The organism is Lachnoclostridium sp. An196 (assembly GCF_002160135.1).
Lineage (GTDB): Bacteria > Bacillota > Clostridia > Lachnospirales > Lachnospiraceae > Hominiventricola > Hominiventricola avistercoris.
The window spans coordinates 173,015-230,685 of sequence record NZ_NFJZ01000001.1 but is presented as its reverse complement, the minus strand read 5'-3'; the positions used below and the strand labels follow the sequence as shown (position 1 = coordinate 230,685).

The window sequence follows — 57,671 nt, the reverse complement described above, 5'->3', positions numbered from 1 at the left end:
CGCACAGCCATACGCCTCTCCGGCTGTCATGACTCTGGAGGCTGCCGCACTGGAACCGGCCATGGAAGACGAACCGGAAACACCGGCCGAGCCGGAAGCAGAAGAGTCTGCAGCTGAGCCGGCTCCCGCCATGCCGGCCGCGGAACCGGTCACGATAGACCTGAGCCAGTGTCAGTATGAATACCAGGATCTGTGGACGACGCAGGATGATTTAAACCAGGTTCGCCCTACTTCCCTGACTTATCAGGGAAAAGAACTTACACTCGGAACGGATTACACCATTTCCTATCAGGGAACCGCACGCAGCGCGGTAACCGACCTGGGCACAGCAGGAAACTACACAATGCTTCTGACCGGTACCGGAAATTATTCCGGCACACTGGCGCTCTCTTTCCGTGTCGCCAGCGGAACATCCGTCACCACGCTTACTGCCTCCTCTATCAAAGCTCAGAAATATACCGGTAAAGCGTTAACGCCAAAGCTTACTCTGAAAGACCCTGTGACCCGCAAAACCTTAAAATCGGGCACGCATTACACTCTTTCGTATGAAAATAATGTAAATGCAGGGACTGCATCTATCGTAATCCAGGGCATCGAGGCCAACGGCTATGTGGGTACCAGACGAGTTACCTTCACGATCCAGCCCTGTGAGATCAAAAAAGTCAGCGCCAAGATTCTGGACAAAAAGATTTATTACACCGGAACGGCGCAGACGCCAAGAGTCTCTCTTACTTATAAGAAAATGGGACTGGTAGAAGGACGGGACTATCAGATCAGCTACAGTTCCAATACTAATAAAGGAAAGGGGATCATCACGCTGACCGGAATCGGAAACTATTCCAGCACCAGGACTTTGAAGTTTACCATTTCCGCCAGGAAAATGAAGGAAGCAAATATTGTCATGTCGGCTACTCAGGATACGTACGATGGACCAACACTGTATCCTACAATCACGGTTTCTTACAACGGCATTACCCTCAGGCAGGGAAGCGACTATACCATATCCTATCCAAAGAGTCTGAAAGCCGGTAAAAATACAATTAAGGTAAAAGGACGGGTGAATTTTACCGGCACTGTCAGCTTAAAATTCACAGTCAACAAGGCTTCTCTGGAAAACGCGGTGGTAACCCTTCCCTATGCATGGGCCTACACCGGAAAGAATGTAAAAGTTATCCCTACCCGGGTGGTAGTAGAAAACACAGTATTAACCAACAAGAAAGACTACACGATCAAATATATTGACAGTAACGGGAAACGGAAAAGCAGTGTGAAAAATCCCGGCGAATATCAGATTGTCCTTACCGGAAAGAAGAATTATATCGGCACGATCACATTAAAATTCTGCATCACCAGTGACCAGACTCTCCTGAATAATAATTACAACAGCGGAGCCGGCACTGTTACAGGAGGCAACACCTTTGCATTAAGCTCCTGCCTCGCATCCGGCTACAACGGACGTCAGATGACGGTAACCTTAAGCGCCGGCAGAAATACAGCCCTGGAAGGATTAGGAAGCCAGTTTTATATAGCCCGGCTGAACAGCGCCGGGACGACTGTGCTGGAAGCCATGCCTGCCAGTGTATCTGCTTCCGGTTCTTTTACCGCCAGCGCAGCTTTCCCGTCCAGCGACGGATTTCAGTCGGTCATGATGAGCAAATATGCCATCGCTATCTGGAATGGTTCCGGATACCAGATCGTCAGCACTGCCCGTTATCTGGAAAACCCGGAGATCACGGCGACAATGACCAAAGAATACCTTGGCTATTATACCAGTGATAAGATATCATCCAAAAAGGGTATGCAAGGTACCACCGCCTATACCGAAGATATGGCAGTCCAGCATGTGCTTCTGAATGTGGACCTGGCAGATATGGTAAGTACGACGCCCAGATCAGGGTATGTCTCCTATACTTATAAGGGAACGACTTACTATTTCCAGGATATGATCGCGTTGGAGCAGACCATGCGTTATCTGAACGGCTGGGATAATGACAACCCCTATGGGAATCACAGGCGCAGCATCACTCTGGTGCTTCTGATGAGCTGGAGCGATGAACTCTCCTATCTGATTCACCCATCAGCAAGGAAGAAAGGAGCGGCGTCTTATTATGCCCTGAATATGCAGGAGGAAAACGCGCGGAATACCTTCGAAGCCCTGTTCTGCTACATGGGCGAGAAACTGGGGACGGAGAAATCCCGGGTCAGCAACTGGACCCTCGGGAATGAGGTGAACAGCTGTCAAGAGTGGAACTATTCCGGAAGCATGTCCCTCTCAGAATGTGTCGCCAATTACGCGCAGGCCTTCCAGCTGCTCTACCAGGGCGTACGGAGGACATCCAGCACATCAAGGGTATTTATCTCTCTGGATCACTGTTGGACAGCTTCCGTAGCCGGGCACAGCGGAAAAGAATTCCTGGATCAGTTCGCGTCCTATATGAACCAGACGGCGCCGTCCATGGAGTGGAATGTAAACTACCATCCCTACTCCCAGCCCCTGACCAGAACCGCGTTCTGGTCTGACAATTCCAACACCACCGCTTCTGCCAGTACAAAATATATCTCCATGAAAAATATCCAGGTGCTGACAGATTATCTGGGAAGCCTGGAAAGCCAATATGGAAAGTCCGGCGGATCTATCCGGGTGATCATCGGAGAACTTGGATACACCGCCGTCCAGGGAAATACTTCTGCTGAGACAGCACAGGCCGCGGCTCTGGGATATGGCTACTATATCGCCATGTTCAACAGCCGGATCGACGCATATATCGTCCGTGCCTATCTGGATGATCCCGCCGAGACCAGCAGCGGGCTGTACCTGGGCGTCATGTCTCAGGGACATGTCAAAAAGCAGTCCTACGATGTATACAAATACCTCGACACAGAACAGTCTCTGTCATATATGAATAAATATCTGTCCACCATCGGCATCTCCAGTTGGGAGAGCGCGATCGACGGGTTTAACGCAGGGGCGCTGCCCGCGGTGGATTTTTAAATGAAATATAGCTAACTGCTAAAAGCGGCTGCAATCCACGAAACCGGGCTGCAGCCGTCTTTTTTCAAAATTACATACTCACTATTTGATTTTCCGCAACTCTGTGCTTTGATACTGTGATTTGCTTTATTGCATCGGCGATAGCTTCCGGAGCTGCTTCGCTCAGATAACATTATCATCAGACTCTTGGCACATATTCATAATAATGGCAAATAATTGTTTCCAGTCCGGAGAATGAGTATTCGTCGAATGTAAATCGTTCCTCTTTATACTGGTCCAGGATAAACCCGACTTTCCTGCAAAAATCCGGATAATTATCTTCCACAGTCACTTCCACCCCTTCACCCGCCAGGTTCATCGCTCCAGGTTCATAAAACAGCTCTTCTTCTGCACTTCGCAGGAACCACACACATTTACAGACGTCTTTCAAATCTTCAGCCAGGAAATTCCGCAGCATATCATACAATTCTTTATCATCGAAACGGTATATCAGCAGCAGGCAGTATCCCCAGAAACCGGATACTTCATATTTCTCAGATGTATTGTTCATTTCAATGGCAACGGCTTCGTCAAAACTGTCGGTCTGTGCCGGATATCTTCGATACAGTCTGTAATAATTCATCAAAGTATGGCATTGTTCCTTCATAACCAGCTTCAGCTCATCGATACGTCCATTTTTGTTTAACAATCTGTATATCATGATCATTACACCTATACTGGAATCATATGGAGGATATACGTAATAACTATATTGATTCATAATATGCACAATCGTATTTAAAATCCGCATGGACTTTTGAAAATTGAAGTCCAGCAGATAATTGGCATAGGAAGCCAGGTTCCCCAGCAGTTCATACAGCAAGACTCTGTTTTCTGCAACGTTATAATTGGGCAGTATCACATCCCCGCAGGCTACCTGTTCCGCTTTCTCCCAGTACAAATCATTCCATTTTTCATATGAATGGCAAAACTTTATCAGCCATTCAACATTTTTCCCCTTTTCCAGCGACTGGCTGCCTGCGAAATATTTCCAGTACCGGATCAGCACGTACTCGGAAACCATGATTCCAATCCTGGTGATCCCCTCCTGGTACGCGTATTGCGCTATCATCTGGCTGGATAGATATAATGTGGCACACAATTTATAAAATCTTTTTCTGTCGCCTCCGGCCTTTTCGATATTTTCCATAATACTGTTTACGATTTTTTCATAATACCAGCGTCTGTATGTACTTTCATCTATGAAGTACAGTGCTTTTCTCAACAGGCTGTGAAGTTTTTTATCAAACAGATATTCGTTGAAAAAACACCCAAGGACTTCCTGAACAATATCGTCTATCCCCATAAATCCGATTTCTATATTCAGATCTCCCCAGACTCTGTTATTATTTACGTAGTTATTCCAGTTTAATTTGACAGACTCGTCCAGATGTCCGTTGGACGCCACCACAATTCTTATCCGCCTGCTTCTGTCCCTTAATGTCAGATTGTTTATCATCACATCTTTTATCTCATCCAAGCTCTGCCTCACCGCATTTGTGTCGCCATCCCATACTTTCCGGTCTATATCTCCCTGTTTTATAACAAGAAATATAAGTTCTTCTTTATTGTGAAGCTGTATATCCACCCCATACTGCCTGTTCCCGGTCCTGGGCTGGCTGACGGCCGCATACCCTTTTTCTTCAAATATCTGGCTCAACAAAGTATCCAACTCATCTTTCTCTTTTAACTGCAAAATATATTCCTTAACGATTAACCTCATTTTCTCTCCTTTGCAGATAATCCAGTTTCATATAGACAAATTCTACCGGATAATTGAGGAATTTTCTGGGTAATTCCATAGAATAACGAAACTCCGCATATGCGTTCACCTGATATTTTAGCTCGCCTTTCTGAACAGTCTGGACAAAGGCAATTTTTCTTCCATATTTCATTTTCCTGTCTGGAAAGTATCTTCCAAAAAAAGATCCCTCTCTGGCTTCTTCCTGTATTTTTCTGTTTTGCTCCGCCATCGCGGTCTGATATTTCCTGTACCTGTCCTCATTGATCCGATAATCCTTGTCCTCATAACCTTTCTGCATTTTTCTCTTATATTCCTGATCATATGCAAGGATTTTCTCTGCCAGTTCCGCTCTGTACAAATTGCTGGATGCGGCATAGCTCTTGGCTTTTTCCGTCAATACGGAAGAATAATTCGAATAGATCTTTTCTTTGCAGAACTCAAAATATAACTCATTATCTTTTATCTTATCAGCCAGGAGAAATGCCAGATCTGCGATTTTATTCTCGTCGGGCGTAAAAAGCAGGATTCCTTCCATGCCCAGCAGCATCTCACTTCTGACAAGTTCCTGCAATTCCAAAAAGGATTCAAGTTGATCTAACGGCAGTATTTTCTGAAAAATCTCAATCGAAAAATAGAATTCATATTTATCTCCATGGATCAGCCGATCATACCAGTATCCTGTGATTCCCTCAGATTCATTCCGAAATATCATACATGTCTGAGGCAGCGCTTCCAGGAACTGATGGTCAAGCGCATATTTATTTTCCTTATACAAACGATACAGCTGTTTCAGTACACCTGCACAGTCCCGCTGCGCTTTCCATTTAAAATAGTAATCCAGGTCGTTCAGCATCTTATTATCGATCCCAAATGGTGTGCTGATCAGCTGTTCGATCACGTCACTACCGTCCCGAAATCCAGAATCACAATCACAATATTTCAGTTCCTGAATGCAAATCCTCTTTTGCGCCTGGCTTCCGTCTTTGCACTGCATCAGTCGGCCTTTTACCTGGTCTCTGTATATACCATCAGGATGATCGGACAAATACCGAATATAAACAGGAATCAGTCCCTCCCAAAATTGTTCATTTTGACAAAGACTGGACTCTATATAAGAAAAATGTTTTTCAAACAGAGCGTAACCATAAAAAGTACTTCTGTACAGGAAACAGATTCCCATCCGTTTGCAGTGGTCGGACAATTCATGCAGCAAAACGTCCGTCCATTGTTCAGCGTCTTCCGGCCTTTTACGAAACAGCACAACGCCGATCTGAACTGCCAGCTGGTCTAGCGCCTCAGAATAATCTGCAATATATCTCCGGATCACTTCTGATTCTTTTACGTCTCTGACAACCAGCTTCGCATAATTCTGGACGAACTGATACGCCTCTGTATCGTCTCTAATCGCCTGTATAATCTCCAGAATAATATCCAACATTCCCATTCGGCAGCTTTTTTCATATTCGATAAAACGCACTACAAACGGCAGGATCTTCTTGTCTGCCGCTTCTTTATGTGCCTCTATCTGCAGTTCCAGCAGGCTTATATTAACCTCACTCTGGAGAATATATCCGATATATTCGCATAACAGATTATTTCCTTTTATAGTATATAGAAAGGAAAGAATCTCCTTTATGTCTATGTCGGTTCCAGTTAACCGGGTCATCGCGGCTCGTGCCATGACACCCCAGCGGTTGCGTCTCATCTCTTGAGTCCCGTCATCCAGATCATCAAAAATCTCATCTGTCGTTTTCTGCAGCAAATCCGGATTTTCCTTTATTATCTGATCCGCAACTTCTAAAACACATTCTATTTTTTTCAGATCATAACTCATATCTGGTCCCCTTTTATCCCTGACTTCTCCCATATTCAAGCCACAATTGATACATTCCTGTTTGTCATTATAGCATAACTTACCAGACGCGCAAATAAACCTTTAAACTCCGCAAAATTTCATTTTTGGAGAATATTTTTGTCTTTTAACCATCTGTACATACATTTTTTTTAGGTGTAAAATAACTTCAGACGCAGCTTTCACAGAAAGGATTTACCATGCATCTTCCCGGCTACTACTCTTCCGGCCAGTTCGCCCGCATGGCAGGCGTATCTGTCCGGACGATCCGTTTTTACGACAAACAGAATATTCTGAAACCGTCCTATGTGTCGCCTTCCGGCGCGCGTTTTTACACGGGCTCGGATCTTGCGAGACTTCAGCAGATCCTGCTGTTTAAATACCTGGGATTTTCCCTGGACGATATCCGCGAGATGACCATCGGCGATACCGATTATCATTTCCTGAAAAATTCGCTGAATCTCCAGAAAAGGCTGGTACAGGACCGGATCGAGCAGATGCAGCTGGTGGAGAGCGCCATTGAGGACACGGTGAACGCCCTGGAGCAGGAGCGCCAGGTGGACTGGAGCCAGATGCTGGAACTGATCCACCTGACCGGCATGGAGAAAAGTCTGAAGACCCAGTACCAGAGCGCCACCAATATCTCGGCGCGGATTCGCCTGCACCGGGACTACTCTTCGAATGCCTGCGGCTGGTTTCCGTGGATCTTCGACCAGTGCCGGATCAGGGACGGCTTACAGGTCCTGGAGCTGGGCTGCGGGGACGGAACCCTGTGGAAGGAAAATATTTCCCGGCTTCCCGCGCAGATACACATTCTGCTCTCGGATATCTCGGAAGGCATGCTCAGAGACGCCAGACGCAGCCTGAGCCAGGAGGATCCGCGGTTTTCTTTTCAGGTATTCGGCTGTGAAAAGATCCCCTGCGCGGACCGGTCTTTTGACCGGGTGATCGCCAATCATGTGCTTTTCTATTGTGAGGATCTGCTGGCCGTCTTTTCCGAGGTCCGCCGTGTCCTGGGAGAAGACGGGCTCTTTCTCTGCAGCACCTACGGTTCCCGCCATATGCAGGAGATCAGCGATCTGGTACGGCGTTTTGACAGCCGCATCGTGCTGTCTGCCGAGAAATTATACAACCGCTTCGGCCTGGAAAACGGCCGGGCGCTGCTGAGTCCGTACTTTTCCGACGTGCAGCTGCTCCGTTATGAAGATTCCATCGAACTGGACCGGGCAGAACCGCTGATCGAATACATCCTGTCCTGCCATGGCAATCAGAACCAGTATCTTCTGGACCGCTATAAAGACTTCCGTACCTTTGTGGAAAAGCAGACCGCCGGAGGATTCCATATTACCAAAGACGCCGGCGTCTTTTTATGCCGGGTGTGAACCTTTTTCTGTAAATATCCCCATCAATTTCAGGAAAATTTAAAATCCCCCTTGAAGGTGACCTAACGTCACCTTCTATAATAGGGGCAACGACGAGTTTTGACGATACCGGTACATCCGGGCGACTTAAGAGAATCACAGGGAAAAGGAGAAAATCATGAGCAAGAAAACCATTATCGTGACCGGCGGAGCCGGTTTCATCGGAAGCAATTTTATTTTCCACATGCTGGACAAATATCCGGACTACCGGATCATATGTCTGGACTGCCTGACCTATGCGGGCAATCTGTCCACGCTGGCACCGGTCATGGACAACCCCAACTTCCGTTTCGTAAAAGAAAGCATCACGGACCGTGACGCCGTATACCGTCTGTTTGAGGAAGAACATCCGGATATGGTGGTCAATTTCGCAGCGGAGAGCCATGTAGACCGTTCCATCGAGAATCCGGAGATCTTCCTGACCACCAATATCATCGGCACTTCCGTCCTCATGGACGCCTGCCGCAAATACGGCATTGAACGCTACCATCAGGTGTCCACCGACGAGGTCTACGGCGATCTGCCTCTGGACCGCCCGGATCTGTTTTTCACCGAAGAGACGCCGATCCATACGTCCAGCCCGTACTCTTCCAGCAAGGCAGGCGCGGACCTTCTGGTGCTGGCATACCACCGCACCTACGGTCTGCCTGTGACCATCAGCCGCTGTTCCAACAACTACGGCCCTTACCACTTCCCGGAGAAACTGATCCCGCTGATGATCGCAAACGCGCTGAACGACAAGCCTCTTCCGGTATACGGAAAAGGTGAGAACGTCCGCGACTGGCTCTATGTGGAAGATCATTGCAAGGCCATCGACCTGATCATTCACAAAGGACGCGTGGGTGAAGTATACAACGTGGGCGGCCACAACGAGATGAGAAATATCGATATCGTGAAGCTGATCTGCAAGGAGCTTGGCAAACCGGAGAGCCTGATCACCTTTGTCGCGGACCGCAAAGGCCACGACATGCGCTATGCCATCGATCCCACCAAGATTCACAATGAACTGGGATGGCTGCCGGAGACCAGATTTGAAGACGGCATCAAGAAAACGATCAAGTGGTATCTGGAGCACAAGGACTGGTGGGAGACCATCATCTCCGGAGAATACCAGAATTATTATGAGAAAATGTATGGCAACCGTTAAGCAGAAGGAGGAATCACAAAATGAAAATATTTGTAACCGGTGTGGGCGGACAGCTGGGACATGACGTGATGAACGAGCTGGCCGGAAGAGGATATGAAGGAATCGGTTCCGATATCGCACCTGTATACAGCGGTATTCAGGACGGCACCGCTGTGACGCAGATGCCTTATGTGCCCCTGGATATCACGGACCGGGCTTCCGTGGATCAGATCCTTTCAGATCTGCGTCCCGACGTGGTTGTGCACTGCGCCGCATGGACGGCTGTGGACATGGCGGAAGACGACGACAAGGTAGAGAAAGTACGTCAGGTCAACGCCGCAGGGACTGAAAATATCGCTCTAGCCTGCAAAAAGCTGGACTGCAAGATGGTTTACCTGTCCACCGACTATGTATTTGACGGCCAGGGAACAGAGGCCTGGCAGCCGGACTGCAAAGATTATAAGCCGCTGAACGTATACGGTCAGACCAAGCTGGAAGGAGAACTGGCTGTTTCCTCCAATCTGGAGAAATATTTCATCGTACGTATCGCCTGGGTCTTCGGCGTCAACGGAAAGAATTTTATCAAGACTATGCTGAATCTGGGCAAAACCCACGATCATCTGCGGGTTGTCAACGACCAGATCGGCACTCCTACCTACACGTACGACCTGGCGCGGCTTCTGGTGGACATGATCGAGACGGACAAATACGGATATTATCACGCCACCAACGAAGGCGGCTATATCAGCTGGTATGATTTCACTGTGGAGATCTTCCGCCAGGCTGCGGAGTTGGGACACCCGGAATACAACGCCGTTACCGTGACTCCGGTCACCACGGAAGAATATGGCGAGTCCAAGGCCAGACGGCCTTTTAATTCCCGTCTGGACAAGAGCAAGCTGACCGCCAACGGATTCACGCCTCTGCCCACCTGGCAGGACGCGCTGCACCGTTATCTGAAAATAGTCCTGTAAAACCGAAATATAGAGCGCGCAAAAAGCAGTCTGTTTAAAACGGGCTGCTTTTTTTGTTTTCTGATTATTTGACCATTTCTCTGTCATTTTCGACATTTTCCCACGTTATATATAAGATATCCTGAGGTGCGCCTCATGGTAAATTCTTCCATTTCCAGTAAAATTTTCATAGAATCTGTCGGAATAAGGGGTTTTCATCATGCATCAGTATCAGTCACTGTTGAAAGATTTTCTCATGGTCCGTGTACACAGCTATCGACTTACTTTGCAGTGCTCCCAGGAACGCATGGCTGAAAAACTTCGCATTTCACCGCGGTCTTACATCGATCTGGAACGCGGGAAATATGGCTTCTCTGCGGCCACCTTCGCATTCTTCCTTCTCATTTTGCCTGAAGACGACGTGCTGGATCTTCTCCGGAGTCTTCGGAAGCTGATTGACAAGGAGGACAACCACGATGCAGCCTGACGCACATACGCTTTGGAAAATCTACGCGCTTCTGCAGCAGATGGGCGCGTCCTCCAGTTATACCGGATTTTTTCACACCGCTTACGCCGTATTTCTCACTATTGGAGAACCGCGCCGGCTTCTGCTGGTGACCAAATGGCTCTATCCGGATGTGGCGGAATATTTCCACACATCCTGGTCCGCCGTGGAACGCAATATCCGCACAGTTGTCGACCTGGTCTGGAAATCACATCCGGAGCAGCTGTCCCGGATCGCAGGATGTCCGCTGGAAAAACGGCCGTCCTGTTCTCAATTTATTTTTATTCTGGCAGAATATCTGGCAGCAGACTCTATTTAATCCCGCCAAGCTCCTGATACATCTCTTTCGCATAACTGTCCGTCATGCCGCAGATCTCATCCGTGATCAGCAAAAGCCGCAGATACAGCCGTTCTGTCTCATCCTTCCCTTTTGCGTAGACATGGTAGATAGCCCTGTAATTTTCCGAGATGAGGCTCATCAGCTTCTCCTGCACCGCCGTCATGGGCTCGTCCGAATCATAGCGGATCGCTGCGTCCACAAAACGCTCCAGAAGGAAACTGAAGATGGCGTCCGCGCCGACTTCCAGCTTCAGGATCGGAGCCGAGATGAACGCGTAACGGTAGGCGATATCTCCCAGAGCTCTCATCATCAGCGTACCCGGCATGCCGTCCAGCAGTTCCTTTTTACAGGTTCCTTCCATCAGTTCCTCATAATGCCGGACAAAACCGGCTGTTGCGCTGCGGATCATCTTTCCCTGGACCTGGACCGTCCAGTTCTGTACGGCGTTGGCGTCGGGCCGGGTGATTCCTTTCTCGATCGCCCTGGTTCTGCGCCGTTCCAGAAGGGACACCATATCCTTATAATCCCCGTCCTGTTCCTCCGGACAGTAGTCTTTCAGTTCCTGCACCAGCCGCTCGAAGGTAATGCACCCTTTCTTGAACGCGTCTTCAATATCCGCCGTCCGGTAGGCGATGTCGTCCGCCGCTTCCAGCACGAACGCCAGCGGATGACGTTTTCCGAAGGTCCCTGTGCTCTCCTGGATCTCCTGAAACACTTCCCGGTCCGCGTAAAAATATCCCATCTTCTTTGTACGGATATCGCCGCTCTTTTTGTCGATCTCCAGCGAAGATACCGGGTACTTGATGATGGCGCCCAGAAGTCCTTTGGTCAGATTCATACCGTGTTCATCCACCAGATAATGCAGCTTCGTCACCAGCCGGAGAGCCTGGGTATTGCCCTCAAACTGATAGAAATCCTCCTGCATCTGCGGATTCAGCACTTCGGTCAGCGGCCTGCCCTTCCATCTGAGCTCCGGCATTTTCCTGCGGAACCAGTCCCGGATGGCAGTCTCTCCGAAATGCCCGAATGGCGGGTTCCCGATATCGTGCAGAAGTCCCGCGCATTGCAGGATATCGCAGATATCCGCCTTATAGGAAGCAAAAAACTGCGGATCCTTGATATTTCTCAGGATCTCTTCCGAAATATTCTGTCCCAGAGATTTCGCGAAGGAAGACACCTCCAGCGAGTGGGTCAGCCTGGTTCGGATAAAATCGCTGCGGTCCAGGGGAAATACCTGCGTCTTATCCTGAAGCCTGCGGAACGACGCGCTCCCGATGATTCTGTGATAATCTTTTTCAAATTCCGTCCGCAGATCCCCGGATCCGGGGCGGCCGCGGTACGCCCGGATCCGGTCCGGGCAGAGCAGTTTCTGCCATTCCATAGATATTTCCCTCCGTCCTGAACAGTTGCAAATACTATATATAAAGTATCATACCTTTCTTAAAAGTCCAATAATTTTTTGTGTATAACTTCTTCCAAACCGGTCATAATATAACTAAACAAAAGATAAATTGAATACTTATCCTCCCCTTTGAAGGTCCGTCTGCTGCGCGTCGCCGCGGCAGGCGGATTTTTTGTCACATAGAAAAAAATACTTGTTATGTAGTTTTGAATACTATATAATGGGTGATGAGGTGATAAATATGACGATAGACCCGCAGGACATCCTGAGCAGCATACTCACCAGCCTGGACCGGATCGATTATATCAGGCCGCAGGAGATTCCGAATATAGATCTGTATATGGATCAGGTGACCACGTTCATGGAAGAACATCTGCAGTCCTCCAAACGCTATCCGGAGGACAAGATCCTGACCAAGACCATGATCAACAACTATGCCAAGAATCATCTGCTCCCGCCGCCTGACCGCAAGAAGTATTCCAAAGAGCATATTCTTCTTTTGATTTATATCTATTATTACAAGGGGATTCTGTCCATTGGAGACATCGAGCGCCTGCTGGCGCCTCTGACGGAGCGTTTCTTCCATACGGATAATTCTCTGAGCATGCAGGATATTTACGAAGAAGTGTTCAGTCTGGAGAAAAATGAAGTAGAATATCTGAAAGAGGAAGTGATCCGGAAATATAAACTGGCGTCCGATCTGTTCCCGGAGGCCGGCGAGGAAGACCGGCAGTTTCTGCAGATCTTTTCTTTCATCTGTCTGCTCAGCTTTGACGTTTACGTAAAAAAGCAGGTGATCGAAAAGCTGATTGACCAGCTTCCCCAGAAAAATGATACGAAAAAACACCACAAAGAGTGAAAGAGCCGTACAGCTCCCGAACCCGGGTTCCTGTACGGCTCCTTTTTACTCTTCCTCCGTCCTCCGGAAAACCATGTCATAACCGTCATTCCCATAATTCAACGAACGGTTCACACGGCTGATGGTGGCAGTGGAAGCGCCGGTCTTATCGGCGATCTCCTGATACGTCTGTTTTTCTCTCAGCAGCCTGGCCACCTCAAAACGCTGAGACATGGACTGTATCTCATTGATCGTACATACATCTTCAAAGAACTGATAGCACTCTTCCATGGACTGAAGACTCAATATGGCGCGGAAAAGTCCATCGGTTGCCTCATTGTGAATCTTTTTATTCATATATTCTGTATCCCCTTATATTTACGTCTTTTAGTATTTTAACACACTAAAATTGTAAAGTCCAGTCCCGCGCTCTTATCTGTATTTATTTATATATTCCCGGATCTTTCCCCTATCGGTATTGATCACCAGCTCCTCCGGGAAATCTGTCTCCTCCAGAAGCGGATAGATTCTTTCATGATTGCGCACATCCGTGAAGAAATGCGCGTCGCTGCCCATGATCACCGGAGTGCGGTATTTTTTGCAGAGATTCAGGATCTCGATATCATTGCCCCGGGCATTCTGACGGTAGCCGTTGGGATTCAGAGAATTGTTGTTGATCTCCAGCAGTGTATGATGTTCCTTCGCCGCCTGGACGATCGCCTCGTTGTCCAGCGGATAGCGGCTGTCATCCGGGTGACCGATGATATTGATGAGCGGATTCCGGATGGCGTTCACCACACACTCCGTATTCCACTCCCGGCTTCCCGGTTTGATACAGGGGATATGCAGACTGGCGATGGTCAGATCCATCTGCGCCAGATCTTCCTGGCTCATGTCCACGGTTCCCTTCTCGTCCAGGATATTCAGTTCGATCCCCAGAAGCAGTTCCAGATTCCCATGCTGCCTGGGTACCACTCTCAGATTATGAAAATAGATCAGCTGACAGCTTCCCGGCATCTGCGGAGCATGTTCTGTGATTCCGAATACTTCCAGCTCTTTTTCCTGCGCCGCACGGATCATCTCCATCATGGTATTGTAGGCATGTCCGCTTGCAATCGTATGTGTATGCACATCCACAAGATCTCTCATTCTGTCTGTTCCTCCAAAAGCCTCTTCAGTTCCTCTTCCGCCTGTGCCTGATCCCTTACCGCGATTCCCTGCATACCCAGTTTCCGGGCAGTCTCCACATTGGCCGGAGAGTCGTCAAGGAACACCGACTCCTCCGCTTTCAGTCCGTATTGTTCCAGCAGCAGAAGGTATATGCCGGAGTCCGGTTTGATCTTTTTTACCCGGTGCGACAGGATTCCTCCATCCATCTCCGCCAGAAAAGACATTTTATCTCCCGCGTCCCGTTCTACCTTCGCCGGAAAATTAGAGAGATAGAAGACCCGGTATCCCCGGTCCTTCAATTCCCGGATCCAGCGTCTTGTACCGGGATATTCCCGGATCAGCGTACCCAGATTCTCATATACACGGCGGATCTCTTTCTCCAGTGCCGGATCATTCCGGATAAAAGCAGCCAGCACCTCTTCTTCCGGCCATACGCCCCGGTCCATCTCGCGCCATGCCGCGCTCTGCATCATGGCGGCGCCCAGGCGTCCGGCAGTCTCTCCGGTGTAGCCGCAGGAACGGATGTGATCCCGCCAGCAGAAATCCACCAGCACATTCCCGATGTCAAAGATGATATTGCGGATCATTTTCTGTCACGGAAGATGATATCGTCTCTTCCCGGACCGTTGGATACCATCGTGATCGGATATCCGATCTGCTCCTCGATAAATTCCACATAATTCCGGCAGTTCTCCGGCAGGTCCTCATATTTGCGGATACCGCGGATGTCGCATTTCCATCCGGGAAACTTCTTATAAACAGGCTTTGCCTTCTCCAGCAGACGGGTGGTCGGGAACTCGGTGGTCACTTCTCCGTCGATCTCGTAACCTACGCAGACCGGGATCTCATCCAGGTAGCCCAGCACATCCAGTACCGTAAACGCCACATCGGTGGCTCCCTGCAGGCGGCATCCGTACTTGGAAGCCACACAGTCGAACCATCCCATACGTCTCGGACGTCCGGTGGTGGCGCCGTACTCTCCGCCGTCTCCGCCTCGTTTTCTCAGCTCGTCCGCCTCGTCTCCGAAGATCTCGCTGACAAAAGCGCCTGCTCCCACCGCGCTGGAATATGCTTTGCACACGGCGATGATCTGTTTGATCTCATAGGGCGGGATGCCTGCTCCGATAGCTCCGTAAGCAGCCAGCGTGGAAGAAGAAGTCACCATGGGATAGATCCCGTGATCCGGGTCTTTCAGAGTCCCCAGCTGGCCTTCCAGCAGGATATTTCTGCCTTCTTTCAGCGCCTTGTCCAGATAGCCGGACACATCGCATACATACGGCTCGATCATCCGGCGGTACTCCATCAGTTCTTCATAGATATCCTCCACCTTCAGCGCCGGAGCATGGTAGAGGTGTTCGATCAGGACGTTTTTCTGAGTAATTACTCTGCCGATCTTCTCCTTCAGCTCTGCTTCATCCATGAACAGTTCGCTGACCTGGAATCCGATCTTCGCGTATTTGTCCGAATAGAAGGGCGCGATACCGGACTTGGTGGAGCCGAAAGACTTGCCCGCCAGACGCTCCTCCTCCAGTTTATCCAGTAAAATATGATAAGACATCACGATCTGGGCACGGTCGGACACAAGGATCTTCGGTGTGGGAACGCCCCTCTCCACGATACCCTGAAGTTCTTTCACCATCACCGGAATATTTAAGGCTACGCCGTTTCCGATGATATTGACCGTGTGGCTGTAGAACACGCCGGACGGCAGCGTGTGCAGCGCAAATTTTCCGTAGTTGTTCACGATCGTGTGTCCCGCGTTGGCGCCTCCCTGGAACCGGATGATGATATCGGAATCCTGGCCAAGCATATCTGTGATCTTGCCCTTTCCTTCGTCTCCCCAGTTGGCTCCTACAATAGCTCTTACCATATTGATATTCCTCCGTTTTACAGGCGGCTCCGCCTGTCTTCTGTTCTGTTTATGCGCTTTTTGGCGCACACTATTCAGTATAGCTTAAAAATGTTTATAAGTAAAGTGTCTTATCCAAAATCAAACAGGGACAGCTGGTTGGATTCCGGAAGACCGTCCAGCAGTCCCAGATCCGCCATCAGATCGATAACCGTCTTGCTCAGCTTTGTCCTCTGGCGCAGATCATCTTTGGACAGGAACGGTCCCTGGGCCGCCGCTTCCACCAGAGCGTCCGCCGCCTTGTCCCCCAGCCCGTCGATGGTGGAGAGGGCCGGCATGAGCTTCCCGTCCATAATACGGAACATGTGGGCTTCCGCCTGATAGATATCCACTTTCATGAATTCAAACCCCCGCGCATACATCTCCTGCACGCTCTTCATGTCTTTCAGCGTATCCTGCTCCTTCTTGGACAGAGTGTCGCTTCTGCGCTTATAATCGGCCATGTAATATTCCAGACGCTCGCGGCCCTGACACATGATCTCGTAGTCGAAGGCGTCGGCACGGATGCTGAAATAAGCCGCATAGTAGGCCAGCGGGTAATTGATCTTGCAGTAGGCGATTCTCCACGCCATCATCACATAGGCGGCCGCGTGAGCCTTGGGGAACATGTATTTGATCTTCTTGCAGGACCAGATATACCAGTCCGGCACACCGTGTTCCGTCATGGTCTGTTCCCACTCCGGCTTCAGGCCTTTTCCCTTACGCACGCTCTCCATGATGGTAAACGCCAGCTCGCTGTCCAGACCCATGTCGATCAGATAGATCATGATGTCGTCACGGGTACAGATGGCAGTGGAAATCGTCGCCTTGCCTTCCTGGATCAGGGTCTGGGCATTTCCCAGCCACACATCCGTACCGTGGGCCAGACCCGCGATCCGCACCAGGTCGGAAAACTGCGTGGGTTTCGTGTCTATCAGCATCTGCATGGCGAATTCCGTACCAAACTCCGGGATACCCAGAGAACCTAGCTTCGTTCCGCCGATATCCTCCGGCTTGATGCCCAGCGCGTCCGTATTCTGGAACAGCGACATGACCTGGGGATCATCCAGGGGAATCTTCTTGGCGTCGATGCCGGTCAGATCCTCCAGCGTACGGATCATGGTGGGATCATCGTGTCCCAGGATGTCCAGCTTCAGAAGATTATGGTCGATGGAATGGTAATCAAAGTGGGTGGTCACCGTATCGGTGGTCATATCGTTGGCCGGATGCTGTACCGGGGTAAACGAATAGATGCTCTCCCCCAGGGGCAGCACGATGATGCCGCCCGGGTGCTGCCCCGTCGTCCGGCGGATACCGGTGCATCCCTGCACGATCCGGTCAATCTCACAGTTTCTCTTGCGGGTTCCCCGCTCTTCATAATAATTTTTCACGTAACCGAATGCCGTCTTATCCGCCAGCGTACCGATGGTCCCGGCCCGGTAAGTCTGCCCGGCGCCGAAGATTACTTCCGTGTATTTATGGGCTTTGGACTGATAATCACCGGAAAAATTCAGGTCGATGTCCGGCTCCTTATTGCCCTTGAATCCCAGGAAAGTCTCAAAGGGAATATCGAATCCGTCTTTTTTCAGCTTCGTTCCGCACACCGGACAGTCCTTGTCGGGCATATCGCAGCCGGCCCGGCCGGAATATGCCTTCACTTCCGGCGAATCAAAATCGCTGTAATGGCAGTTCGGGCAGTAATAATGGGGACTCAGCGGATTTACTTCCGTGATCCCGGCCATGGTAGCCACGAACGAGGACCCCACCGACCCGCGGGAGCCCACCAGATATCCGTCGTCGTTGGACTTCCACACCAGCTTCTGGGCGATGATGTACATCACGGCGAATCCGTTGCCGATGATGGATTTCAGTTCCCGTTCCAGCCGCTCCGTCACCACCTCGGGCAGGTTTTCCCCGTAGATCTCATGGGCTTTCCGGTAACAGATCTCTCTGAGCGTCTTGTCCGAGTCCGGGATCACCGGGGGACACTTGTCCGGACGCACCGGGGACAGATGCTCGCACATGTCGGAGATCAGATTGGTGTTGGTGATCACCACTTCTTCCGCCTTCTCCGGTCCCAGGAATGCAAATTCTTCCAGCATCTCTTCTGTGGTCCTCAGATACAGCGGCGCCTGTTCGTCCGCGTCACCAAATCCCTTGCCTGCCATGATAATGCGCCGGTAGACTTCGTCCTCCGGATCCATAAAGTGCACGTCGCAGGTGGCTGCTACCGGCTTATGGAATTCCTCGCCCAGACGGATGATCCTGCGCACATTTTCCCGCAGATCCTCCTCCGACTGCACCGGATTCTTGGAATCCTTGAGCATAAACCGGTTGTTTCCGATGGGCTGGATCTCCAGATAATCATAGAAATCCACGATCCTGGCGATCTCCTGCGACGGCGCTCCCCTCAGGATCGCCTGATACAGTTCGCCTGCCTCGCATGCCGAACCCACGATCAGGCCTTCCCGGTAACGGTTCAGTTCGCTTTTGGGGATCCGGGGCCTTCTGGAAAAATAATCCAGATGCGACAGCGATACCAGCCTGTATAAGTTCACGCGCCCGATATCGTTTTTTGCCAGGATGATCACATGGTACGTGGCGAGCTTTTTGATCATTTCTTTATCCGGACGCCCCATCTCGTTCACATCGTCCAGGGTAAATATATCCCTTTCCTTGAACATCCGGATAAATTTTACAAAGATCTCCGCCGTGCACGCCGCGTCGTCCACAGCCCTGTGATGATTCTCCAGAGATACCCCCAGCGCTTTCGCCACCGTGTCCAGTTTATATTTCCCCAGTGACGGCAGAAGCATACGCGCCATGGCCACCGTGTCCCCCACGGTAAATTCCGCGTCGATCCCCAGCGTAATACAGTTCTGGTGGATAAATCCCGCGTCAAAGGACGCGTTGTGGGCGATCAGCACACAGTCGCCGCAGAATTCCAGAAAAGCGGGCAGTACTTCTTCGATGGGCGGCGCGTCGATCACCATCTCGTCGCTGATGCCGGTCAGCTGCTCGATCTCGAAGGGAATGGGCTCTTTCGGATTCACAAAGGTACTGAACCGTTCTGTGATCTTTCCCTCCTCCACCTTCACCGCCCCGATCTCGATGATCCGGTTGTTGACCGCGGACAGGCCGGTGGTCTCCAGGTCAAAAACCACAAAAGAACCATCCAGGCTCTGGCCTCTGGAATTTTCCACCACTTCCTTTAAGTCGTCCACCAGGTAGCCTTCCACCCCGTAGATCACCTTGAACTCTTCGTCCTTCGAGATGGTATGGTTTGCCTCGGTAAACGCCTGCACACATCCGTGGTCCGTCAGGGCCAGCGCCGGCATGCCCCAGGATTTTGCCCTTTTCAGAAGGGCCGACGCATCGGTCACGCCGTCCATATCGCTCATCTTGGTATGACAGTGCAGCTCCACTCTCTTTTTATAGGCGTAATCCATACGCGCCACAGTGAAATCCGCGATCTTTTTGATCCCTGTCACGGACCCGATGGTCAGCTCATGGTCAAAACGGTCCAGAACCGTCATGCCTTTTACTTTCACAAACCCGCCTGCCTGGATCTTCTCTTTCAGTTCCGGAAGCTGGTCGTTCTTTGTAAACATTTTCACATGGATCGTATCGGTGAAATCGGTAACCGTCAGTGTCAGGATCGTCCGCTCCCCGCGGATCTCCCTCTCGTCGATCTGCAGAATCTTTCCGCGGATGGTCACTTCTCCCATTTCTTCGATCACCTGTTCCAGCGGCATGGCCTCATCATCAAAATCACGCCCGTACAATACGTCGGGATTGTCGCTTTTCCGGTAACCGTAACTCTTGCGCTCCGGAGAACCGCCCCTTTCGTTTCCCGTCCTGCCGGAGGGCTGCCGTCCTCCGTTTCCTCCATGGGACGCGTTCTCTTCTCTGGCGGCAGCTCTGGCCTGGGCCGCCTGAGCCCGTTCTTCCGCATGAGCTTTCTTCTCCTGACGGAGGCTCTCGCTAAGGAAACTGATCTTCTGTTTCAGTTCTGCCTGACTCTTCTCAATGCTTACGCTCTCTTTCAGTTCCAGATACTGAAGATCCACCTTCACATGGAAACCGCACCGTTCATTGAACACCCGGTCCAGGATCCGCAGCAGGTCGTCCACGGCCTCACGGTCATAGACCCGGTCCGAGATGCCGAAGAGCACCGTATGTTCATCCGGAAACTCCATCTTCGCATGTTTCATCAGGCTTCTCTTATAGGGACTGTACGTCTCCAGTTCCGTCAGCACGCTCTCTTCATAGACGTCCCAGAGTTTCTCTGGGGTATACTGCCCCGACAGCTGAAATTTCTCAAAAATGAGCACCTGCACCTTCCGGTACCCGAAGATCTGTTTCTGGATCTGTTTCGCCAAATGAAAAAGCTGATCTTTGGCAATCAGCTTTTTACTCGTCATATAGACCCGCAGCACATCCCGGGCAGGCGTCATGGATACTCTGGTCACTATTGCCTGCTCGAACAGAGCATGCTCCTGTTCGCCGAGCTGCAGTGTCTTAAATACTTCAAAAAAAGGTTTTTCATTCATTCCAGTTCTCCAGTTCATGGCGAAGCGCGCCAAGAAGCTCTCCCTCCGGCACTTTCCGGATCACTTCTCCGTGCTTCATCAAAAGGCCTTCTCCTTGGCCTCCCGCGATGCCCAGATCCGCCTCGCGGGCTTCCCCCGGCCCGTTGACCACGCAGCCCATCACTGCCACTTTGATATTCAGCGGAAATTCCGTCACCATGGTCTCCACTTCATTTGCAAGGCTGATCAGGTCGATCTTGGTCCTTCCGCAGGTGGGACAGGACACGACTTCGATGCCTCCGGTCCGCAGTCCCAGTGTCCGCAGGATCAGTTTCGCCGATTTGATCTCTTCCACCGGATCTCCGGTCAGCGATACACGGATAGTGTCCCCGATCCCCTGGCTCAGGATGATGCCCAGCCCCACCGCGGACTTGATATTTCCGGAATACAATGTCCCGGCCTCCGTGATCCCCACATGGAGCGGATGCGGCGTTTTATCCGCGATCAGTTCATGGGCCTTCGCGCACATCATGACATTGGAAGATTTGATGCTGATCACCAGATTGTCATATCCCAGATCTTCGATGATCTTCACCTTGTCCAGCGCGCTTTCCACCAGGCCTTCCGCCGTGACTCCATGATATTTTTCCACCAGTTCCTTTTCCAGGGATCCGCTGTTTACACCCACGCGGATGGGGATTCCTCTTTCTTTCGCCGCGTCCACCACGGCCCGGATACGGTCCGGACTCCCGATATTCCCCGGATTGATCCGGATCTTGTCCGCTCCGTTCTCGATGGCGGCGATCGCCATCCGATAGTCAAAATGGATGTCGGCCACCAGCGGAATACGGATCTGTTTCTTGATCTTGCGAAGTGCCACAGCCGCCTCCTGTGTGGGCACCGTACAGCGTACGATCTCACATCCTGCCGCTTCCAGCCGGCGGATCTGCGCCACCGTCGCCTCCACATCTTCCGTCCTGGTATTGGTCATGGACTGGATCAGGATCGGATTGCCGCCTCCGATGACCCGGTCGCCGATCTTCACTGTCTTCGTATGATCTCGATACATCTCTTCACCCCTTTACTCCAGACGCTCCCTCTTAAGATCGTCCAGACGTTTCTTTACACTGTATTTATTCACGCTCAGCACCAGCCCGATCTCAATCAGCAGGAAGAACGAAGCGGTGCCTCCGTAGCTGAAGAACGGAAGCGTCACTCCCGTAGTAGGGAACAGATTTGTCACCACCATCAGATTCAGGATCACCTGCAGCGCGATATGAGACATAACGCCGATGGCCGTCATGCGTCCCAGCGTATCTTCCGCCGTCTGCGAGATCGTATAGATCCGGTACAGCAGATAGATGAACAACAGAATAATCAGGCCCGCGCCGAAAATCCCCAGTTCTTCACAGATGATCGCGAATATGTAGTCGTTGAACGGCTCCGGGATCTTGCCCAGCTTCTGGATACTGTTTCCCAGTCCTTTCCCCCACAGACCGCCCGAGCCGATAGCGTACAGACCCTGGAGAGACTGGAACGCCGTGTCCTGCTCGTACTCATAAGGCACCAGCCACGCCCGGATACGCTGAATACGGAAATTCGCGTCCGCCACTTCGGCCGGATCCATATGGTAGACGTAGTAGAGCACCGCCGTCACACCCACCGCGACCACCGCCAGACACAGGAAAAATTTCCAGTACTGGGGATGCATGACGAAGATCATGATCACCGCCGTTCCGAGAAGAATCGCCGCCGTACTCATATTGTCGCTGATCGTCAGGATCAGCATGGCTACCACCGCGGAAGGAAGCGCCATCAATATAATGGATATCCAGCTTTTTAACTTTCTGGCATTCGCCGTGATCAGCGTGGCCATAAAGACGATCATGATCAATTTGACCGGCTCCGCCACCTGAAACTGCACCGGTCCGATCCGCAGCCATCTGGTAGCTCCTTTTACCGTAACGCCGAGAGGCGTCTCCAGAAGAAGCACCAGCACCAGACAGGCCGCATATCCCAGCAGCGCCAGCTTACTCCACACATGATAATTGATATTGGACACCACAAGCATGGCTATTATCCCCAGAATACTGTAGATCACCTGATTCTTCAGAAGGTACACGGGGTCGTTGTTATAGGTGCTGCTCATGCTCGCTGTATAATAGCTGGCGCTGTATATCATGACAAATCCGAACACCATCAGAAAGAGCAGCGCCACCAGAAGATTGGTGTCCAGCCCCAGAAGCCCGAACTGAAACAGCCTCCCTCTCTTTCTTTTTTTCATGCTCAGTTCTCCTGTCTCTCATACCGGCAAAAAGTAAACTCCAGGTCAAAATAAGTTTTTTCCTCGCTCTGTCCTGTCAGTTTCCATTCCGGCATGTCATCCATATCAGGAAAATATGTATCCGCCTCATAAGCATGATCAATCCTGGTTATATGCGCCACATCGCAGTAAGGAAGAAATTCCCTGTAGATACTGCTCCCTCCGATAATATAAATATCTTCCGACGGATACTTTTTCAGTTCTTCCAGCACATCCTCCACGGTATGGAACACCAGCGCATCCTTTACCTGGTAATGAGGATTCCTGGTCAGTACGATATTGGTGCGGTTCTTTAGCGGACGCCCTCCTGGAAAGCTCTCCAGGGTCTTCCTCCCCATCACTACCACTTTTCCCGTCGTCTCGCTGCGGAAGAACTTCATGTCCTCCGGAATGCTGACCAGCAGTTTGTTCTGGTACCCAATGCCCCAGTTTTTATCTACAGCTACTATTAAGTTCATATCTGTCCTCCCTTTATACCGCAATCGGGATATTTTTCACCTGCGGCCCTGCCTGATAATCTTCCACGATCAGATCTGCTGTGGTAAACGAATAAAAGTCCTTCACATCCGGATTCAGCCGTACTTTCGGCGCCGGATAAGTCTCCCGGGAAATCAGTTCCCGGATGATATCCACATGGCGGTCATAAATATGCGCGTCCGCGATCACATGCAGCAGTTCACCGGGAATCATGCCGCACGTCTGAGCCACCATCATCAGCAGGATCGCGTACTGACACACATTCCAGTTATTGGCCGCCAGCACATCCTGCGAACGCTGATTCAGCACCATGTTCAGAGTCAGTCTGTCCTCTCCCGGTCCCTGGGTCACATTATATGTCACTCCGTAAGCGCAGGGATACAGGTGCATCTCGCTCAGATCCGCATGCACATAGGTGTTGGTCATGATCCGGCGGCTGAAAGGATTATTCTTCAGATCAAACAGCACCCTGTCCATCTGATCCATCATGCCTTCTTTGTATTTGCTCTTTACGCCGATCTGATAGCCGTATGCCTTGCCGATAGAACCGGTCTCATCCGCCCATTCATCCCATACGTGGCTGTTCAGGTCATGAATATTGGAAGATTTCTTCTGATAGATCCACAGGATCTCATCCATACAGCTCTTGAGAGCCGTCTTCCGCAGAGTGATCGCCGGAAATTCCTTTCTAAGATCATACCGGTTCACCACGCCGAACTTCTTGATCGTATAGGCGCTGGAGCCGTCCTCCCACCGGGGCCGGACCTTCTCGCCCTCGGTACTGGTCCCGTTTTCCAGGATATCCCGGCACATATTTATAAAAAGCTGATCTGCGTAGCTCATCTTCTTCTCTCCATTCCAAATATTGCAAAATCCCCGGAATCTGATATCATAATCTTGCATGCATGATACTGCGGCCTGTCTGCGCCGCGTGAAATCCTGAGCTTTGGTATCATTATATAGCATATCCCCCTCTGCCGCAAGAATAAACCTTCGGCAAAAACAGCCCGGAAAAATATCCGGCAGGGGGCCGCAAACCATGAAAAGGAGTTTTGTCCATGTACCAGATCACAGAATGGTGCCATCATTTTATCCGGGAACAAGTGCGACCCGGCAGTTTCTGCATCGACGCCACCATGGGAAACGGCGGCGATACCGAGCTGTTGTGCCGGCTTGCCGGGCCGGAAGGGCGCGTACTGGCTTTCGACATCCAAAAGAGCGCGCTCTCCCGAACAGAAAAAAGGCTGCGGGACGCAGGTGTGCCGGACAATTTCCGGCTGATCCTGGATTCCCACAGCCATATGACTCAGTATGCGGATGCAGGCACTATAGACTGCATCGTCTTTAACCTGGGCTATCTTCCCGGCGGCGACCATCGCCTCGCCACGAAGCCAGCCAGCACGCTCCGCGCGCTGGAACAGAGCCTCCCCCTGCTGAAAAAGGGCGGCATGGTCAGCCTGTGCATCTACAGCGGGGGAGATACGGGGTTTGAAGAACGGGACGCAGTCCTGGCCTGGCTTAAGGAACTGGATCCCCGAAAATATCTTGTGGTACTTTCTTCCTATTATAATCGGCCCAATAATCCGCCGATTCCTGTGATCATTCAGAAACTATAATTCATACCGGTCACTGTGCCTGTGATATTCCTCCAGCGTCCGAACCGGTTCGTATTCCAGGATTAAAGTAATTGCAGTGTTTACTACATCAATTTCATTTTGCGTCAAATGCTTTTCACATTCTATGTCAAACAAAGACACCTGGTCAAAAGCCATATATGTCTCTATATCCGGTATGGAGTATTGGCCGAATAAAATGTAATTCATTTTTTTCAAATGATGAGCACAAATTGACATCCATACCGGATAAGTATAACGGCTCAAGTGAGGATATGCGGATTCTTCATTCACCAGGCGTTTATAGTTACTTGCCTCGTATACAGAAATTGTCCTGTCCCGAAATCCATCATCCGGCAGTTTTAAGAGATGCTTATAAGACTGCATCATCGGATAATTTAGGAGCAATTTCCCTTCATCATCCGAATGACGATAATACTCCAGCATTTCCCTGATACGCTTCCATTCCAAATGGCTGTAATGAGGCTCAAAGTCGAAAATCAAAAATATATCTGTATAGTGCATTGTCTCTGACAATATTTTCCGTTCTTCTTCATCTCTCGCTTTAGACCTCAAATGCAGCAAGATATCAATATCCGGATCAAAATTTCCATCCGGATACAAATCGCAGACCAGATCATGCAACGATGTTCTATAAGCCCAGCATTGAAACTGATATTTTTCAAAACACACCTGGAACATTTTATTCAGGAAATCGGGCTCATCCGTTTCTCCTTCCACAATAAAAAGGATATTTCTAGTTTTCATGGTCAAACTCACCATTTCTGTACATTTTTTCCAGATTATGTCCTTCTCGGAGTTCTCTTAATGTGGCGTCTGGAAAAGACTTCAATTCGCCTTCTGCCAAGCGGAAATAGCAGTCCGGGCGCAAAATCTCATTGCTCAGGAGCGCCGTATTATGAGAAGTAAATACCGTCTGAACCGTACTGAAATCTCTTAGATAGCAGATAATATTTCTGGCTAAGTCGAAATGATAAAAAGCATCAAATTCGTCGATCCAGAGAAACGACACTTCGTCTAAATGCTTTATCCAATAATAAAACAAATATAAAGCGCCTGTTCCGCTGGATGCACAGGATACGAAATCCAGCTTTTTGTTATCATGGACCTCCAAAATCCGCCAATGATTATTTACTTCGTCGTAATCTCCTTCCAGATGATAGCGGAGCCCGGCGATCTGTTTCATAAACTTCTCAAAATCCGCCAGATATTCCCTCTCACATATAAACTTTGTAATGCTTTCCCGTTCTCGAGGTAAGCCAATGTACCGGGTATCATGAAGCCTCCGGAACCAAAGCATACGTTTTACAAAGTCCATCATTCTGCGCACCGCAGATTTTTCCGGCTGCTGCGTATTATTAGCAATATAGCGGAACACGGAATTCCCATCGTCAAAATAATCGAAATTTAAATTTTCACCAGCCACCAACGAAAGCTCGTTTGTCAAAAAGCCCTTGTTCTTCACATACTCAAAAACCGTCTTTCCGTAAATGCTCAGTTTTTCCATAGTAATTGACAATGGATTTTCTTTTCGGTAACTATAAGCAACTGTCATATTGTCAAATACAAATTCATATGCAAATTCGGCTTCTTTTTTATCACTGTCGGCGTTCAGGAAGTTTGATTCTTCTTCCAGTTCCGGGCATATTTTATTATCCGTCAAAGTATGGACAATATCGAACACTGCAAATCCCAGATTACTTTTTCCAGATGCGTTTTTTCCAAAAATGATCACCTTATTCAGAAGTCCCCGGCTGATACACTGCTCATTAAAAGCATAATCCCTTTTATTGGAAAAATCCAACGTCACTTTATGATTGAAATTTTTATAATTGGATACAGAAAAACTTTTCAGCATAATATCTTCCTCCATATAGAAATTATATTACCCTGACAATAAAATTTAATCAATACATTCCGTAATTTTTTTACGGCAATTTCTCCAAATATAAAAATCAGGAAACTCTGTTATTCCACAAAGTTTCCCGATGTAAACACAGTATCTTCGATTTTTATCCCTGCTTCTCATGTTCCCGTGCCTGCGCCAGAATCAGGCAGGCAGAACTGTTGACGCATTTCTCAAAATCACAGCCGAACTCCGTCAGCTCCACGGAACCATCCGTACCGCATGCGTACTCGCAGGCCACCGTCCTGGTCTCGTTGGCCGTCCGGCAAAAGCCGCTGAAAAATTCTTCCTGGATCGTGCTCATCTTACATGCACAGCGGGTAACGCTCCGTCAATTCCTGGATCATCGCTTTCGCTTTCGGAGCTGCCGCTTCCCCTTCTTTCAGCATCATGGCCACTGCCTCGGCGATCACGTCCATATCCGCCTCATTTAAACCCCGGCTGGTCACTGCAGCGGTTCCCAGACGTACGCCGCTGGTCACGAAAGCGGACCGCGGATCATTGGGAATCGTATTCTTATTCGCGGTGATATTGGCCAGATCCAGCAGATTTTCCGCTTCTTTTCCGGAGATCTCCAGATTGGTCAGATCCACCAGCATCAGATGATTGTCAGTTCCTCCGGACACAATCCTGATCCCGCGGTCCATCAATCCTTTACACAGGGCTTTTGCATTCTTGACGATATTTCTCTGATATTCTTTATATTCTTCCGTCTGGCACTCTTTCAGGCAGACTGCCTTTGCCGCGATCACATGCATCAGCGGGCCTCCCTGGATCCCCGGGAATACCGCCTTGTTAAAATTAAATTTCTTCGCCGTCTCCTCATCGGACAGAATCATGCCGCCTCTGGGGCCTCTCAGAGTCTTGTGAGTCGTCGTAGTCGTCACATGAGCGTACGGGATCGGACTCGGATGCACTCCTGCCGCTACCAGTCCCGCGATATGCGCCATATCCACCATCAGGTATGCACCCACCTCATCGGCGATCTCCCGGAATTTTTTAAAATCAATCACGCGGGCATAAGCGCTGGCTCCCGCCACGATCAGCTTCGGGCGGCACTCTTTGGCGATTCTGCGAACCGCTTCATAGTCGATGAAGCCATCGTCGTTGACTCCATACGGATGAATCTCAAAATATTTTCCGGACAAATTGGCGGGGCTTCCATGGGTCAGATGCCCGCCGTGAGCCAGGTTCATGCCCATCACCTTATCTCCCGGCTCCAACATAGCAAAAAATACGGCCATGTTCGCCTGTGCGCCGGAGTGAGGCTGTACATTGGCATATGTGCAGCCAAAGACTTTTTTGGCACGCTCTATAGCCAGACGCTCTACTTCGTCCACACATTCGCATCCGCCGTAATACCGTTTTCCCGGATACCCTTCCGCATATTTATTGGTCAAAGGGCTTCCCATAGCCGCCATCACGGCCTTGCTTACCCAGTTTTCTGATGCAATCAGTTCAATATGGCTGTTCTGCCTGGCCATCTCATCCTCAATGGCCTGTGCGATCTCCGGATCGACATTCTTTACCTCGTCTAAAGAATACATAGGTTCCTCCTGTGGTGTGTGTTTTTCTCTGAAAGACATTTGTCTGTCATATAGGCAACACTTTACCACGTTTCCAAAAATTTTTCAACCACAACTTGCCCCGGTTCCGTCTCAACTTGAAAAGCGGAATGACTTCCTATATAATCCATTATAATAATAAGGAAGAAAAAGGAGGAACCGGCCTTGCAGTTTTCCCATATCGTAATTATATATCTGGTTCTCATCAACCTGGCCGCTTTTGTCCTGATGGGGCTGGATAAAAGGAAAGCCAGAAAGAATCTCTGGCGGATCCCGGAAAAAACTCTGTTTCTCTCCGCCATACTGGGCGGCTCTGCCGGCGCCATCGCAGGTATGTACGTCTTTCACCATAAGACCCGGCACTGGTACTTCGTCATCGGTATGCCTCTGATCCTGGTTATCCAGATCGGCCTGGGCATCTGGCTCATCTATCTGCGTTAATTCCGCCGCAAAAAAAGGACCGCAGCCATGGCTGCAGTCTTTTTTTGTCTCAGCTTTTTCTGAATCTTGACAGAAAATCTTTCGTTTCCTGATGTTTCGGATTTCCGAAAATTTCTTCCGGCGTGCCTTCTTCCAGGATCACGCCGCCGTTCATATATACCACATGGTTAGAAACGTCGCGGGCAAACGCCATCTCATGCGTCACTACCAGCATCGTCATGCCTTCTCCGGCAAGATCTCTCATAACGTTCAGCACTTCTCCCACCATCTCCGGGTCCAGCGCGGAGGTGGGCTCGTCGAACAGCAGTACCTCCGGATTCATGGCCAGGGCGCGGGCGATCGCCACACGCTGCTTCTGTCCGCCGGAGATCTGGCGCGGCTTCGCGTTAATATACGGAGCCATGCCCACTTTCTCCAGGTAGAACATAGCCTGCTTTTTCGCGTCTTCTTTATTCTTCTTAAGCACCTTGATCTGTCCTGCCATGCAGTTCTCCAGTACCGTCATATTGTTGAACAGGTTGAAGGACTGGAACACCATACCCACATGGGAACGGTACTCCGCCGCGTTTACCTTCGGCCCGGTCACTTTCTGTCCATGATAGAGCACCTCGCCGCTGGTGGGCGTTTCCAGAAGGTTGATGCAGCGCAGCAGCGTGGATTTTCCGGAACCGGAGGCCCCGATAATGCTGGTTACATCTCCTGTGCTGACGTTAAAATCAATATCCCGCAGCACCTCATTGGTTCCGAAGCTCTTGGACAGGTGCTGAACCTGCAGAATCAGTTCTCCCATATTACCGGCCTCCTTTCGAAGAATATCTGCGTTCCTTTTCAGACGCCTTTTCCAGCGTCCCTTTCTGCTTGCTGTACTCGTCAAACGGCGTTCCGCGGTCCGGATGCTCATACATACCTTCGCCCATCACCAGAGAATCCGCCTGTACCAGCTCATAGCTGTCGTTTCCATCCATGCGGCGTTCGATCCAGCGCAGGATAAAGGACGCGATCAGAGTCATGCACAGATAACCGATCATCTCGATGGCGGCCGACGGGAAATACATGTTGTTCACGCCGGTGATATATCTGTGGAAAGCGAAGAACTCTGTAAATCCGATGATGAACATAACCGATGTGTCTTTTACGTTGATAATAAAGTTGTTGCCGATCTGAGGCATGATATTCCGCAGGGCCTGGGGCAGGATCACCGATGTCATGGTCTGTACATGGGTCATACCGATGGCTTTCGCCCCTTCTGTCTGGCCCGGATCAATGGAGATGATACCTCCTCTTACCGACTCCGCCATATACGCTCCCGTATTGATGGATACGATCAGGATCGCCGCCACCCAGAGGCTGTTGAATCTCATGGTATTGCCGCTGAAATACGGGAGTCCGTAATAGATAAACACCGCCTGCAGCACCATAGGCGTTCCGCGGAACACTTCCACATAGACCCGGATAATCAACCGGATCAGTTTCAAAAGAAATTTCCTGGGTTTCGGCGTATATGCATTATAGGGAATTGTGTTCAAAATACCGCAGATCAATCCGATAACGCACCCGATCACCGTGGCCACCAGCGCCAGGATCAGCGTACTCCGGATACCGCCCAGATACGCGGAGCTGTAGTTGCTCCAGAGCAGGGACATGTCGCTGCCCAGCTGAATCAGCTTTTCCATGCTGTACTCCTTTCTTTTTTCTGAGCGCCAAAGTACAGGGAGCGTCACGCCCCCTGTACTCTCACGCATGCTGTCTCATATTTCTGATTTTTATACTTCCGGCTGTACGGAAATAGCTTCCGTCATAACCGTGTTAAAATCATCTTCAGTCATATCTCCCAGTACTGCATTCATGGCGTCCAGGAGTTCCGTATTGCCTTTTCTTACAGAGATACCGATATTTACGTTCTCAGCCCGCTCTTCCTCGGAAGCAAACTGGAAATCTCCATCCGTACCGGAAAAATCCAGAATCACCAGGTTGTCGTTCTTCGCCTGGGCAGCCATAGCCGTCGGCATGTCGGTGCAGATGAAATCCACCGTTCCCGTTTCCAGGGACATGATCATGGCCGGAGCCGTCTCAGCCGGAGAAAGCACTTCCGCGCCTTCAATCTGCGGCAGGCAGGAATCATACCAGATCGTTCCGGACTGCGCGGTGCATTTGCCTCCGGAGAGATCCGCGATGGAAGCTGCAGATGCAAAGGGGCTGTCCACTGTCGTCACGCACACGATCGTCGCATAGTAGTAAGGACCTGCCATGTCCACTTCCGCCATACGGTCAGCCGTCATGGACTGTCCGGCGATAGCCGCGTCAATCGTTCCGGACTGTACTGCCGGCACCAGGGAATCCCACGCGCTGGATACTACTTCCAGCTCCCATCCGTTGGCTTCGCAGATCTGCTTCGCGATCATTACGTCATATCCGTTGGCATAGGAACCCGGTACGTTGGAGATCGGAACCGCGCCGTTGGAATCATCCATCTGCGTCCAGTTATACGGAGCGTACGCGCACTCCATACCTACGGTCAGGACGCCGTCCTCCACGCCGCTGCCGGTTCCTGCGGCCGTGTCCGCGGCCTCTGCGGTCTCCTCCGCCGCGCTCCCGTCAGCCGCTTCCGTTTCTTCCGTTCCGGAAGTCTCCGCCGCGGTCGTGTCCTCTGTGCTGCTGCCGGATCCGCATGCGGTCATGGACGCGGTCATGGCAAGCGCCAGAAACATGGTGATAAACTTTTTCATTTGTCTTTTCCTCCTTCGATTATCTGATACAGACGGGAACTCGCCGTCCCATCCGCAAAAAAAAGAACCGCTCTGTCAAGCGATCCATCAAATGCATTACAATCCCATAAAGGACTCCATCAGCTCCAATAGCGCTTCACAAAACTTTTGTGACAGTCCGTCGGGTATTTCCCGACGCCCCAGCAGACCAAACTCAGGCACCTTTGCCCTGCTTCGGCGGTCTCCCCTTTTCCCTTCCGGCGGATGCCTGTCCTTGCCGGCGGGTACTCTTGAATCCCGCGCCTCTATCTTGGCGATTCTATTTTCCAGTATCGTACCACCCAGTCCTGCGATTGTCAACTTTTTTCTGCTGAAAGCTTGAAAAAAAAATCTTTTTCTATTATTATGTTGACAATCACGATTTATAAGAGGTACTGATAAATATGGACATCAATTACGAACTTTATAAAGTATTTTATTATGTGGCCGTCTCCCTGAGCTTCTCGGAAGCCTCCAAAAAACTGTATATTTCACAGTCTGCCGTGAGCCAGTCCATCAAAGTGCTGGAAAAAAAGCTGGACCAGACGCTCTTTATCCGCAGCACAAAAAAGGTACAGCTGACACCGGAAGGAGAGATCCTTCTCCGTCATATCGAACCGGCTGTCAATCTGATCCGCCGGGGAGAGTCGCAGATCATGGAAACCAATACCTTAGGCGGCGGACAGATCCGCATCGGCGCCAGCGATACGATCTGCCGGTATTTCCTGGTCCCCTACCTGGGACGTTTTCACAGAGAGTATCCCAAAGTCCATATTAAAGTCACCAATCAGACTTCTGTCAAATGCGCGGATCTTCTGGAAAACGGCACGGTGGATCTGATTTTCACCAATTATCCCAACTCCCGCTTGGGACACGGCAGCCACGTTCAGTATCTCAGGGATTTTCACGACTGTTTTATCGCCAGCCGGAAATATTACGGCGAACTGGAACATCGCCCTCTATCCCTGCAGGAGCTTCTGGAATATCCGATCCTGATGCTGGACCGCAACAGTACCACCAGTGAATTTCTCCACGCCACTTTCCAGCAGCACCAGCTGGATCTGGTTCCGGAAATCGAACTGAGTTCCAATGATCTGTTGATGGATCTGGCCGGTATCGGCCTTGGCATCGCGTTTGTACCAGACTATTGTCTCTCCTCCGGTTCGGGCGGCGATCTGTTCCGGCTGGAATTGAAAACCGAGCTTCCGCCGCGTCAGCTGGCGCTGGTATATAATGAACATATGCCTATCAGCAGCGCTGTCCGGCAGTTTATTCAGTATTTTTAGTCCAGAATTCCCGGAGCGCCTGCTCCAGTGTGTCCAGCCTGCAGTACCCATGCTGTTCCCATTCTCTTGGGAACAGCTTTTTGTATGCTGTTTTCTGAAACCGTTCATCCAGAAGCAGGATCACTCCCCGGTCATCATCTGTGCGGATCACCCGGCCTGCCGCCTGCTGTACCTTATTCATCCCCGGGTACTGATAGGCGTAGGCAAAACCGTCCAGCCCTTTCTTCGCGAAATAATCCTTCAGGATTTCTCTTTCCAGGCAGACCTGGGGCAGTCCGGTTCCTACCACCATGGCGCCGATCAGACGGTCATCGGGCAGATCTATCCCCTCTGAGAAGATTCCGCCCATCACGCAGAAGGCCGCCATGCTCTCCTCATGCTCTTCCTCAAAAAGCCGCAGAAAATCTTCCCTCTCCTGCTCATCCATGGAAGGATCCTGACGTACGCACAGAAACTTTTCACCCCGGCACCTTTCATAGACTTCGTCCAGCATCCGGTAAGCCGGAAAAAAGATCAGATAATTGCCTTTTCTGCCGGATACCAGCTTTTTCACATATTCCGCCATCCGATGGTATTCCTGCTCGCCTCTCCTGGCATAACGGCTGCTCACGTCGGTGCCGATCAAAAGCAGGCGGCGTTCCGCGTCAAAAGGCGATCTGGCGTAAACCGCGTAATCCTCCGGTTCTCCCGTCAGAAGCGTCTTGTAATAATTGACCGGGAGCAGCGTGGCGGAAAAAAACACGGTACTGATTCCCCGATCCAGACACAGCCTCAGATTGGCCGCCGGACACACACAGTACAGATGCAGCCAGAACCTTCCGTCCTCGCCCAGTCTGGTATAAATCTCATAATTTTCATCCAGCCGGTCGCAGATATTCAGAAAACGGCGGATGGAGAAATAAAAATCCGTCAGCGTTTTGCGCAGTTCTTCATGATCCGGATACTCCAGAAACCGTTCCAGCTCAGACGCCAGATGCGTAAGCTGCAGGGAGAAAGCTCCCACCTGAGGCAGCCGCTGCCAGCCGTCCGCGCATTCCCGCTTCAGCGCCAGAAGATGACGGTTGCACCGCTCCAGGGCTTTTGTCAACGCCCCGTCCTTTCCCCTTACCAGGCGCTTCATCTCCAGAAAGTCTTCCTTGCACAGCGCCTCGCTGTACATGGTTCTTCCGCGTTCCACCAGGTTATGCGCCTCATCCACCAGAAACAGATAGTCTCCCTTTGTCCCTTCTCCAAAGAACCGTTTCAGATACACATTGGGATCAAACACATAATTGTAATCGCAGATCACCACATCCACCCAGTCCGACAGATCCAGGCTCAGTTCAAAAGGGCAGACCCGCCACTTATCCGCATGCTCCAGGATCACCTCTCTTGTATAAGCGTCTGTTTCACCGGTCCACAGTTCATAGACCGCGTCGTTAATCCTGTCAAAGTGGCCTCCGGCATAAGGACAATGATCCGGGTTGCATTCTGCCTCATCACAGACGCACAGCTTTTCTTTCGCCGTCAGGATCAGAGATTTCACGCGGATGTTCCGGGCACGCAGAATATCCAGCGCATCCGCCGCCACTGTCCGGGTGATCGTCCTGGCGGTCAGATAAAAAATCTTATCGGCGAGTTCTTCCCCCATGGCTTTCAGCGACGGGAACAGGACGGACAGCGTCTTCCCCACTCCGGTAGGCGCCTGGATAAAAAGCCGTTTCCTGCGCAGAATCGTTTTATAGACGCTGACAGCCAGTTCCTTCTGCCCTTCCCTGTACGCGAACGGAAACTCAAGTTCTTTCAGGGACGCCGTCCTTTTCTCTTTCCACCGCGCGGAAAAAACGATCCACTTTTCATAGGCGGACATCAGGCCTTCAAACCATGATTCTAATTCTCCGGCCGCATATTCTTCCTCAAAATACCGGAGTTCTTCTGTATCCAGATTCGCATAGATCATCCTTACCCGGACTCTTTCCAGGCCTTTCTGCTCGGCATAAATGTGGGCGTAACATTTTGCCTGGGCCAGGTGCACCGGTACCGCGTCCGTCATGCGTCCCACATCTCCGTAGGTTCCCTTGATCTCATCTATAGTCGACACGCCTTCGTCCTGCCAGATCCCGTCGGCGCGTCCTTCCACGCTGACCGGAATCCCGCCGAGCTCCACACTCTTTTTCAGCGTCACTTCCGGCTGGTACCCGTATTTCATACGCCCCTGGATCTTCCGGTGCAGACGGCTCCCCGCCTGCATGGCTTCCGCGTCCCTGCGTCCGCTTCGGCGATTATCCAGATCCCCGCTCCGAAGCAAAAATTCCACCAGATTCCGTACCGAGATCCTCAGCGTTTTTTCTGTCATCTGTATCCGCGCCGTCCTTTCTTAATATTTTCCGGATACTCCAAATGGGGACGCGGCATATGCCGCGCCCCCAGTCGTTCAAAAGGGATTATTGATATCTGTTTATTTGCAGAGCTTTTTAAATTCGTCCGCCACAAACTGTACTTTCGTTCCTACGATAACCTGTACAGATTTCTGGCCCGGACGGATAACGCCCGCTACGCCTGCAGATTTGATCTTCTTTTCATCTACCTTGGTGTAGTCTTTGATCTCCAGACGAAGTCTGGTAATGCAGTTGTCGATGGAAGTCACGTTTTCTTTTCCGCCAACACCTTCCAGAATGACTCTTGCCACTTCTGTGAAATTATCGTTGGCCAGAACTGCCTGTTTCTCAGCTTCCGTATCTTCGTCCTCACGTCCCGGGGTCTTCAGATCAAACGCCTGGATAGCCACACGGAATACCAGATAGAATACAACAAATGCTGCGATACCCAGCGGAATGATCATCCAGGTATTCTCTGCTGCCGGAAGGAAGGAAGAGAACACCAGGTCTGTAGCGCCGGCAGAGAAACTGAATCCTGCGCGGAATCCAACCAATACCGTAACAAAGGTGAAAATACCATACAGTACTGCATAGATGAGGTACAGAACCGGAGCAAGGAACATAAATGCGAACTCGAACGGTTCAGTTACACCGCAGACAAACGCACAGAGCGCTGCGGATGCCAGAAGACCGATAGCTGCTTTTTTATTCTTTGCAGTATGTACCATAGCCAGAGCCGCTCCCGGAACACCGAACATCATGCACGGGAAGAATCCGGACATGTACATACCAAGGCTCCAGGATACGTCTGCGGAGGTCATGCCTGCCCAGTAGTTGGTCAGGTCGCCGATACCGATAGTATCAAACCAGAACACGTTGTTCAGTGCGTGGTGAAGTCCGAACGGGATCAGCAGACGGTTGAAGAACGCGTAGAGACCTGCTCCTACTGCCTTCATGCCAAGGATTCCTTCGCCCAGAGCTACCAGAGCGCCGAAAACGATCGGCCATACAAACAGCAGTACTACGGATGCGATGATGGAAGTTACGCCTGCCACAATCGCTACGCAGCGTTTGCCGCTGAAGAAAGAAAGCCAGTTGGGAAGCTGGGTTCCTTTAAACTTGTTGTAGCACATGGAACCGATGATACCTGCGATAATACCGATGAACGGGTTGGCGATCTTATCAAACGCCAGCGTTGCATCCGGATTGTTGGCGATGGACGGCATGATAACGGTTACGTTAGCCGTTGCCAGCAGGTTCGTGATCATAAGCCAGGAAGCAAGCGCTGCCAGTCCGCCGGTACCGTCGTTGTCATCTGACATGCCGACACCGATACCGATGGCGAACAGGATTGCGATATTATCAATCAGCGCACCACCTGCTTTGATCAGATAGTAACCGATCTGGTAAGCGATACCGCTTGCCTGGAATCCGGCCACTTCTCCTGCCATAGCCGCAGGAGCCAGCATATAACCGATACCCATGAGGATACCGCAGATCGGAAGACACGCTACAGGAAGCATCAGTGATTTTCCGAGTTTCTGTAAGAATTTCATAAGATTCCCTCCTTTTTGATTATGAATCCCTTTTTCTATTTCAACCGGCTTTCCCGGTTAAAACCAAATGATTTTGTGTCTAAGAAAATGCTGATTAAATCAGTGCTTCTTTAGAACCGCCACATCGTCACCCACGGCCACTTCTTTGCCGGCCAGAGCTTCCACCGATGCATAGTCCGGCGTATTGCAGACAATCATGGGAGTGATCGTGTCATAACCTGCCGCTTTTACTTTCTCCAGATCGAGTTCCAGCAGCAGATCTCCTTTTTTTACATGATCTCCGCTTTTCACATGACCCTTGAAGCCCTCTCCGTTCATCTTCACCGTATCCAGGCCCACATGGATCAGCACCTCGGCGCCGTAATCCGTCACCATGCTGACTGCGTGAAGAGTATCGAACACCATATCGATTTTCCCGTCAGCCGGAGCGCAGATCCGGCCTTCCGCCGGAATTACCGCCACGCCTTTGCCAAGCATCTCCTCCGCAAAAGTAGGGTCATTTACCTCAGACAAAGGAACAGCCTTTCCCTTTGCCGGCGATCCAAGTATATAACTGCTTTCTTTGTTTTCTTTCTTTTTTAAAAAACCAAACATTTCGTCCCTCCTGCTCTGCTCAGTTTCAGGGTCTCCCCTTATTCTTCCGCCATCGTAACCCTCCGGATATGGATGGTCAGATACATGACTTCCTCTCCGGACAGACGGCAGTCCGCCGTCTTCTCTATATACTCTGCAATCTTCCGGCTGCAGGCATATTCTCTGGGATATTTTTCTTTCATCATCTCTGCCAGCTCGTCTTCCTCATTTGGAAGCAGCTCTTTGCGGTAGATCCTCTGAAGCAAAAATTTCACATGGGTGATAAAACGCTCATAGTGCAGAGTGCCTTCGTCCAGTTCTACGCCCAGCTCACTGGTTACAATGTCCAGAATTCCTTTCAGCTGGTCCGGGAAATGAAGCGCGTCCTTGATGTCCGTCCCGTATTCCGCGTTCACAAAATGGAGTGCGATAAACCCCGCCTCGTCTTCCGGCAGATCCGCGCCCAGCCTTTTTTTAATCAGCTGCAAAGCATATTTTCCAATCCCGAACTCATCCGGGTAAAATTTGCGGATCTCCCACAGCAGGGCATTTTCCAGGCTGATATGGTCTGTATATCTGGCAATGGCAAAATTAATATGGTCCGTCAGGGTCACATAGATGCTCGGATTCAACCTCAGCTTGATCCTGTTTTTCGCATAAGAAATAATGTCATTGGAAACCTTCACATGCTCCAGCGGCATATTTGCAAGCAAATCCTTGAACTGCTCCGCCAGACTCTGGCCGGGGATGCGGAAAATCTTCTCCACCTTGCCGTCATCCACTTTCATCCCTGGCTTTACTCCGAATCCAAGGCCGCGGCCCATAGCCACAACCTCTTTTCCCGTCTCATCAAGAGCCGAAACGATATTGTTATTTATCACTTTTTCAATAATCATATCGATCTCCTCTGAAACAAAAAAACCAAACTTCATAAACAGTCCTTTTCTATCCTGTTCATAAAATTTGGTTTTGCCTGTCTAACAGTAACAATCCACTCTCTTTAATTTCTATGTTCAGAATACCAGAATCTCCTGGTAAAGTCAACCGAAATTTTATTATTTTTTTATATTTTTTTCATTTTCTTTACAAACACAATTTTACATGGAAAAAAGCAGCCTCTGGGGTGAGACCGCTTTTTGAAAGGGGGTAATATAAGGTATAAAAACTAAAATTTAGAAACTGCCATATTCACGCTACTGCATACCGGGCCAGCATCTCCTCAAACCTGACGCTGTATCCATAATACTGAACTGTCAGCACATGATTCAGATCCATGTTCATCATTCCCAGGATGGACTTGCCGTCCACATGTATCCGTTCACAATGAACGTCAATATCAAAATCACACTCGGTAGCAGCCTTCACAAAATCAACGATACCATCCGCATCCAGGCGGATCTTTATCTCACTCACCTTGTTCACGCTCTTTCTCAGAGTCTCCTTTGCGCCGGAGCCTGAAGCTCATACTTGGTGCGCCGCATCGGTTTTGCTGGTGTTTATTATACACATTACGCAAGTGTTGTCAAATTTTCTGTTTTTGATACCTCCTTCCTTTCTTTTGTATATTTTCCTCAAAACGCAGGCTGATTTTCACTCTTTTTCCACCGTTCTGTCCACCCTTCCTTCTGCATCCATCCGTCTGCCTGAAAGTGTTTTTCTAAATTTTACGCCTCGGACGTTTTGGTTTCTCTTCATTTTTCACAATTTTCACAACAATTCAGAGCAGAGGAAAAACAGGCGTTAAGGTTGCTTATATGTCTGCTTTTGCCCGCAGGTTTCCCAGAATTCTGTCATGACGTTCCGGAACTTCAGCGGAAGAAACGCCTGCTGCAGCGCCATGTTTTCTCTTTCCCGGATCCCTATGGCCCGGTGAAATTCCCTCCACAGTTCCTGAAAATAGGGTTCTTCCCGGGACAGGCACGGCAGGGACAGCTTTTCCTCATCTACTTCCTCCAATATAAACCAGTTCTTTCCCGCCGGATGTACCGCCGCCTTTTGCCTGTTCCTGTCAAGGATCGCCCAGTTCTCCCCGGGCAGCCGGTCCGCGAAGTGCGGCGCGATCATTGCCAGAATGTCTGCTTCTGCCTCGATCTCGGAAAACAGAACGCCGTTTTCCAGTTCCCGGAACCTGACAAATCCCATATAGCGATGCGCGATGTGCCACGCTTTTTTGCGCAGTTCAGAGATCAGCCGTACCTCCGGGCGGGTCAGCATATGGCAGATCTCCCTGCCATCCGGCAGATGCAGCCCGATCACGATCATACGGTAGACAGCATCCGCCTTTTCATCATGGGGACACGCCGAAGCGTACGCGATCATCAGCGCAGCTTCCTCTCCCATCCTGCGCTTCACGGTGCGGAAAACTTTCCCCGCCTTTTCCACATCCGGCTCCACGTCCGTATATTCGCAGAACAGTTCCAGATCCTCCGCGGCGGCGGAGGACAGTCTCACGTTCTGATGGCCCAGGCGGCTGTCCCAGGCATCATAGACTCCTGTCAGGATACCTGTCAGAGTGTCCTCACACCAAAAAACGCGGATCATCGAACAGCGACAGCTGCGTATAGGCCGGAGACACGCCGGCAGGCAGCTTCTCCTTTCTATCCAACATATTGCGCAGGATAAAGTCTTCCTCCAGCCGCACCGGATACATCTGTCTGCCGCCGCAGGTGATGAAAAATACAGCTCTTTTCAGCACGACTCCCATCTTTTTCAAAACCGTATAGTCCAGAGTTCCGAGCCTGCGTGCCTTCACAATCCTCCGGGCCGAATGCACGCCGATCCCCGGCACCCGCAGCAGCGTCTGGTAATCCGCCTTCATGACCTCCACCGGGAAATATTCCAGGTGGCGCAGCGCCCAGTCGCATTTGGGATCCAGGAATACGTTAAAATCCGGGCGCTCTTCAGACAGGAGCTCTTCCGTATGGAATCCGTAAAACCGGAGCAGCCAGTCCGCCTGGTAAAGCCGGTGCTCCCGCAGGAGCGGCGGGCCTCCGGGCAGAGCCGGGAGCAGGCTGTCGTCATTCACCCGTACAAAAGCCGAATAAAAGACCCTCTTCATCTCATACTCCCGATACATGTGTTCCGCAACTTTCAGGATCTGAAAATCACTCTCTCCGGAAGCGCCGACGATCATCTGCGTGGACTGTCCAGCCGGGACGAACTTCGGCGCATGCCGGTAAAGAGCCAGTTCCTGCCGGTTCTCCATACGCCGCTGCTGTACCTGGCGAATCGGCGCCAGCATCCGCGAGCGCTGCTTCTGGGGCGCAAGCACCCGCAGGCCTTCCGCCGTAGGCAGTTCCAGATTCACGCTCATGCGGTCTGCCAGATATCCTGTCCGTTCCACGATCTCCGGATCCGCCCCCGGTATGGCTTTCACATGGATATATCCCTGGAAGTTATACTCCCGGCGCAGTTTATACAGAGTCTGATAGAGAAGGTCCATCGTCACGTCGGGATTCCGGAAAATACCGGAACTCAGAAACAGGCCCTCGATGTAGTTGCGGCGGTAAAATCCCATCGTCAGGTCGCAGACCTCCTGCGGGGTAAATGACGCCCGGGGCACATCGTTGCTCCGGCGGTTGATACAGTATCTGCAATCAAAAATACACTCATTGGTAAATAAAATCTTTAAAAGAGAAATGCATCGTCCATCACTGCTGAAGCTGTGACAGATACCGGTCGTCATACAGTTTCCTGTGCCGCTGCCTGTATTCTTCCGATCCACTCCGCTGGACGTACAGGCCACGTCATATTTCGCCGCATCTGCCAGAATCTCCAGCTTCCGCATCAGGTCCATCTCCTGGCTAATCCTGTATCCCATATTCTTTCCTCCTTGCTTTTATCGAACATATGTTCTGTTTTTATTATACAAGGAGAACATCCGTTTGTAAAGCCGGAATATTTTTCCTTTTAGCGGCTGTCCCTGACGCAGAATCTGCTGAAAAACAATGGCAGGTGTTGTTTGAAACATGTGCGGTTACCTTTTTTCTTTCAGTATATGCATACCCGTGATATAATGGAAGTAATCTGATAAAGAGGTATGATTATGACTGTATTCTGCATCGCGGCAGGTCTCCTGTGCCTGTGTTATTTTTTCTTTCTTTTGTTATATACCGGATTCACTTCCGCCTTCTATCTGATCTGGCCGGCCATGGGCGCAGGTTTTCTTCTGCTGGGCCGGCTCTTCCGGATCCGTTTCTGGCAGCTGCTTCCCGGAATCATTCGCTGCCTGCTCCTGGGCGCGGTCATTCTGGGGGTCTTTTTCTTCGCGGCGGTGGAAGGCATGATCCTCCGGGGAGCTCTGACCGTACCGGAAAAAGGACTGGATTATGTGGTGGTTCTGGGCGCGCATGTACGCCCGGAAGGGCCCAGCCGGGCGCTTCGTCTCCGTCTGGAGCGCGCGCTCACATATGCCAGGGAGAATCCTTCCTCCATCCTCATTGTCTCCGGCGGTCAGGGAGACAATGAGCCCTGTACGGAATCATCCGCCATGAAAAACTGGCTGGTATCCCACGGCATGGAACCGGAACGTATTCTGGAAGAGGACCAATCAAAAAACACCAGGCAGAACCTGGCATTTTCCAAAAAAATGATTCCGGAAGGCGCCTCCGTGGGCATTGTCAGCAGCGACTTTCACATCTGCCGCGCCCTGCACCTGGCCGAAACCCTGGGTTATGATACGGTATGCGGAATTCCCGCGAGAGGAGACCTGCCTACGCAGCCCTCCAATCTCCTGCGGGAATTCTTCGCGGTTGTCAAAGATTTCTGGATATCATAAATTTTTAAGCGCCGCAGCCGCGTCTTTCAGATACCCGTTCTCCGCCCGGGCAAACGCGCCGTCCGCCAGCTCGGCCAGCTTTGTATCAATCGGCATTTTCCCGAGCACCGGAATCTCCAGCTCCTCCGCCAGAGTATCGATACCGCTCTCTCCGAAAATGCGGAACTGCTTTCCGCAGTCGGGACAGACTACATAACTGTAGTTTTCCACCAGCCCCAGCACCGGAATCTTCATGGTCTCCGCCATATGGAGCGCTTTCTTCACGATCAGCCGCACCAGTTCCTGCGGAGACGTCACCACTACGATCCCGTCCACCGGAATGGACTGGAATACCGTAAGCGGCACATCACCGGTTCCCGGCGGCATATCTACGAACAGATAGTCCAGTTCTCCCCAGACCACGTCACTCCAGAACTGTTTCACCATATTGGCCAGGATCGGGCCTCTCCATATCACGGGAGACTCTTCATCCGGAAGCAGCAGATTAATTGACATCACTTCGATGTCATTCTCCGTAGACACAGGCAGAATATTGTTCTCCCCCCACATCTCGGCCGGTCCATGGATTCCATACATCTTTGGAATTGAAGGTCCTGTAATGTCCGCATCCAGGATCCCTACACGGTATCCTTCCTTTGCCATCTGATTGGCCAGGGACGCTGTAACCATGGACTTTCCTACGCCTCCTTTTCCGCTGACGACGCCGATCACATGTCCGATCTTCGACTGTTCGTTTAATTTTGCCAGGAAGCTGTTCGTCTTTCCTTCCGCCGACGCATGTTCACAGCCCTCGCAGCTTTCGCGGCTGCACCCGCTTTTACAGGATTTTTCTTCCATTTTCTCCAACCTCTCTTTTTCTTTTCTAGCGCATACGATTGCACTCAAACCGTTCCATCGTGCCGAGACAGTTCATGATCTCGTCGTACTGCGCCTGTATGCCTTTTTTCTCCACCACCAGATCCAGGGAGATGGCGATACTGTTCAACAGCCCTTCCGTCATCCTGTTCCGGTTGTATGCCAGAATATGCATCTTCTCTTCCAGCGTGTCCGCGTCCAGGAATTCCAGCAGTACCGGATCTACCTGGTTCATCTCGTCCGTCCGCGGAACCGGCTGTTTTTTCTGTACTTCCTCTTCCGCAGGATCTTCCCGCGCCGTCTCCTGTCTGTTCTCCTGTCCGTCCTCTTTCCGCGTAAATTCTACCAGTTCAAAACGGTATTTCTGGGAGACATCCGGATATTTTTCATGATCCACTTCGCTGACGAACATCTCATAAGGGCGCACATACACCCGGTAATCTCCATACAGCGCCTGATAGACCACCATCTGTTCTCCTGTCTCGGAATGTTCTGCTACCGCCACAATCTGATACAGGCGGTTCCTAAAATGTCGGTAAAACTGTCCTTGTCTGACTTCACGCATACTGATTCACTCCTCCCGGCCGGGCGGAACCCCGCGCGGCAATCACCGGATGTGCCGAAAGGCACATTCCGGTTCTGCACTTCCTGTCCATTATATCATTGTCCGCACATATTTGCAAAATTTTCAGGCGCCCTTTTTTTCCTCCGGAGCATGGCCCGTATACAGCTGATAATAACGGCCTTTTGCCTCGATCAGCTGATCGTGAGTCCCTCTCTCTATGATCCGTCCCTGTTCCAGCACCATGATGCAGTCCGCGTTCCGCACCGTAGAAAGTCTGTGGGCGATCACAAATGTAGTTCTGCCTTTCATCAGACGGTCCATGCCTTCCTGTACCAGCGTCTCTGTCCTGGTATCTATGGAAGATGTGGCCTCGTCCAAAATCAGTGCAGGCGGATCCGCCACTGCCGCTCTGGCGATGGCCAGAAGCTGTCTCTGCCCCTGACTCAGGTTTGAACCGTCTCCGGTCAGCATCGTCTGATAACCGTCCGGCAGGCGGCGGATAAATCCGTCCGCATTGGCCAGTTTTGCCGCCGCAATACACTCTTCATCAGTGGCGTCCAGTTTTCCGTACCGGATATTGTCCATGACCGTTCCGGTAAACAGATGGGTATCCTGAAGCACCATACCCAGGGAACGGCGCAGATCGCCCTTCTTGATCTTGTTGATATTGATACCGTCATACCGGATCTTGCCGTCCTGAATATCATAAAATCGGTTAATCAGATTCGTGATCGTCGTCTTGCCGGCGCCGGTACTTCCTACGAAAGCAATCTTCTGACCCGGTTTGGCATCCATCGTAATGTTATGCAGCACAATCTTGTCGTCCGTATATCCGAAATCCACATCGTCAAAAGTCACATGACCTTCCTGTCTCTGATAAGTAACCGTCCCGTCTGCCCGGTGCGGATGTTTCCAGGCCCAGATACCGGTCCGTTCCGCGCTCTCTGTCAGAGTGCCGTCCGGGTTTTCTTTCGCATTGACCAATTCCACATAACCGTCGTCGGTCTCCGGCGTCTCGTCCATCAGCTTGAACACACGGGAAGCGCCCGCCATGGCCATGATGATATTGTTCATCTGCTGACTGATCTGAGTCACCGGCTGGGTAAAGTTTTTATTCAGCGTCAGGAAAGAAACCAGCGTGCCAAGCGTCAGCCCCCCGAATCCTCCGAGAGCTAAAAGCGCTCCGATCACTGCGCAGAGCACATAGCTGATATTACCGATATTGGCATTCACAGGCATCATGATATTGGCGTATTTGTTCGCGTTCTCCACACTCACCCGAAGCTCCTGGTTAAGCTTCTGGAACTCTTCAAATGTTTTCTCCTCATGGCAGAATACCTTGACGACCTTCTGACCTTCCATCATCTCTTCAATATATCCGTTTACCCGTCCCAGGTCTTTCTGCTGACGGCTGAAATACTTGCCGGAACGGCTGCCCAGCCTGGAGGTGGTAAACAGCATCACACACACCATCAGCACGGAAAGAACCGTCAGCGGAATATCCAACACCAGCATGCTCACAAACGTAGTCACCAGCGTCACCATGGAATTCAACGTCTGCGGAATACTCTGGCTGATCAGCTGTCTCAGCGTATCCACATCGTTGGTATAGACCGACATGATATCGCCATGGGCATGCGAATCAAAGTAGCGGATCGGAAGAGCCTCCATATGTGTAAACAGCTCCATCCTCAGCCTTCTCATGGTTCCCTGGCTCACGTTTACCATGATCCGGTTATATCCATACGCGCATATAATTCCTATAACAAAGACCGCTGCCAGTCTTATCAGCGCCGCGGCCAGGCCGCTGAAATCCGGAGCATCCGCCACCGTCATCGGCAAAATATAATCGTCGATCAGACTCTGCATGAACAAAGTCCCCTGCAGCGTGCACAGGGCCGATCCCAGCACGCATACGATCACAGCCAGGCAGGAGCCTTTGTAATATTTCAGCATGTATCCTAATATTCGTTTTAATACATCTTTTCTCATCGCATTCACCCTTCCTTTCCCGGATGGTCAAAATCTCCGCCGCCTTTGCTCTGGGCTTCATAAATTTCTTTATAGATTTTGTTGTTCTCCAGCAGTTCCCGGTGGGTGCCGATTCCGCCTATCCGGCCGTCGTCCAGGACCACGATGCGGTCCGCGTCCTGTACGCTGGAAATCCTCTGAGCAATAATCAGCTTCGTAGTACCCGGAATTTTCTTCGCAAACGCTTCCCTGATCCGGGCATCCGTCGCGGTATCCACCGCGCTTGTAGAATCATCCAGTATCAAAACCTTCGGTTTTTTCAGAAGCGCCCTGGCGATACAGAGTCTCTGCTTCTGTCCTCCGGACACGTTATTGCCGCCCTGCTCGATCCAGGTATTATAACGGTCCGGAAACCGCTCGATGAATTCATCCGCGCATGCCTGCCGGCAGACTTCGATACATTCTTCTTCCGTAGCGTCCTCTTTGCCCCAACGCAGATTGTCAAGGATTGTTCCGGAAAACAGAACGTTCTTCTGCAGTACCACAGCCACCTGGTTGCGCAGCGTCTCCATGTCATAACTGCGGACGTCTTTTCCTCCCACATACACAGAACCGGAGGTCACGTCGTACAGCCGGCTGATCAGGCTGACCAGACTGGATTTTCCGCAGCCGGTGCCGCCGATGATGCCGATGGTCTCCCCGGACTTAATGTGCAGGTCGATGTCATGCAGCGTTTCTTCGCCGCTGCCGTGCTTATAGGAGAAACCCACATGGTTAAAATCGATGCTTCCGTCTTCGATCTCCATGACCGGCTGCACAGGATTTGCCAGATCCGCCTTTTCATTCAATACTTCCGCGATACGTTCTCCGCTTGCCATGCTCATCGTCAGCATGACGAAAATCATGGAGAGCATCATCAGGGACATAAGCACGCTCATAATATAGGAAAACATGGATGTCAGTTCTCCGGTGGTCAGGCTTCCCGCCACTACAAAGTGCGCGCCGAACCAGGACAGGGAGATGATACATCCGTATACCACCAGCATCATCAGCGGGCTGTTGAACGCCAACGTCCCTTCTGCTTTTACAAACAGTTTGTACAGACGGTCCGCCGCCTTGCGGAACTTCTCATTCTCATAAATTTCTCTTACAAACGCTTTGACCACCCGGATCGCGGCCACGTTTTCCTGAACGCTGGCGTTCAGTTCGTCATATTTGCGGAATACTTCCCGGAAAACCCTCGTCGTCCGGGACATAATGAAAAACAGGCCGCATCCCAGCACTACCATGGCGACCAGGAAAATCGCGCTCAGTCTCACATTGATGAAGAAGCACATAGCCATACTGCAGACCAGCATCAGCGGCGACCGGACCGCGATGCGCAGGCACATCTGATACGCCATCTGCAGATTTGTCACATCGGTAGTCATACGGGTAACCAGACCTGCCGTGCTGAATTTATCGATATTGGAAAAAGAAAAGGTCTGAATATTTTTGTACATCCCTTCTCTCAGGTTACAGGCAAAACCCGCCGAAGCGGCCGCCGCGTACCTTCCTGCCAATACGCCGAAAGTAAGGCTTAAAAATGCCAGAATCAGCATGATGGCCCCGTAAAAGCAGACCTGTCTCATATCTCCTGCCTCAATCCCTTTATCAATTATGGAGGCGGTGATGAACGGGATCAAAATTTCCATCAGCACCTCCAGCGCCGTAAAAAGCGGCGTCAGCAGAGAAACTTTTTTATATTCCCCCACCTGACTGATTAACGTCTTTATCATACATTCGTCCTCCTCTTGTTCTCCTCACGGAGATTTTCCAGCATTTTTCCAAGTGCACGTTCCAGAATTCTCTGATCGTCATCTGAGATTCCACGGCAGATGCGCGTCTGGTCTTCTTCCAGGCTTTGTTCCATATACCGCTCGTTCTCGTCGATCCGGTCCGTCAGGGCGATCCATTTTCTCCGTTCATCCTCGGGACTGGTCTCCATCTTCAGATACCCTTTTCTGCAGAGCGCTTTCAGATTATCGGAAAGAGAAGCCTTAGGGATATCCAGTTCCGCCCGGATATCGGAAGCGCAGACCTTCTTCTCCCCGCGCGATACGAGATATTCCAGGATCAGTTTCTGCATAAAAGAGATATTCCCTTCCTGCCGAAGCCTCCTGTTTCCGTAACGCCTCATGGAAATCTCCACTTCCCGGATCAGCCACAGGATCCGGAATCCGCTGTTTCTTTCCATCTCTTGTGTACTCCTTTCACAACGGTGGAATGTTCGTTTCCGAACCTACCGCTCACGAACTATTTTACGCATTTTCTCTTGAATGTGAATTCAAAAAGGCTTATTATTGATAAAAGGATTTTATTAATCAATCAAGGAGACACCCCATGAATACTTTTCAACTGGAATGTTTTCTGGCTGTAGCCGAAAACCTGAATTTCGCGAGAGCCGCGGAACAGCTTAATATTACGCAGCCCGCCGTCACCCATCAGATCCGTTCTCTGGAACAGGAACTGAATACCAAACTCTTTCACCGCACCACCCGCAGTGTTTCTCTTACTTCTGCCGGTATTCTCCTGATGGATGATGCCCAGCAGATCCTGCAGATTTCACTGCGGGCCAAAAACAGATTCCGCATGCCGTCAGGACAGAATGTACTTCCTTTTCCCATCGGCTGCCACAGCCATGCGCAGCTTCAGATCCTGCCTCCGGTGCTGAAACAGCTGACAGCGGAATTCCCCAATCTGCACCCGCAGCTTCGGGTTGTCCCTTTCCAGCATCTGTACCGGCTGCTGGAGGAAGAACAAGTGGACGCCATCATCAGCTTCCAGGAACCGGATATTCATAAAATGCCGGGCATCTTTCTGGAGCTGGGCAGGCTTCCCATCGCCTGCCTCTGTTCTTCCGGCAATCCGCTGGCAGAAAAAGAAAGCCTGTCTATCTCCGACCTGGCCGGGGAAAAACTGATCCTTGTGGATCCCCTGCGCTCTCCGGAACCTTTGATCCAGATACAGGTACGGCTGATGGAAGGCCGGTCGCCTGCTGACGTATATTTCTGCGAATCTCCGGGGACCGCTTCGATCCTGGCGCAGGCCGGACTGGGAATCTGTATCCTGCCGTTTCCGCTTACCATGCAGATGGAACCGGATCTTTGCCATATACCCATAGAGGGGATCGCTCCCGTCTGTTATGGGCTGTATTATAAAAGTCTGGATGGAAATGAGCCTCTGAAACGCTTTGTGAGGCTTATGAAAGATCTTTTCAAAGAATATTGATCAAAAAACCGGCTGCGATCCCCAGCACGGCAGACGCCACAATTATCAGTATCGGATGCACCTTTTTTAACGCCGGCAAAAGCATCAGAAGAAAAATCACTGCTGCTGAATAAAAAGCGGGAGTACTTAAACCGGTTAAAGAAATGCCTGCGGGGAAAAAAACTGTCTTCCCGGTGGTCACCGCCGCTGCTCCGATCAATCCGATTACTGCTGGACGAAGACCTGACATACATCCCTGTACGACACGGCTTTTCCGAAACCGGTCCAGACATCCTGCCACAACCAATATAATCACAAAAGAAGGCAGCACCACGCCAAGAGTAGCGCAAAACGCTCCCGGAAGGCCGGCCGTCTGAGCCCCGACATAAGTAGACGCGTTCACTGCAAAAGGTCCCGGCGTACTCTCGCTAACCGCCACAAAGTTAACTACTTCTTCCGCAGTCATCCATCCGTGGGATGTCACTTCTGACTGAATCAGCGGAATCATGGCGTATCCGCCTCCAAACGTAAAGGCTCCTATTTTGAAGAAGGTCCAAAATAAATCCAAATAAATCATGCTTTTCTCCTCTCTGCCAATCCTGCGGACAGAAATCCTGCCAGCGCACAGCAGACAATTACCAGCAAAACATTCACACCAAATAACGCAACTGCCGCAAAGGCTCCGGCCATAATCAGATACGCCGCCTGATCCTTAGGATACTGCCTGTACATGGATACAAGCGCCTGGATGATCAACGCAAGCACTCCCGCACGGATACCGGCAAAGGCATACTGTACTGCTTTTAACTCTTCAAATTGTCTGAGGACAAAAGAAATCACATAGATAATCACAAAAGAAGGCAGAATTACGCCCGCTGTAGCACTGGCCGCCCCAAAAAACCCGCCGATTTTATGGCCTACGAATGTGGCTGAATTAATCGCTACCGGTCCGGGCGTAGACTCGGCAATCGCCACAATCTCCAATATATCCTCGTTCGCAATCCAACCGTGATTATCTACAGTTTCCCTTTGAATCAGCGGAATCATGGCATACCCGCCTCCAAACGTAAAAGCTCCTATTTTCAGAAACGTCAAAAATAGATCCAAATATTTTCTTTTTCCCATCTGTTCATCTCCTGTTCTGCGAGACTATCATGCCATATGTATTGTTATAATTCAATTCATATGTTAATATGAAATTCATAAGTATTCACTAATAGATCGGAGAAAATATGACACTGAGACATCTGCATATCTTCCGTACTGTATGTCATACGGGAAGCATCACTGAAGCTGCTGCACGAATAAATATGACACAGCCAGCCGTCAGTCTGGCCATTAAAGAATTGGAAAGTTTTTATCAGACGAGATTATTTGAAAGAAGAAACCGGAAGATCTATCTGACCGATTCCGGAAAGGCACTGCTTCCCTATGCAGAGACAATCCTGAACCAGTTTGAAGAATCAACAGATGTGCTTCGCAGAGAACATATTCCCGAATCCTGCCGTCTGGGTGTCAATGTCACTGTCGCTGAAACCAGGCTTTCAGACCTCGCAGCACATCTTTTGAAAAAATTTCCCAGTCTGAACCTCTCTGTGCAGATCAGCAGTTCTGATGCTATAGAAAAAATGCTGACTCAAAACGAAATTGATCTTGCCATCATGGACCGCCTCCCCCGGGAGTCTTTCTGGCACACTAAACTGCTTTATACAGAAGAAATGTCTGTCGTCACGGGTTCCGCGCATCCTCCCGCTTTCCTGTCCGTACCCGCTCTTTCCAGAGAACGTCTTCTGTTAAGAGAAAAAGGCAGCGGAAGCCGCGCCGCTGTTGACGCGGTCTTCAGCCGCCATAGTTGTCTATGCACTCCCCTGGCAGAAAGCTCCAGCTCCACAGCCCTGATCCGCATGGCAGAAAAAGGACTCGGATTTACTATCCTGTCGAAAGAACTGACCGCTCCCAGTGTTCAGGCCGGACGCCTGACTCAGATCTCTCTTCTTGGAGATGCCTTCCTTCGCCATTATTACCTGATCTGGCATCAAAACAAATATCTTACTAAAACTTTAAACGCCGTCATCTCACTGATTCAGGATATGCCGGAAACGCGGGAGCAGGATGTCTCCCACCAGTAATAGGCTCCGGCCATGCCTGCCTGGTTGCCCAGTTCCGCAAATGTTACTTCACAGGTTTTTAAAAGGTAGGGTGTGGCATACTTTCCCAGATACGGTTCGAGAACAGGCCGAAGGTATTCCTTCTGCGCCATGATTCCGCCTCCCAGTATCACTTTTTCCGGGTTCAGAAGACAGATTCCGCATACGATTCCCTGGGCAAGAATCCTGCACATTTCATCAATGGCGTCCGCACAGGCCCGGTCACCTTCTTTTGCCCGCGAGAAAATCTGCTTTCCATCCATCTGCTCCCCTGTCCTCTCTGCTGCCCGGCGCACCAGAGCCGACGCAGAGCCCAGACATTCAAACGGTTCTCCTTCCACCGGCATATATCCCACCTCTCCGGCGCTTCCTGTATGGCCTCTCCATACTTTTTTATTCAGGATAACCGCTCCTCCTATTCCCGTTCCCACGGTCATGCAAAGGACGCTGGACGCGCCTCGCCCGGCCCCATATATACTCTCGCCCAGAGCCGCGCAGTTTACGTCATTTTCCACCGCGCACGGCAGACAAAAACGCTCTTCCACCGCTTTCTTCAGATTGCATCCCGTATATCCCGGGATGTTTTCATTTGCGTACAGAATCTCGCCCGACTGAGGATCCACCATACCTGCCGTCGAAACGGCCACTCCGTCCAAAATATGCTTTTCGCGGTACTCCTCCGTCTTATTCAGGATCCGTTCTACAATTCCGGCCCCTCCGATCTGCTTTGCATCTGTGGGCATCTCTTTACAGTCGTTCAGCCTCAGTCCGGCGCCGCAGACGTCCGCTATTCCATATTTGACAGACGTTCCTCCGATATCAAAACAAAGAACCATTGTTTCGCGTCCTCCCTATCTGCCCAGCGCCTCCAGGAACTCTTCCGGAGTTTCTGCCCGGAACATCTTTTCCATACGGGATTCATCCATCAATACGTCGGCAAGTTCTCCCAGCAGATCAATATGGCTGTCAGGATCTGTAGCCGCCAGCGTAATGATCAGGCGTACAGGGTCATTCGCTCCCGCCCCGAATGTTACCGGGGGATCAAAAGTTGAAAAGTTTAAGGCCAGACGGTTGGCCCCGCATTCCGGGCGCGCATGAGCCAGAGCAAATCCTTTCGTCAGGACAAAATACGGTCCGTTATCATGTACGGACTGTACGATTCCTTCTATATAACTTTGTTCCACCGCCCCCGCTGCTCTTAAAGGCTCGGCAGCTTTCCGGACCGCTTCCTCCCAGTCCCCTGCGGAAAGACCAAGCTGAACGTCTTTTTCTGTGATGGTTTCAAGCAGCATATATTTTCCCCCTTAAAAATTTTCTATCAATTCTCTTACGTCCACATCAGCCAAAGAATTCTCTATACGGTACTGCCCTTCAAACGCGCAGTGGCGGGTCACCTCATTAGGCACCACCAGTACACGCATTTTTGCATTAAGTCCGGCTTTGAGCCCGTTTAATGAGTCTTCCACGACCAGACATTCCTGAGGCGCGGCCTCTGTTTTCTCCGCCGCCGCGAGGAACAGATCCGGTGCCGGCTTAATGTGTTCCACGTCTTCAGCTGTCACCAGAAAATCAAAATACTTCATCAAACCCAGCCGGTTAAGATGTACCGTCGGTTTCTTTTTCCCGGAAGAAGTGGCAAGCGCAACAAACAGTCCATTCTCTTTAGACTTCCTCAGAAATGTCTCCACTCCTTCTTTTGCCGGAAGGATGCTGCTGGCTTCAATAAAACTTTCCGTGGTATCATGGGAAAACTGCTCCCGATCCACATGAATCCCTTTTCCATCCAGTTCCCGGAACAGATCCTCCGAATTAGAACCTACGCATTTCAGGAATTCCATGACAGAAAGATCATACCCTTTATATTTTTGAAACCATTCTTTAAATATATGATACCAGACATTTTCTGTGTCCACGATCAGTCCGTCAAAATCCATAATGATTGTTTTCAGCATTCTTCTCCATCCTCTTTCTGGCGGCGCCGTACACAAACACGGCGCCGCCAACAATTTAATTTCAGGAAAGTCCGCGCGCTTTGCGGATTTTTTCGATCAGCTCGTCGTACTGAGGCGCGTTTACAAAATCTGTAACCGCAATACAGTACGCGTCTTTCTGCGCGTCTTTCGCACGGTCCAGAAGAAGTTCCTGCGTCACCACCACCTGGCAGTCCGTAGGCAGATTTTCTATAGCGATATGGAAAACTTTGATGTCTTCCAGCCCTGCCGCCTTGCATTTTTTCTGAAGGATCGTCGCTCCCATTGCGGAAGAACCGATACCTGCATCACATGCATACGCGATACGGGTAACCGATGCGAAATCAAACTCTTTTTCCTCCGCCTCAAATACGGAAGAGATACGGCTCTTCTTGCCTTTCAGCTCGTTCATCTGCTGCGCCGCTTCTCTCAGGGACTCGTCATTTCCGGATGCGCGTTTCACCAGCGGTACCGAAATCAGGAACGAAACCGCGCAGGCAGCCAGAATAGCCAGACAGATCATCAGCCTGTCGCCAGGATACGACATCATCATAATCGAGATGATGCTTCCCGGAGAAGCGACTCCTACCAGACCTACGCCAAACAGGTTAAACAAAAAGGTACCGACAGCTCCGCCTACAATCAACGGCAGTATCAGGACCGGATTCATCAGCACGAACGGGAAATAAATCTCATGAATACCGCCAAACAGATGGATCACGGACGCGCCCCATGCAGAAGATCTGGAAGTTCCTTTTCCAAAGAACATATAGGCCAGCAGTACTCCAAGACCCGGTCCCGGATTGCTTTCCAGAAGGAACAGCACGGATTTTCCGAGTGATTCAAGCTGCGTGGTTCCCATAGGAGTCAGAATTCCCTGCCCGATCGCGTTATTCAGGAACAGCACTTTCGCCGGCTCAATCAGGATTGCGGTCAACGGCAGAAGCCCTGTATTGATCAGTACGTCTACACCGCCTGCAAACACTGTAGTAAGGGAAGAAATCGCCGGTCCCAGTATAACACATCCGAAGACTGCCAGCACAGCCCCTATAATTCCGATTGAATAGTTATTAACAAGAAGTTCAAACCCCATGGGAATCTTTCCGTCGATAACCTGGTCAAATTTCTTGAGCACCCATGCGGAAAGCGGTCCCAGAATCATAGCTCCGATGAACATCGTCACGCTGGAGCCGATGATAACGCCAATGGTCGCTACAGTCCCGATCACGCCTCCGCGGTAATCATACACCATTTTACCACCTGCAAACGCGATCAGAAGAGGAAGCAGATAATTCAGCATCGGCGTCACGAATCCTCTGAGCATCTCATTGTTAATGCCGATGCCGACCGCCGTCAAAAGCCCCCAGGCGATAAACGCTCCCAGATTAGGGATGACCATGTTACTGAGTTTGCTTCCAAACTTTTGAATCATTACACGTACAGACATTCTTTACCCTCCCTGCTTTTTATTTTATGAACATCTTTACAGTTCCACTTCACAGCCTTCCGCGATGGATCTTTCGATAGCGTCCACCACTTTGAGCGAATTCAGGGCGTCCTCCGGCGTGATGATCGATTTCGTTCCGTTTACGATATTCCCGATAAACGCCATAATCTCTTCCGAGAGATCGCCTGAAGGAGCGCCGTTTACATTGTACCAGTGGCGGGAATCCGGATACTGCACCCTGTCGCCTGTTACAAACCGCACGCCGTTATCGCAGGCGTCCACATAGACTACTCCTTTGGTGCCTACCAGTTCCACTTTGTCGTCGATGATCGTCGGGGAATTCTCCGGAAGTACCCAGCATGCCTCCAGGCAGGCTACCGCGCCGTTTTCGTAGGTAACCAATGCGTAGATCACATCATCCATGTCGTATTCTTTGAGCAGTACGCTGCGAGCCTTGGCGAATACCTTTACCGGCTTACATCCCATAAACCAGTTCACGTAGTCGATATCATGGATCATTACATGCATGGAAAGGTCGGATGCCCCGATATACCGGCGCGGTCCCACGATCGGGCTGTTGCGGCGGCAGTACATATGGATAATGTCCCCCAGTTCCCCCGCGTCCAGAGACTGTTTGATCAGGTTAAAACGCGGGTCGAAACGCAGCAGGAAACCTACGGAAAATACTTTGTCATAGTCTTTCAGAATCTCATACATTGCTTCTCCGTCAGCCAGCTCCTTCGCCAGAGGTTTTTCCAGCAGAATATGCTTTTTGTTTGCTACTGCGATCTCCACAGCCTCTCTGTGCATATTGTCCGGCAGTACGATAGAAACCGCTTCGATCTCCGGGTCAGTCAAAAGATCCTTATAATCCTTATAAACCTTACACCCGTACTGTTCCGCCGCCTGCGCACGGCGTTCGTCATTATATTCGCACACCGCTGTCAGCTTTACGCCGGGAAGTTTATTGTAAATTCCCGCATGTACCTGTCCCATCTGTCCGAATCCAATGACGCCTACTTTGATCTGTTCACTCATGTTTCAACATCCTTTCTTTATTTTTAATTATGTTTTTTAGTTGCAAATTTAATTGTCATATACTATGATTGTTAAAGAATCTACATTTGTACGGAGGCGCCCATGGATCATCTCAGCTTTCAAAACCGGATTCAGGTGTACGGCCACCACCTGAGTAAAAGCGAACGCAAAATTGCCGCATATATTGTCGAACATCCCGAGCAGGCACGTCTGGCAAGCAGCCGGGAGCTGGCCATGTCCACCGGAACGTCCAATTCCACCCTGACCCGTTTTTGTCAGAAACTGGGGTATCGCAATTTTATTGAGTTTCAAACTCTTCTGTCCGCCGAGTCAGCTCCCCGCAAAGTTCCGGGACAAGTGCTGCAGAAGATTGCGGACTATTATAACCGTGTTTTGTCCTCCGCCAGCGAACTCGTAAACCCGGAAGACCTGGATACCTTCGTATCCCGCATTCACCAGGCCAATAAGATCGTCATCTTCGGTCTCGGCAGTTCCGGCCTTACGGCCAGCGAATTCAATATGCGCCTGGTACAGATGGGGTTCACATCCAGCGCTATGACAGACACTTTTCTGATGAGAGTACAGAGCAGTCTCTTCTCTCCAAAAGATCTGGTCATCGCGGTTTCCAATTCCGGCGAAACTCCGGAAGTCGTCAGCGCCTGCCGCATCGCTAAATCCGTGGGCGCCCAGATCGGCCTTCTGACACAGCGGAATCAGACAGAGCTGACACAGATCGCTGATTCTGTCCTCTACGCCGGAGACATCCACCAGACCGGCGACCGGCTCTTTATAAACTCTCAGATGCCTTTGATGTTTTTAATAGACGCTGTCTCATACCGTTTGCTGGAAAACGACACCTGCCGCGAAAACCGCGATCACGCTCTTCAGATCCTTTTCCACCGGGAATCCTGAACGGGCTGTCAACCGCGCATAGCCTCTACGAATGCTTTCGTAATCAGCTGGGGACGTGTGATCGCTCCTCCGCTGACCACAGCATGCGCGCCTATTTCTATACAGCGTCTTGCTTTTGCAGGAGTATCTACATGCCCTTCGGCAATCACCGGAATCTGTACGGCCTTCAGGATTTCTTTCAGACGTTCAAAATCATTATCCGCAATATTGTGACCCTGCGACTGTTCCGTATAGCCCATCAAGGTCGTGGAAACACAGTCAAATCCCAGCTGCTCTGCCCTTATCGCCTCATCCAGTGTGGCAATGTCCGCCATCAGAAGTTTATCCGGCACAAGAGTTCTCGCTTCTTTTATAAACTCTTCCAGTTTCTGCCCCTGAAAACGCACCCGGTCAGTCGCGTCCAGGGCGATCATCGCGCAGGACGTTTCTGCCAGCTCTTCGATCTCTTTCATGGTGGGCGTAATGTAGATGGGCGTTCCTTCATAATCCCGCTTGACAATCCCTATAATCGGCAGCTTCGTATTCTTCTCGATCTCGTGAATATCTGAAGCTGTATTGGCGCGGATACCGACTGCGCCCCCCTGATCTGCCGCCAGCGCCATCCTTCCCATAATGAAGGACGAATGTAAAGGTTCCTCCGGCAAAGCCTGACAGGATACGATCAAACCGCCTTTTACTTTATCGAGCATTTTCAACCTCCTTTTTATTATTGAAATTATTTTCAATATTGTTATAACACGCGAAAGTATTTTTGTCAATATAACTAATTGAAATGAAACTATTTTCATTTTTTTGATGAATTTTACGAAACCGGTCAGAGGCAGCAGGAAGAACCAGCATTCCGAGCTGTTACATTTTTACAAATAAAAAAACTCCTGACAGAACATTTTATGTTCCATCAGGAGCAGTATGCCAAGAGCCCCAGGTCGGACATCCTGGGGCTCTTGGCAGAAATATATGTAACTACTAAGGGGATAGAGAAAAACTATCAGCAGAGAAACCATATCAATAAAAAAGACAGCTACCCTATCGGTGGGTGCCATCTTCTTTGATCGCTCTCTCTGATGTAGGTAATT

At 50.5% G+C, this 57,671-nt stretch carries 53 protein-coding genes and 1 riboswitch (1 of these 54 cut by a window edge); of the genes, 14 read left to right on the top strand and 39 right to left on the bottom strand.

All coding sequences use genetic code 11. The features are described from left to right. A protein-coding gene (locus B5F29_RS01050) for a DUF5722 domain-containing protein (RefSeq protein ID WP_087152819.1) crosses the window boundary here: on the top strand, positions 1-2,992 show its 3' portion. 1,679 nt of this gene lie to the left of the window's left edge; 2,992 of the gene's 4,671 nt are visible here — the last part of the coding sequence; its start codon lies beyond the left edge, outside the window; its stop codon occupies positions 2,990-2,992. A 178-nt stretch (positions 2,993-3,170) separates the two neighbouring features. On the opposite strand, the gene B5F29_RS01045 is transcribed toward B5F29_RS01050, so the two are convergent. Both B5F29_RS01045 and B5F29_RS01040 read right to left on the bottom strand, forming a co-directional pair. Then, a complete protein-coding gene (locus B5F29_RS01045) occupies positions 3,171-4,754 on the bottom strand; it encodes a hypothetical protein (protein WP_087152818.1) in 1,584 nt (527 codons plus the stop codon). After that, the gene (locus tag B5F29_RS01040) at positions 4,738-6,609 is read right to left on the bottom strand and encodes a hypothetical protein (RefSeq protein ID WP_087152817.1); all 1,872 of its coding nucleotides are present in this window, start codon (positions 6,607-6,609) and stop codon (positions 4,738-4,740) included. The genes B5F29_RS01045 and B5F29_RS01040 overlap by 17 nt, the downstream gene beginning before the upstream one ends. Positions 6,610-6,827: 218 nt before the next feature. On the opposite strand from B5F29_RS01040, the gene B5F29_RS01035 reads away from it, so the two are divergent. The 5 genes from B5F29_RS01035 (at position 6,828) to B5F29_RS01015 (ending at position 10,951) form a co-directional block, all read left to right on the top strand. Next, positions 6,828-8,009: a MerR family transcriptional regulator gene (locus B5F29_RS01035; RefSeq protein ID WP_087152816.1), complete on the top strand. Its 1,182-nt coding sequence runs from the start codon at positions 6,828-6,830 to the stop codon at positions 8,007-8,009. A gap of 157 nt (positions 8,010-8,166) precedes the next feature. Then, positions 8,167-9,195, top strand: coding sequence for a dTDP-glucose 4,6-dehydratase (rfbB, locus tag B5F29_RS01030; RefSeq protein ID WP_087152815.1), 1,029 nt, complete (start codon positions 8,167-8,169; stop codon positions 9,193-9,195). A 20-nt stretch (positions 9,196-9,215) separates the two neighbouring features. Next, a complete protein-coding gene (gene rfbD, locus B5F29_RS01025; protein WP_087152814.1) occupies positions 9,216-10,148 on the top strand; it encodes a dTDP-4-dehydrorhamnose reductase in 933 nt (310 codons plus the stop codon). A 199-nt stretch (positions 10,149-10,347) separates the two neighbouring features. Next, positions 10,348-10,614, top strand: a complete 267-nt coding sequence (locus B5F29_RS01020; RefSeq protein WP_087152813.1) for a helix-turn-helix domain-containing protein — start codon at positions 10,348-10,350, stop codon at positions 10,612-10,614. Continuing rightward, on the top strand, positions 10,604-10,951 hold the full coding sequence (locus B5F29_RS01015; protein ID WP_087152812.1) for a sporulation initiation factor Spo0A C-terminal domain-containing protein: 348 nt from the start codon (positions 10,604-10,606) through the stop codon (positions 10,949-10,951). Before B5F29_RS01020 ends, B5F29_RS01015 begins: the two co-directional genes overlap by 11 nt. Here B5F29_RS01015 and B5F29_RS01010 read toward each other — a convergent pair. Beyond that, entirely contained in the window at positions 10,944-12,353 is a 1,410-nt protein-coding gene (locus B5F29_RS01010) for a deoxyguanosinetriphosphate triphosphohydrolase (protein ID WP_087152811.1), read from the bottom strand. The two genes, B5F29_RS01015 and B5F29_RS01010, sit on opposite strands and share 8 nt — an antisense overlap. A 262-nt stretch (positions 12,354-12,615) precedes the next feature. Between B5F29_RS01010 and B5F29_RS01005 the strand changes: the two genes are divergently transcribed. After that, on the top strand, positions 12,616-13,233 hold the full coding sequence (locus B5F29_RS01005) for a DUF1836 domain-containing protein (RefSeq protein WP_087152810.1): 618 nt from the start codon (positions 12,616-12,618) through the stop codon (positions 13,231-13,233). Positions 13,234-13,278: 45 nt separating this feature from the next. On the opposite strand, the gene B5F29_RS01000 is transcribed toward B5F29_RS01005, so the two are convergent. From B5F29_RS01000 to thyA, 9 genes are all read right to left on the bottom strand, one after another. Then, positions 13,279-13,569, bottom strand: coding sequence for a YerC/YecD family TrpR-related protein (locus B5F29_RS01000; protein ID WP_087152809.1), 291 nt, complete (start codon positions 13,567-13,569; stop codon positions 13,279-13,281). Positions 13,570-13,644: 75 nt separating this feature from the next. Then, the gene (locus tag B5F29_RS00995; RefSeq protein WP_087152808.1) at positions 13,645-14,361 is read right to left on the bottom strand and encodes a phosphatase; all 717 of its coding nucleotides are present in this window, start codon (positions 14,359-14,361) and stop codon (positions 13,645-13,647) included. Continuing rightward, entirely contained in the window at positions 14,358-14,969 is a 612-nt protein-coding gene (locus B5F29_RS00990) for an HAD family hydrolase (RefSeq protein ID WP_087152807.1), read from the bottom strand. The genes B5F29_RS00995 and B5F29_RS00990 overlap by 4 nt, the downstream gene beginning before the upstream one ends. Beyond that, positions 14,966-16,252 (bottom strand): adenylosuccinate synthase, encoded by a 1,287-nt coding sequence (locus B5F29_RS00985; protein WP_087152806.1) that lies wholly within the window; start codon positions 16,250-16,252, stop codon positions 14,966-14,968. The genes B5F29_RS00990 and B5F29_RS00985 overlap by 4 nt, the downstream gene beginning before the upstream one ends. A 110-nt stretch (positions 16,253-16,362) precedes the next feature. After that, the gene (locus B5F29_RS00980; RefSeq protein WP_087152805.1) at positions 16,363-20,823 is read right to left on the bottom strand and encodes a PolC-type DNA polymerase III; all 4,461 of its coding nucleotides are present in this window, start codon (positions 20,821-20,823) and stop codon (positions 16,363-16,365) included. Beyond that, entirely contained in the window at positions 20,816-21,871 is a 1,056-nt protein-coding gene (ispG, locus tag B5F29_RS00975; protein WP_087152804.1) for a flavodoxin-dependent (E)-4-hydroxy-3-methylbut-2-enyl-diphosphate synthase, read from the bottom strand. The genes B5F29_RS00980 and ispG overlap by 8 nt, the downstream gene beginning before the upstream one ends. 12 nt (positions 21,872-21,883) lie before the next feature. Then, entirely contained in the window at positions 21,884-23,086 is a 1,203-nt protein-coding gene (locus B5F29_RS00970) for an FtsW/RodA/SpoVE family cell cycle protein (RefSeq protein WP_087152803.1), read from the bottom strand. A 2-nt stretch (positions 23,087-23,088) separates the two neighbouring features. Then, positions 23,089-23,583, bottom strand: a complete 495-nt coding sequence (locus B5F29_RS00965; RefSeq protein ID WP_087152802.1) for a dihydrofolate reductase — start codon at positions 23,581-23,583, stop codon at positions 23,089-23,091. A gap of 13 nt (positions 23,584-23,596) precedes the next feature. After that, positions 23,597-24,445, bottom strand: coding sequence for a thymidylate synthase (gene thyA, locus B5F29_RS00960; RefSeq protein WP_087153057.1), 849 nt, complete (start codon positions 24,443-24,445; stop codon positions 23,597-23,599). A gap of 209 nt (positions 24,446-24,654) precedes the next feature. Between thyA and B5F29_RS00955 the strand changes: the two genes are divergently transcribed. Continuing rightward, entirely contained in the window at positions 24,655-25,218 is a 564-nt protein-coding gene (locus tag B5F29_RS00955) for a class I SAM-dependent methyltransferase (RefSeq protein WP_087152801.1), read from the top strand. Here the strand turns inward: B5F29_RS00955 and B5F29_RS00950 are convergent. From B5F29_RS00950 to glyA, 4 genes are all read right to left on the bottom strand, one after another. Then, positions 25,213-25,983 carry a hypothetical protein gene (locus tag B5F29_RS00950; RefSeq protein ID WP_087152800.1) on the bottom strand — a complete coding sequence of 257 codons (771 nt, stop codon included), beginning with the start codon at positions 25,981-25,983 and terminating at the stop codon, positions 25,213-25,215. The genes B5F29_RS00955 and B5F29_RS00950 overlap by 6 nt on opposite strands. Next, on the bottom strand, positions 25,973-27,094 hold the full coding sequence (locus B5F29_RS00945; RefSeq protein WP_162608325.1) for an AAA family ATPase: 1,122 nt from the start codon (positions 27,092-27,094) through the stop codon (positions 25,973-25,975). The genes B5F29_RS00950 and B5F29_RS00945 overlap by 11 nt, the downstream gene beginning before the upstream one ends. Positions 27,095-27,248: 154 nt before the next feature. Further along, on the bottom strand, positions 27,249-27,446 hold the full coding sequence (locus B5F29_RS00940; protein WP_087152798.1) for a hypothetical protein: 198 nt from the start codon (positions 27,444-27,446) through the stop codon (positions 27,249-27,251). Position 27,447: 1 nt separating this feature from the next. Continuing rightward, complete coding sequence (gene glyA, locus B5F29_RS00935; RefSeq protein ID WP_087152797.1) at positions 27,448-28,689, bottom strand: serine hydroxymethyltransferase; 1,242 nt, start codon at positions 28,687-28,689, stop codon at positions 27,448-27,450. 183 nt (positions 28,690-28,872) lie between these two features. Here glyA and B5F29_RS00930 point away from each other — a divergent pair, with 183 nt between their 5' ends. Continuing rightward, the gene (locus B5F29_RS00930) at positions 28,873-29,148 is read left to right on the top strand and encodes a DUF1294 domain-containing protein (protein WP_275532905.1); all 276 of its coding nucleotides are present in this window, start codon (positions 28,873-28,875) and stop codon (positions 29,146-29,148) included. A 49-nt stretch (positions 29,149-29,197) separates the two neighbouring features. On the opposite strand, the gene B5F29_RS00925 is transcribed toward B5F29_RS00930, so the two are convergent. From B5F29_RS00925 to B5F29_RS00915, 3 genes are all read right to left on the bottom strand, one after another. Further along, positions 29,198-29,938 carry an amino acid ABC transporter ATP-binding protein gene (locus tag B5F29_RS00925; RefSeq protein ID WP_087152796.1) on the bottom strand — a complete coding sequence of 247 codons (741 nt, stop codon included), beginning with the start codon at positions 29,936-29,938 and terminating at the stop codon, positions 29,198-29,200. 1 nt (position 29,939) lies between these two features. Then, positions 29,940-30,821 (bottom strand): amino acid ABC transporter permease, encoded by an 882-nt coding sequence (locus B5F29_RS00920; RefSeq protein WP_087152795.1) that lies wholly within the window; start codon positions 30,819-30,821, stop codon positions 29,940-29,942. 90 nt (positions 30,822-30,911) lie between these two features. After that, positions 30,912-31,874, bottom strand: a complete 963-nt coding sequence (locus B5F29_RS00915; RefSeq protein WP_087152794.1) for a transporter substrate-binding domain-containing protein — start codon at positions 31,872-31,874, stop codon at positions 30,912-30,914. Between the two features lie 121 nt (positions 31,875-31,995). Next, a riboswitch (Lysine riboswitch) is annotated at positions 31,996-32,169 on the bottom strand. Positions 32,170-32,296: 127 nt separating this feature from the next. On the opposite strand from B5F29_RS00915, the gene B5F29_RS00905 reads away from it, so the two are divergent. Continuing rightward, the gene (locus B5F29_RS00905) at positions 32,297-33,178 is read left to right on the top strand and encodes a LysR family transcriptional regulator (protein WP_087152792.1); all 882 of its coding nucleotides are present in this window, start codon (positions 32,297-32,299) and stop codon (positions 33,176-33,178) included. On the opposite strand, the gene B5F29_RS00900 is transcribed toward B5F29_RS00905, so the two are convergent. From B5F29_RS00900 to B5F29_RS00870, 7 genes are all read right to left on the bottom strand, one after another. Further along, positions 33,162-35,513 carry a helicase C-terminal domain-containing protein gene (locus B5F29_RS00900; RefSeq protein ID WP_087152791.1) on the bottom strand — a complete coding sequence of 784 codons (2,352 nt, stop codon included), beginning with the start codon at positions 35,511-35,513 and terminating at the stop codon, positions 33,162-33,164. The genes B5F29_RS00905 and B5F29_RS00900 overlap by 17 nt on opposite strands. 102 nt (positions 35,514-35,615) lie before the next feature. Continuing rightward, positions 35,616-37,091 carry a PTS transporter subunit EIIC gene (locus tag B5F29_RS00895; protein WP_087152790.1) on the bottom strand — a complete coding sequence of 492 codons (1,476 nt, stop codon included), beginning with the start codon at positions 37,089-37,091 and terminating at the stop codon, positions 35,616-35,618. Positions 37,092-37,190: 99 nt separating this feature from the next. Then, positions 37,191-37,685 (bottom strand): PTS sugar transporter subunit IIA, encoded by a 495-nt coding sequence (locus tag B5F29_RS00890; RefSeq protein ID WP_087152789.1) that lies wholly within the window; start codon positions 37,683-37,685, stop codon positions 37,191-37,193. 38 nt (positions 37,686-37,723) lie between these two features. Beyond that, positions 37,724-38,560 (bottom strand): BglG family transcription antiterminator LicT, encoded by an 837-nt coding sequence (gene licT, locus B5F29_RS00885; RefSeq protein ID WP_087153055.1) that lies wholly within the window; start codon positions 38,558-38,560, stop codon positions 37,724-37,726. Positions 38,561-38,852: 292 nt separating this feature from the next. Beyond that, the gene (locus tag B5F29_RS00880; protein ID WP_242955544.1) at positions 38,853-39,086 is read right to left on the bottom strand and encodes an HPr family phosphocarrier protein; all 234 of its coding nucleotides are present in this window, start codon (positions 39,084-39,086) and stop codon (positions 38,853-38,855) included. Positions 39,087-39,404: 318 nt separating this feature from the next. After that, positions 39,405-40,205 carry a TIGR03915 family putative DNA repair protein gene (locus B5F29_RS00875; RefSeq protein WP_087152788.1) on the bottom strand — a complete coding sequence of 267 codons (801 nt, stop codon included), beginning with the start codon at positions 40,203-40,205 and terminating at the stop codon, positions 39,405-39,407. Next, positions 40,183-41,484: a putative DNA modification/repair radical SAM protein gene (locus B5F29_RS00870; protein ID WP_087152787.1), complete on the bottom strand. Its 1,302-nt coding sequence runs from the start codon at positions 41,482-41,484 to the stop codon at positions 40,183-40,185. Before B5F29_RS00870 ends, B5F29_RS00875 begins: the two co-directional genes overlap by 23 nt. Positions 41,485-41,709: 225 nt before the next feature. On the opposite strand from B5F29_RS00870, the gene B5F29_RS00865 reads away from it, so the two are divergent. Further along, positions 41,710-42,441, top strand: a complete 732-nt coding sequence (locus B5F29_RS00865) for a YdcF family protein (RefSeq protein WP_162608324.1) — start codon at positions 41,710-41,712, stop codon at positions 42,439-42,441. On the opposite strand, the gene B5F29_RS00860 is transcribed toward B5F29_RS00865, so the two are convergent. From B5F29_RS00860 to B5F29_RS00840, 5 genes are all read right to left on the bottom strand, one after another. Next, entirely contained in the window at positions 42,436-43,278 is an 843-nt protein-coding gene (locus tag B5F29_RS00860) for an Mrp/NBP35 family ATP-binding protein (RefSeq protein WP_087152785.1), read from the bottom strand. The genes B5F29_RS00865 and B5F29_RS00860 overlap by 6 nt on opposite strands. 25 nt (positions 43,279-43,303) lie before the next feature. Next, entirely contained in the window at positions 43,304-43,861 is a 558-nt protein-coding gene (locus B5F29_RS00855; protein ID WP_087152784.1) for a DUF1653 domain-containing protein, read from the bottom strand. 123 nt (positions 43,862-43,984) lie between these two features. Beyond that, entirely contained in the window at positions 43,985-45,853 is a 1,869-nt protein-coding gene (locus B5F29_RS00850) for an ABC transporter ATP-binding protein (RefSeq protein WP_087152783.1), read from the bottom strand. A gap of 5 nt (positions 45,854-45,858) precedes the next feature. Further along, positions 45,859-47,610: an ABC transporter ATP-binding protein gene (locus tag B5F29_RS00845; RefSeq protein ID WP_087152782.1), complete on the bottom strand. Its 1,752-nt coding sequence runs from the start codon at positions 47,608-47,610 to the stop codon at positions 45,859-45,861. Continuing rightward, positions 47,607-48,068: a MarR family winged helix-turn-helix transcriptional regulator gene (locus tag B5F29_RS00840; RefSeq protein WP_087152781.1), complete on the bottom strand. Its 462-nt coding sequence runs from the start codon at positions 48,066-48,068 to the stop codon at positions 47,607-47,609. Before B5F29_RS00840 ends, B5F29_RS00845 begins: the two co-directional genes overlap by 4 nt. Before the next feature lie 146 nt (positions 48,069-48,214). Here B5F29_RS00840 and B5F29_RS00835 point away from each other — a divergent pair, with 146 nt between their 5' ends. Beyond that, positions 48,215-49,102, top strand: coding sequence for a LysR family transcriptional regulator (locus B5F29_RS00835; protein ID WP_087152780.1), 888 nt, complete (start codon positions 48,215-48,217; stop codon positions 49,100-49,102). Here the strand turns inward: B5F29_RS00835 and B5F29_RS00830 are convergent. Beyond that, positions 49,089-49,658, bottom strand: a complete 570-nt coding sequence (locus tag B5F29_RS00830; RefSeq protein WP_087152779.1) for a chromate transporter — start codon at positions 49,656-49,658, stop codon at positions 49,089-49,091. The genes B5F29_RS00835 and B5F29_RS00830 overlap by 14 nt on opposite strands. Then, positions 49,655-50,206, bottom strand: a complete 552-nt coding sequence (locus B5F29_RS00825) for a chromate transporter (protein ID WP_087152778.1) — start codon at positions 50,204-50,206, stop codon at positions 49,655-49,657. Before B5F29_RS00825 ends, B5F29_RS00830 begins: the two co-directional genes overlap by 4 nt. Before the next feature lie 107 nt (positions 50,207-50,313). On the opposite strand from B5F29_RS00825, the gene B5F29_RS00820 reads away from it, so the two are divergent. After that, positions 50,314-51,210, top strand: a complete 897-nt coding sequence (locus B5F29_RS00820) for a LysR family transcriptional regulator (RefSeq protein WP_087152777.1) — start codon at positions 50,314-50,316, stop codon at positions 51,208-51,210. On the opposite strand, the gene B5F29_RS00815 is transcribed toward B5F29_RS00820, so the two are convergent. The 5 genes from B5F29_RS00815 to B5F29_RS00795 all read right to left on the bottom strand — a co-directional run bounded on the left by B5F29_RS00815 (position 51,165) and on the right by B5F29_RS00795 (position 55,683). After that, positions 51,165-52,064: an ROK family protein gene (locus tag B5F29_RS00815; protein ID WP_087152776.1), complete on the bottom strand. Its 900-nt coding sequence runs from the start codon at positions 52,062-52,064 to the stop codon at positions 51,165-51,167. The genes B5F29_RS00820 and B5F29_RS00815 overlap by 46 nt on opposite strands. A 15-nt stretch (positions 52,065-52,079) precedes the next feature. Next, entirely contained in the window at positions 52,080-52,520 is a 441-nt protein-coding gene (locus B5F29_RS00810) for a PTS sugar transporter subunit IIA (protein ID WP_087152775.1), read from the bottom strand. A gap of 12 nt (positions 52,521-52,532) precedes the next feature. Then, positions 52,533-53,180 (bottom strand): HAD family hydrolase, encoded by a 648-nt coding sequence (locus B5F29_RS00805; RefSeq protein WP_087152774.1) that lies wholly within the window; start codon positions 53,178-53,180, stop codon positions 52,533-52,535. A 61-nt stretch (positions 53,181-53,241) separates the two neighbouring features. Further along, on the bottom strand, positions 53,242-54,645 hold the full coding sequence (locus B5F29_RS00800; RefSeq protein ID WP_087152773.1) for a PTS mannitol transporter subunit IICB: 1,404 nt from the start codon (positions 54,643-54,645) through the stop codon (positions 53,242-53,244). Positions 54,646-54,681: 36 nt separating this feature from the next. Further along, complete coding sequence (locus B5F29_RS00795) at positions 54,682-55,683, bottom strand: Gfo/Idh/MocA family protein (RefSeq protein ID WP_087152772.1); 1,002 nt, start codon at positions 55,681-55,683, stop codon at positions 54,682-54,684. 102 nt (positions 55,684-55,785) lie between these two features. On the opposite strand from B5F29_RS00795, the gene B5F29_RS00790 reads away from it, so the two are divergent. Next, complete coding sequence (locus tag B5F29_RS00790; RefSeq protein WP_087152771.1) at positions 55,786-56,595, top strand: MurR/RpiR family transcriptional regulator; 810 nt, start codon at positions 55,786-55,788, stop codon at positions 56,593-56,595. Between the two features lie 8 nt (positions 56,596-56,603). On the opposite strand, the gene B5F29_RS00785 is transcribed toward B5F29_RS00790, so the two are convergent. Beyond that, positions 56,604-57,284 carry an N-acetylmannosamine-6-phosphate 2-epimerase gene (locus B5F29_RS00785; RefSeq protein ID WP_087152770.1) on the bottom strand — a complete coding sequence of 227 codons (681 nt, stop codon included), beginning with the start codon at positions 57,282-57,284 and terminating at the stop codon, positions 56,604-56,606. Positions 57,285-57,671 lie beyond the last annotated feature (387 nt).

Bases quoted from the DNA above. Each gene is read 5' to 3' on its own strand.
- B5F29_RS01015 (WP_087152812.1), top strand. From the start codon at position 10,604: ATGCAGCCTGACGCACATACGCTTTGGAAAATCTACGCGCTTCTGCAG.
- B5F29_RS00970 (WP_087152803.1), bottom strand. From the start codon at position 23,086: ATGAAAAAAAGAAAGAGAGGGAGGCTGTTTCAGTTCGGGCTTCTGGGG.
- B5F29_RS01020 (WP_087152813.1), top strand. From the start codon at position 10,348: ATGCATCAGTATCAGTCACTGTTGAAAGATTTTCTCATGGTCCGTGTA.
- B5F29_RS00925 (WP_087152796.1), bottom strand. From the start codon at position 29,938: ATGGGAGAACTGATTCTGCAGGTTCAGCACCTGTCCAAGAGCTTCGGA.
- B5F29_RS00990 (WP_087152807.1), bottom strand. From the start codon at position 14,969: ATGATCCGCAATATCATCTTTGACATCGGGAATGTGCTGGTGGATTTC.
- B5F29_RS00905 (WP_087152792.1), top strand. From the start codon at position 32,297: ATGGACATCAATTACGAACTTTATAAAGTATTTTATTATGTGGCCGTC.
- rfbB (WP_087152815.1), top strand. From the start codon at position 8,167: ATGAGCAAGAAAACCATTATCGTGACCGGCGGAGCCGGTTTCATCGGA.
- B5F29_RS00965 (WP_087152802.1), bottom strand. From the start codon at position 23,583: ATGAACTTAATAGTAGCTGTAGATAAAAACTGGGGCATTGGGTACCAG.
- B5F29_RS00845 (WP_087152782.1), bottom strand. From the start codon at position 47,610: ATGATAAAGACGTTAATCAGTCAGGTGGGGGAATATAAAAAAGTTTCT.
- B5F29_RS01010 (WP_087152811.1), bottom strand. From the start codon at position 12,353: ATGGAATGGCAGAAACTGCTCTGCCCGGACCGGATCCGGGCGTACCGC.
- ispG (WP_087152804.1), bottom strand. From the start codon at position 21,871: ATGTATCGAGATCATACGAAGACAGTGAAGATCGGCGACCGGGTCATC.
- B5F29_RS00940 (WP_087152798.1), bottom strand. From the start codon at position 27,446: ATGAGCACGATCCAGGAAGAATTTTTCAGCGGCTTTTGCCGGACGGCC.
- rfbD (WP_087152814.1), top strand. From the start codon at position 9,216: ATGAAAATATTTGTAACCGGTGTGGGCGGACAGCTGGGACATGACGTG.
- B5F29_RS01040 (WP_087152817.1), bottom strand. From the start codon at position 6,609: ATGAGTTATGATCTGAAAAAAATAGAATGTGTTTTAGAAGTTGCGGAT.
- glyA (WP_087152797.1), bottom strand. From the start codon at position 28,689: ATGTATTCTTTAGACGAGGTAAAGAATGTCGATCCGGAGATCGCACAG.
- B5F29_RS00890 (WP_087152789.1), bottom strand. From the start codon at position 37,685: ATGTTTGGTTTTTTAAAAAAGAAAGAAAACAAAGAAAGCAGTTATATA.
- B5F29_RS00950 (WP_087152800.1), bottom strand. From the start codon at position 25,983: ATGAAAACTAGAAATATCCTTTTTATTGTGGAAGGAGAAACGGATGAG.
- B5F29_RS00900 (WP_087152791.1), bottom strand. From the start codon at position 35,513: ATGACAGAAAAAACGCTGAGGATCTCGGTACGGAATCTGGTGGAATTT.
- B5F29_RS00915 (WP_087152794.1), bottom strand. From the start codon at position 31,874: ATGAAAAAGTTTATCACCATGTTTCTGGCGCTTGCCATGACCGCGTCC.
- B5F29_RS00830 (WP_087152779.1), bottom strand. From the start codon at position 49,658: ATGATTTATTTGGATTTATTTTGGACCTTCTTCAAAATAGGAGCCTTT.
- B5F29_RS00790 (WP_087152771.1), top strand. From the start codon at position 55,786: ATGGATCATCTCAGCTTTCAAAACCGGATTCAGGTGTACGGCCACCAC.
- B5F29_RS01000 (WP_087152809.1), bottom strand. From the start codon at position 13,569: ATGAATAAAAAGATTCACAATGAGGCAACCGATGGACTTTTCCGCGCC.
- B5F29_RS00855 (WP_087152784.1), bottom strand. From the start codon at position 43,861: ATGCGTGAAGTCAGACAAGGACAGTTTTACCGACATTTTAGGAACCGC.
- B5F29_RS00865 (WP_162608324.1), top strand. From the start codon at position 41,710: ATGACTGTATTCTGCATCGCGGCAGGTCTCCTGTGCCTGTGTTATTTT.
- B5F29_RS00795 (WP_087152772.1), bottom strand. From the start codon at position 55,683: ATGAGTGAACAGATCAAAGTAGGCGTCATTGGATTCGGACAGATGGGA.
- B5F29_RS01035 (WP_087152816.1), top strand. From the start codon at position 6,828: ATGCATCTTCCCGGCTACTACTCTTCCGGCCAGTTCGCCCGCATGGCA.
- B5F29_RS00840 (WP_087152781.1), bottom strand. From the start codon at position 48,068: ATGGAAAGAAACAGCGGATTCCGGATCCTGTGGCTGATCCGGGAAGTG.
- B5F29_RS00995 (WP_087152808.1), bottom strand. From the start codon at position 14,361: ATGAGAGATCTTGTGGATGTGCATACACATACGATTGCAAGCGGACAT.
- B5F29_RS00850 (WP_087152783.1), bottom strand. From the start codon at position 45,853: ATGAGAAAAGATGTATTAAAACGAATATTAGGATACATGCTGAAATAT.
- B5F29_RS00920 (WP_087152795.1), bottom strand. From the start codon at position 30,821: ATGGAAAAGCTGATTCAGCTGGGCAGCGACATGTCCCTGCTCTGGAGC.
- B5F29_RS00805 (WP_087152774.1), bottom strand. From the start codon at position 53,180: ATGCTGAAAACAATCATTATGGATTTTGACGGACTGATCGTGGACACA.
- B5F29_RS00800 (WP_087152773.1), bottom strand. From the start codon at position 54,645: ATGTCTGTACGTGTAATGATTCAAAAGTTTGGAAGCAAACTCAGTAAC.
- B5F29_RS00815 (WP_087152776.1), bottom strand. From the start codon at position 52,064: ATGGTTCTTTGTTTTGATATCGGAGGAACGTCTGTCAAATATGGAATA.
- thyA (WP_087153057.1), bottom strand. From the start codon at position 24,445: ATGAGCTACGCAGATCAGCTTTTTATAAATATGTGCCGGGATATCCTG.
- B5F29_RS00945 (WP_162608325.1), bottom strand. From the start codon at position 27,094: ATGCTGAAAAGTTTTTCTGTATCCAATTATAAAAATTTCAATCATAAA.
- B5F29_RS00870 (WP_087152787.1), bottom strand. From the start codon at position 41,484: ATGGGATACAGGATTAGCCAGGAGATGGACCTGATGCGGAAGCTGGAG.
- B5F29_RS00875 (WP_087152788.1), bottom strand. From the start codon at position 40,205: ATGATCCGCGTTTTTTGGTGTGAGGACACTCTGACAGGTATCCTGACA.
- B5F29_RS01045 (WP_087152818.1), bottom strand. From the start codon at position 4,754: ATGAGGTTAATCGTTAAGGAATATATTTTGCAGTTAAAAGAGAAAGAT.
- B5F29_RS00825 (WP_087152778.1), bottom strand. From the start codon at position 50,206: ATGGGAAAAAGAAAATATTTGGATCTATTTTTGACGTTTCTGAAAATA.
- B5F29_RS00980 (WP_087152805.1), bottom strand. From the start codon at position 20,823: ATGAATGAAAAACCTTTTTTTGAAGTATTTAAGACACTGCAGCTCGGC.
- B5F29_RS00810 (WP_087152775.1), bottom strand. From the start codon at position 52,520: ATGCTGCTTGAAACCATCACAGAAAAAGACGTTCAGCTTGGTCTTTCC.
- licT (WP_087153055.1), bottom strand. From the start codon at position 38,560: ATGATTATTGAAAAAGTGATAAATAACAATATCGTTTCGGCTCTTGAT.
- B5F29_RS00835 (WP_087152780.1), top strand. From the start codon at position 48,215: ATGAATACTTTTCAACTGGAATGTTTTCTGGCTGTAGCCGAAAACCTG.
- B5F29_RS01005 (WP_087152810.1), top strand. From the start codon at position 12,616: ATGACGATAGACCCGCAGGACATCCTGAGCAGCATACTCACCAGCCTG.
- B5F29_RS00985 (WP_087152806.1), bottom strand. From the start codon at position 16,252: ATGGTAAGAGCTATTGTAGGAGCCAACTGGGGAGACGAAGGAAAGGGC.
- B5F29_RS00820 (WP_087152777.1), top strand. From the start codon at position 50,314: ATGACACTGAGACATCTGCATATCTTCCGTACTGTATGTCATACGGGA.
- B5F29_RS00785 (WP_087152770.1), bottom strand. From the start codon at position 57,284: ATGCTCGATAAAGTAAAAGGCGGTTTGATCGTATCCTGTCAGGCTTTG.
- B5F29_RS00895 (WP_087152790.1), bottom strand. From the start codon at position 37,091: ATGAAATTCTTACAGAAACTCGGAAAATCACTGATGCTTCCTGTAGCG.
- B5F29_RS00860 (WP_087152785.1), bottom strand. From the start codon at position 43,278: ATGGAAGAAAAATCCTGTAAAAGCGGGTGCAGCCGCGAAAGCTGCGAG.